The organism is Actinotalea sp. JY-7876, from assembly GCF_014042015.1.
Taxonomy (GTDB): Bacteria; Actinomycetota; Actinomycetes; order Actinomycetales; family Cellulomonadaceae; genus Actinotalea.
The window spans coordinates 922,747-980,417 of the sequence record NZ_CP059493.1 but is presented as its reverse complement, the minus strand read 5'-3'; the positions used below and the strand labels follow the sequence as shown (position 1 = coordinate 980,417).

At 74.0% G+C, this 57,671-nt stretch carries 52 protein-coding genes (2 of these 52 only partly in view); 13 read left to right on the top strand and 39 right to left on the bottom strand.

The features are described from left to right. From H2O74_RS04660 to H2O74_RS04625, 8 genes are all read right to left on the bottom strand, one after another. Positions 1-1,251: the 5' portion of a thymidine phosphorylase gene (locus tag H2O74_RS04660; RefSeq protein WP_182113346.1), read on the bottom strand. 57 nt of this gene lie to the left of the window's left edge; the window shows 1,251 of its 1,308 coding nt (coding positions 1-1,251); it begins with the start codon at positions 1,249-1,251; its stop codon lies beyond the left edge, outside the window. Then, on the bottom strand, positions 1,248-1,658 hold the full coding sequence (locus tag H2O74_RS04655; protein ID WP_255491780.1) for a cytidine deaminase: 411 nt from the start codon (positions 1,656-1,658) through the stop codon (positions 1,248-1,250). The genes H2O74_RS04660 and H2O74_RS04655 overlap by 4 nt, the downstream gene beginning before the upstream one ends. A gap of 7 nt (positions 1,659-1,665) precedes the next feature. Further along, positions 1,666-2,961, bottom strand: a complete 1,296-nt coding sequence (locus H2O74_RS04650; protein ID WP_182113345.1) for an ABC transporter permease — start codon at positions 2,959-2,961, stop codon at positions 1,666-1,668. After that, entirely contained in the window at positions 2,958-4,193 is a 1,236-nt protein-coding gene (locus H2O74_RS04645; protein WP_255491779.1) for an ABC transporter permease, read from the bottom strand. The genes H2O74_RS04650 and H2O74_RS04645 overlap by 4 nt, the downstream gene beginning before the upstream one ends. Then, positions 4,190-5,764 (bottom strand): ABC transporter ATP-binding protein, encoded by a 1,575-nt coding sequence (locus H2O74_RS04640; RefSeq protein ID WP_182113344.1) that lies wholly within the window; start codon positions 5,762-5,764, stop codon positions 4,190-4,192. Before H2O74_RS04640 ends, H2O74_RS04645 begins: the two co-directional genes overlap by 4 nt. 214 nt (positions 5,765-5,978) lie before the next feature. Then, positions 5,979-7,097 (bottom strand): BMP family protein, encoded by a 1,119-nt coding sequence (locus H2O74_RS04635; RefSeq protein ID WP_182113343.1) that lies wholly within the window; start codon positions 7,095-7,097, stop codon positions 5,979-5,981. A 221-nt stretch (positions 7,098-7,318) separates the two neighbouring features. Continuing rightward, positions 7,319-8,551: an amidohydrolase gene (locus H2O74_RS04630; RefSeq protein ID WP_223148118.1), complete on the bottom strand. Its 1,233-nt coding sequence runs from the start codon at positions 8,549-8,551 to the stop codon at positions 7,319-7,321. Positions 8,552-8,587: 36 nt separating this feature from the next. Beyond that, positions 8,588-9,718 carry a mannose-1-phosphate guanylyltransferase gene (locus H2O74_RS04625; RefSeq protein WP_182113341.1) on the bottom strand — a complete coding sequence of 377 codons (1,131 nt, stop codon included), beginning with the start codon at positions 9,716-9,718 and terminating at the stop codon, positions 8,588-8,590. A 214-nt stretch (positions 9,719-9,932) separates the two neighbouring features. Between H2O74_RS04625 and sdhC the strand changes: the two genes are divergently transcribed. The 4 genes from sdhC to H2O74_RS04605 are packed head-to-tail and all read left to right on the top strand — an operon-like array spanning position 9,933 to position 13,353. Then, positions 9,933-10,313 (top strand): succinate dehydrogenase, cytochrome b556 subunit, encoded by a 381-nt coding sequence (sdhC, locus tag H2O74_RS04620; RefSeq protein WP_182113340.1) that lies wholly within the window; start codon positions 9,933-9,935, stop codon positions 10,311-10,313. Next, the gene (locus H2O74_RS04615; protein WP_182113339.1) at positions 10,313-10,777 is read left to right on the top strand and encodes a succinate dehydrogenase hydrophobic membrane anchor subunit; all 465 of its coding nucleotides are present in this window, start codon (positions 10,313-10,315) and stop codon (positions 10,775-10,777) included. Before sdhC ends, H2O74_RS04615 begins: the two co-directional genes overlap by 1 nt. A 27-nt stretch (positions 10,778-10,804) precedes the next feature. Further along, positions 10,805-12,586: a succinate dehydrogenase flavoprotein subunit gene (gene sdhA, locus H2O74_RS04610; protein ID WP_182113338.1), complete on the top strand. Its 1,782-nt coding sequence runs from the start codon at positions 10,805-10,807 to the stop codon at positions 12,584-12,586. Continuing rightward, positions 12,586-13,353, top strand: a complete 768-nt coding sequence (locus H2O74_RS04605; RefSeq protein WP_182113337.1) for a succinate dehydrogenase iron-sulfur subunit — start codon at positions 12,586-12,588, stop codon at positions 13,351-13,353. Before sdhA ends, H2O74_RS04605 begins: the two co-directional genes overlap by 1 nt. 285 nt (positions 13,354-13,638) lie before the next feature. On the opposite strand, the gene H2O74_RS04600 is transcribed toward H2O74_RS04605, so the two are convergent. The 7 genes from H2O74_RS04600 to sigE form a co-directional block, all read right to left on the bottom strand. Then, a complete protein-coding gene (locus H2O74_RS04600) occupies positions 13,639-14,589 on the bottom strand; it encodes an endonuclease domain-containing protein (RefSeq protein WP_182113336.1) in 951 nt (316 codons plus the stop codon). A 370-nt stretch (positions 14,590-14,959) separates the two neighbouring features. Then, a complete protein-coding gene (locus H2O74_RS04595) occupies positions 14,960-15,505 on the bottom strand; it encodes a 2'-5' RNA ligase family protein (RefSeq protein WP_182113335.1) in 546 nt (181 codons plus the stop codon). Further along, complete coding sequence (gene trpS, locus H2O74_RS04590; protein ID WP_182113334.1) at positions 15,502-16,539, bottom strand: tryptophan--tRNA ligase; 1,038 nt, start codon at positions 16,537-16,539, stop codon at positions 15,502-15,504. The genes H2O74_RS04595 and trpS overlap by 4 nt, the downstream gene beginning before the upstream one ends. A 76-nt stretch (positions 16,540-16,615) precedes the next feature. Further along, positions 16,616-17,077, bottom strand: a complete 462-nt coding sequence (locus H2O74_RS04585; RefSeq protein WP_182113333.1) for a twin-arginine translocase TatA/TatE family subunit — start codon at positions 17,075-17,077, stop codon at positions 16,616-16,618. A 45-nt stretch (positions 17,078-17,122) separates the two neighbouring features. Further along, positions 17,123-18,700 (bottom strand): S1C family serine protease, encoded by a 1,578-nt coding sequence (locus H2O74_RS04580; protein ID WP_255491778.1) that lies wholly within the window; start codon positions 18,698-18,700, stop codon positions 17,123-17,125. Then, positions 18,697-19,725: an anti-sigma factor gene (locus H2O74_RS04575; protein WP_182113331.1), complete on the bottom strand. Its 1,029-nt coding sequence runs from the start codon at positions 19,723-19,725 to the stop codon at positions 18,697-18,699. The genes H2O74_RS04580 and H2O74_RS04575 overlap by 4 nt, the downstream gene beginning before the upstream one ends. After that, positions 19,722-20,339 (bottom strand): RNA polymerase sigma factor SigE, encoded by a 618-nt coding sequence (gene sigE / locus H2O74_RS04570; protein ID WP_182114050.1) that lies wholly within the window; start codon positions 20,337-20,339, stop codon positions 19,722-19,724. The genes H2O74_RS04575 and sigE overlap by 4 nt, the downstream gene beginning before the upstream one ends. A 271-nt stretch (positions 20,340-20,610) precedes the next feature. On the opposite strand from sigE, the gene H2O74_RS04565 reads away from it, so the two are divergent. Next, on the top strand, positions 20,611-21,243 hold the full coding sequence (locus H2O74_RS04565; protein ID WP_182114049.1) for an O-methyltransferase: 633 nt from the start codon (positions 20,611-20,613) through the stop codon (positions 21,241-21,243). Positions 21,244-21,249: 6 nt separating this feature from the next. On the opposite strand, the gene H2O74_RS04560 is transcribed toward H2O74_RS04565, so the two are convergent. The 6 genes from H2O74_RS04560 to dapE form a co-directional block, all read right to left on the bottom strand. Continuing rightward, positions 21,250-22,872 (bottom strand): leucyl aminopeptidase family protein, encoded by a 1,623-nt coding sequence (locus H2O74_RS04560; protein ID WP_309232747.1) that lies wholly within the window; start codon positions 22,870-22,872, stop codon positions 21,250-21,252. Between the two features lie 5 nt (positions 22,873-22,877). Further along, entirely contained in the window at positions 22,878-23,045 is a 168-nt protein-coding gene (locus H2O74_RS04555; RefSeq protein ID WP_182113330.1) for a DUF3117 domain-containing protein, read from the bottom strand. Positions 23,046-23,320: 275 nt separating this feature from the next. Then, entirely contained in the window at positions 23,321-24,574 is a 1,254-nt protein-coding gene (locus tag H2O74_RS04550; RefSeq protein WP_182113329.1) for a hypothetical protein, read from the bottom strand. An 80-nt stretch (positions 24,575-24,654) separates the two neighbouring features. Further along, complete coding sequence (gene folP / locus H2O74_RS04545; protein ID WP_255491777.1) at positions 24,655-25,602, bottom strand: dihydropteroate synthase; 948 nt, start codon at positions 25,600-25,602, stop codon at positions 24,655-24,657. Next, positions 25,599-26,441: a TIGR00730 family Rossman fold protein gene (locus H2O74_RS04540; protein WP_182113328.1), complete on the bottom strand. Its 843-nt coding sequence runs from the start codon at positions 26,439-26,441 to the stop codon at positions 25,599-25,601. Before H2O74_RS04540 ends, folP begins: the two co-directional genes overlap by 4 nt. A 10-nt stretch (positions 26,442-26,451) precedes the next feature. Then, positions 26,452-27,552, bottom strand: coding sequence for a succinyl-diaminopimelate desuccinylase (gene dapE / locus H2O74_RS04535; protein WP_182113327.1), 1,101 nt, complete (start codon positions 27,550-27,552; stop codon positions 26,452-26,454). Positions 27,553-27,615: 63 nt separating this feature from the next. Between dapE and dapD the strand changes: the two genes are divergently transcribed. Further along, a complete protein-coding gene (dapD, locus tag H2O74_RS04530; protein WP_182113326.1) occupies positions 27,616-28,563 on the top strand; it encodes a 2,3,4,5-tetrahydropyridine-2,6-dicarboxylate N-succinyltransferase in 948 nt (315 codons plus the stop codon). After that, entirely contained in the window at positions 28,563-29,552 is a 990-nt protein-coding gene (locus H2O74_RS04525) for a hypothetical protein (protein ID WP_182113325.1), read from the top strand. The genes dapD and H2O74_RS04525 overlap by 1 nt, the downstream gene beginning before the upstream one ends. Before the next feature lie 24 nt (positions 29,553-29,576). Here H2O74_RS04525 and H2O74_RS04520 read toward each other — a convergent pair whose 3' ends face one another. The 3 genes from H2O74_RS04520 to fdxA form a co-directional block, all read right to left on the bottom strand. Continuing rightward, positions 29,577-30,884 carry a citrate synthase gene (locus tag H2O74_RS04520; protein ID WP_182113324.1) on the bottom strand — a complete coding sequence of 436 codons (1,308 nt, stop codon included), beginning with the start codon at positions 30,882-30,884 and terminating at the stop codon, positions 29,577-29,579. A gap of 249 nt (positions 30,885-31,133) precedes the next feature. After that, positions 31,134-32,261 (bottom strand): succinyldiaminopimelate transaminase, encoded by a 1,128-nt coding sequence (gene dapC / locus H2O74_RS04515; protein ID WP_182113323.1) that lies wholly within the window; start codon positions 32,259-32,261, stop codon positions 31,134-31,136. 47 nt (positions 32,262-32,308) lie between these two features. After that, entirely contained in the window at positions 32,309-32,635 is a 327-nt protein-coding gene (gene fdxA / locus H2O74_RS04510) for a ferredoxin (protein ID WP_182113322.1), read from the bottom strand. Positions 32,636-32,707: 72 nt separating this feature from the next. On the opposite strand from fdxA, the gene H2O74_RS04505 reads away from it, so the two are divergent. Next, positions 32,708-32,962, top strand: coding sequence for a hypothetical protein (locus tag H2O74_RS04505; RefSeq protein ID WP_182113321.1), 255 nt, complete (start codon positions 32,708-32,710; stop codon positions 32,960-32,962). Between the two features lie 6 nt (positions 32,963-32,968). On the opposite strand, the gene H2O74_RS04500 is transcribed toward H2O74_RS04505, so the two are convergent. The 5 genes from H2O74_RS04500 to H2O74_RS04480 form a co-directional block, all read right to left on the bottom strand. Next, complete coding sequence (locus tag H2O74_RS04500; protein ID WP_182113320.1) at positions 32,969-35,536, bottom strand: VanW family protein; 2,568 nt, start codon at positions 35,534-35,536, stop codon at positions 32,969-32,971. 72 nt (positions 35,537-35,608) lie between these two features. After that, positions 35,609-35,983 (bottom strand): hypothetical protein, encoded by a 375-nt coding sequence (locus H2O74_RS04495; protein WP_182113319.1) that lies wholly within the window; start codon positions 35,981-35,983, stop codon positions 35,609-35,611. 4 nt (positions 35,984-35,987) lie between these two features. After that, positions 35,988-36,923 (bottom strand): PIG-L family deacetylase, encoded by a 936-nt coding sequence (locus H2O74_RS04490; protein WP_182113318.1) that lies wholly within the window; start codon positions 36,921-36,923, stop codon positions 35,988-35,990. A 72-nt stretch (positions 36,924-36,995) separates the two neighbouring features. After that, entirely contained in the window at positions 36,996-38,906 is a 1,911-nt protein-coding gene (gene typA, locus H2O74_RS04485; RefSeq protein WP_182113317.1) for a translational GTPase TypA, read from the bottom strand. A gap of 180 nt (positions 38,907-39,086) precedes the next feature. Further along, positions 39,087-40,922, bottom strand: coding sequence for an ABC transporter ATP-binding protein (locus H2O74_RS04480; RefSeq protein WP_182113316.1), 1,836 nt, complete (start codon positions 40,920-40,922; stop codon positions 39,087-39,089). An 86-nt stretch (positions 40,923-41,008) separates the two neighbouring features. Between H2O74_RS04480 and H2O74_RS04475 the strand changes: the two genes are divergently transcribed. After that, complete coding sequence (locus H2O74_RS04475) at positions 41,009-41,566, top strand: PH domain-containing protein (RefSeq protein WP_182113315.1); 558 nt, start codon at positions 41,009-41,011, stop codon at positions 41,564-41,566. 20 nt (positions 41,567-41,586) lie between these two features. Here H2O74_RS04475 and H2O74_RS04470 read toward each other — a convergent pair whose 3' ends face one another. The 9 genes from H2O74_RS04470 to H2O74_RS04425 form a co-directional block, all read right to left on the bottom strand. After that, positions 41,587-42,693 carry an ABC transporter permease gene (locus H2O74_RS04470; protein WP_182113314.1) on the bottom strand — a complete coding sequence of 369 codons (1,107 nt, stop codon included), beginning with the start codon at positions 42,691-42,693 and terminating at the stop codon, positions 41,587-41,589. Further along, positions 42,690-44,210, bottom strand: a complete 1,521-nt coding sequence (locus tag H2O74_RS04465; RefSeq protein WP_182113313.1) for an ABC transporter permease — start codon at positions 44,208-44,210, stop codon at positions 42,690-42,692. The genes H2O74_RS04470 and H2O74_RS04465 overlap by 4 nt, the downstream gene beginning before the upstream one ends. A 220-nt stretch (positions 44,211-44,430) precedes the next feature. Next, the gene (locus H2O74_RS04460) at positions 44,431-46,287 is read right to left on the bottom strand and encodes an ABC transporter family substrate-binding protein (protein WP_182113312.1); all 1,857 of its coding nucleotides are present in this window, start codon (positions 46,285-46,287) and stop codon (positions 44,431-44,433) included. 229 nt (positions 46,288-46,516) lie between these two features. Next, positions 46,517-47,056, bottom strand: coding sequence for a GNAT family N-acetyltransferase (locus H2O74_RS04455; protein ID WP_182113311.1), 540 nt, complete (start codon positions 47,054-47,056; stop codon positions 46,517-46,519). Beyond that, a complete protein-coding gene (locus H2O74_RS04450; protein ID WP_182113310.1) occupies positions 47,053-47,697 on the bottom strand; it encodes a dihydrofolate reductase family protein in 645 nt (214 codons plus the stop codon). The genes H2O74_RS04455 and H2O74_RS04450 overlap by 4 nt, the downstream gene beginning before the upstream one ends. A gap of 102 nt (positions 47,698-47,799) precedes the next feature. Beyond that, positions 47,800-48,672 (bottom strand): GNAT family N-acetyltransferase, encoded by an 873-nt coding sequence (locus H2O74_RS16610; RefSeq protein ID WP_255491776.1) that lies wholly within the window; start codon positions 48,670-48,672, stop codon positions 47,800-47,802. Next, complete coding sequence (locus tag H2O74_RS04435; RefSeq protein ID WP_182113309.1) at positions 48,669-49,031, bottom strand: DUF1801 domain-containing protein; 363 nt, start codon at positions 49,029-49,031, stop codon at positions 48,669-48,671. Before H2O74_RS04435 ends, H2O74_RS16610 begins: the two co-directional genes overlap by 4 nt. Positions 49,032-49,263: 232 nt before the next feature. Further along, the gene (gene ychF, locus H2O74_RS04430; RefSeq protein WP_182113308.1) at positions 49,264-50,358 is read right to left on the bottom strand and encodes a redox-regulated ATPase YchF; all 1,095 of its coding nucleotides are present in this window, start codon (positions 50,356-50,358) and stop codon (positions 49,264-49,266) included. Positions 50,359-50,369: 11 nt separating this feature from the next. Next, a complete protein-coding gene (locus H2O74_RS04425; RefSeq protein ID WP_182113307.1) occupies positions 50,370-52,229 on the bottom strand; it encodes a threonine/serine exporter family protein in 1,860 nt (619 codons plus the stop codon). Positions 52,230-52,390: 161 nt separating this feature from the next. Here H2O74_RS04425 and H2O74_RS04420 point away from each other — a divergent pair, with 161 nt between their 5' ends. After that, a complete protein-coding gene (locus H2O74_RS04420) occupies positions 52,391-53,716 on the top strand; it encodes a DNA recombination protein RmuC (RefSeq protein WP_182113306.1) in 1,326 nt (441 codons plus the stop codon). Positions 53,717-53,719: 3 nt separating this feature from the next. On the opposite strand, the gene H2O74_RS04415 is transcribed toward H2O74_RS04420, so the two are convergent. Continuing rightward, the gene (locus H2O74_RS04415) at positions 53,720-54,742 is read right to left on the bottom strand and encodes a 4-hydroxy-3-methylbut-2-enyl diphosphate reductase (RefSeq protein WP_182113305.1); all 1,023 of its coding nucleotides are present in this window, start codon (positions 54,740-54,742) and stop codon (positions 53,720-53,722) included. 152 nt (positions 54,743-54,894) lie between these two features. On the opposite strand from H2O74_RS04415, the gene xseA reads away from it, so the two are divergent. The 3 genes in view from xseA to H2O74_RS04400 are tightly spaced (at most 56 nt apart) and all read left to right on the top strand, a layout consistent with a single transcriptional unit that may run on beyond the window. Then, positions 54,895-56,280: an exodeoxyribonuclease VII large subunit gene (gene xseA, locus H2O74_RS04410; protein WP_182114045.1), complete on the top strand. Its 1,386-nt coding sequence runs from the start codon at positions 54,895-54,897 to the stop codon at positions 56,278-56,280. 56 nt (positions 56,281-56,336) lie between these two features. Then, positions 56,337-56,624: an exodeoxyribonuclease VII small subunit gene (locus H2O74_RS04405; protein ID WP_182113304.1), complete on the top strand. Its 288-nt coding sequence runs from the start codon at positions 56,337-56,339 to the stop codon at positions 56,622-56,624. Continuing rightward, positions 56,621-57,671, top strand: the 5' portion of a protein-coding gene (locus H2O74_RS04400) for a carbohydrate kinase (protein ID WP_182113303.1). It continues 47 nt past the right edge of the window; 1,051 of the gene's 1,098 nt are visible here — the first part of the coding sequence; it begins with the start codon at positions 56,621-56,623; its stop codon lies beyond the right edge, outside the window. The genes H2O74_RS04405 and H2O74_RS04400 overlap by 4 nt, the downstream gene beginning before the upstream one ends.

The window sequence follows — 57,671 nt, the reverse complement described above, 5'->3', positions numbered from 1 at the left end:
CGCGATCGTCACGGCGTCCGCGAGGGCCTCCCGGGCACGCTCGAACCGCTCGGGGGTGTCCGTGTGCAGCGTCATCAGCGGCTCGCCGGCGCGCACGAGCGCGCCGGGCTTGGCGTGCAGCTCGACGCCCGCACCCGCCTGGACCACGTCCTCGCGGCGCGCACGGCCGGCGCCCAGGCGCCACGCCGCGACGCCGACCGCGAGCGCGTCGAGCTCGACGAGCACGCCGTCGGCCGGCGCGAAGACCACCTCGGTCTCGCGCGCCACCGGCAGCGCGGCGTCAGGGTCGCCGCCCTGGGCGGCGATCATGCGCCGCCACACGTCCATCGCGCGGCCGTCGGCGAGCGCGTCCGCCGGGTCGACGTCGTCGCGACCGGCCGAGGCGAGCATCTCCCGGGCCAGGGCCACGGTCAGCTCCACGACGTCGGGCGGGCCGCCGCCGGCCAGCACCTCGACCGACTCGCGGACCTCGAGCGCGTTGCCCGCGGTCAGGCCGAGCGGCGTCGACATGTCGGTGAGCAGCGCGACGGTGCGCACACCGGCGTCGGTGCCGAGCTCGACCATCGTCCGGGCGAGCTCCGACGCGCGGTCGAGGTCCTTCATGAACGCGCCGCTGCCGACCTTGACGTCGAGGACGAGCGAGCCCGTGCCCTCGGCGATCTTCTTGCTCATGATCGAGCTGGCGATGAGCGGGATGGCCTCGACCGTCCCCGTCACGTCGCGCAGGGCGTAGAGCTTGCGGTCGGCGGGCGCCAGGCCCGAGCCCGCCTGGCAGATGACCGCGCCCACGTCCTCGAGCTGGCGCATCATCTCGTCGTTGGTCAGCGCCGCGCGCCAGCCGGGGATCGCCTCGAGCTTGTCGAGCGTGCCGCCGGTGTGGCCGAGGCCGCGCCCGGACAGCTGCGGGACGGCGACGCCGTAGGCCGCGACCAGCGGCGCGAGGGGCAGCGTGATCTTGTCGCCCACGCCGCCGGTGGAGTGCTTGTCCGCCGTCGGACGCGAGAGGCCGGAGAAGTCCAGCCGCTCGCCCGAGGCGATCATCGCGGCGGTCCAGCGGGCGATCTCGGCCCGCTCCATGCCGTTGAGCAGGATCGCCATCGCGAGCGCGGCCATCTGCTCCTCCGCCACGACCCCGCGGGTGTAGGCGTCGACGACCCAGTCGATCTGGGCGTCGTCGAGCCGGCCGCCGTCGCGCTTGGTGCGGATGACGTCCACGGCGTCGTGCGCCTCGTGGCGCGGTGCGGCGCTCATGCCCGCTCCACCAGGTCGGCCGGCCCGAAGGCGTCCGGCAGCACCTCGGTCATCGGGCGGATCCCGCTCACCGTGTCGACGAGCAGCGTGGGGCCACCCGCCTCCCACAGCAGCTGGCGGCACCGGCCGCAGGGCATCAGCGCGTTGCCGTGCCGGTCCACGCACGCGAACGCCACGAGGCGCCCGCCGCCGGAGGTGTGCAGCGCACCGACGAGAGCGCACTCCGCGCACAGGCCCACGCCGTACGAGGCGTTCTCCACGTTGCAGCCGACGACGACACGGCCGTCGTCGACGAGCGCGGCGCAGCCGACCGGGAACTCGGAGTAGGGCACGTACGCCCGGGTCATCACGTCGCGGGCGGCAGCGCGCAGCGCCTCCCAGTCGACGTCGGGGGTCTGGCGGGTCACGAGAGCCTCAATTCTTGTAGGGGATGCCCTCGGCGGCGGGCGCGCGGACGCGTCCCACGAGGCCGGCGACGGCGAAGATCGTCGCGAGGTACGGGAGCATCGAGAGGAACTGGCTGGGGACGGGCGAGCCGAGGTTGTTGAGCACCTGGCGCAGCGAGTCCGCGAAGCCGAACAGCAGGGCGGCCGCGAGGGCGCCCTTGGGGCTCCACCGGCCCAGGATCATGGCGGCGAGCGCGATGTAGCCCTTGCCGCTCGTCAGCTCCTTGTTGAAGGCGAGCCCGGCCGAGACGAGCGCGGCGCCGCCGAGCCCGGCGACCGCGCCGCCCAGCACGGTGTTCAGCACACGCGTCCGGTTGACCTTGATGCCCACCGTGTCCGCCGCCTTCGGGTGCTCGCCGACGGCGCGCATCCGCAGGCCCCAGCGGCTGCGGAACACCATCACCTGGAGCACCGCCACGACGACGTACATGAGGTAGACGATGATCGAGTGCTTGAAGAGCACCGGTCCCAGCACGGGGATCTCGGACAGCACCGGGATGGCCAGGGTGGGCAGCCGGGGCGGCGAGTTCAACGCGTCGGTGTTCTCCGACAGGACCGTCGAGAACAGGTAGTTGGTCACGCCCACGACGAGCACGTTGAGCACGACGCCGACGATGATCTGGTCGATCCAGTAGCGCACCGCGAACATCACGAGCACCGCGCCGACGAGCGCGCCGGCGACGGGCGCCGCGATCAGCCCCGCGTAGGGGTTCTCGGTCAGGCTCGCGACGACGACGGCGAGGAACGCGCCGGCCAGGAACTGGCCCTCGATCGCGATGTTGATGATGCCCGACCGCTCGCACAGCAGGCCGGCGAGCGAGCCGAAGACCAGCGGGACGGCGAGCGTCAGCGCACCCGTGAGGAGCACGGTCAACGGCATCGCGTTGCTGTTCCCGGCCATCACCCACACCAGGAAGGCCAGGAGGACGACGCCGCCGAACGTCAGCTGGACCCACGTGGGGACCGTCCTGCGGTTCGCGGTGAGCCAGGTGGCCCAGCCACCGAGGCCGAGGGCGAGCAGGGACAGCACGAGCGCCGTCGCCCGCGACGGGACCCCGAACGTGGCGATGTGGACCATGTCGGTGCTCGTCGCGACGAGGAAGCGGGTGGTGTCCCCGCTCGGCGTCAGGAGCCCGAAGACGACGAGCGCGAGGAGCCCGACGCCGAGGTAGAGGACCGGGCCGCGCCAGGAGATGCGTGCCTGGGCGCCCGCACCGGCGGGTTCGACGACCGTGCTGGGCACGGGATCGATCTGGATGCTCATGCGCTGGCCTCCTTCATGCGGTAGCCGAAGAGCTGCGCGATCCGGTGCAGCGGGGAGAGCTCGCGGACCAGGACGGGCGCCGCGATGAGCAGCACGATCGAGGCCTGGATGACGAGGATGATGTCGATCGGGGTGTCGGCCGAGGTCTGCATGAGCGGCGATCCGGCGCGCAGGGCACCGAACAGCAGCGCAGCCAGGACCGTGCCGACCGGCTTCGAGCGCCCCAGCAGTGCGACGGTGATGGCGTCGAAGCCGATGTTGCCGGCGCTCGACTCCTGCAGCGTCCGGTCCGTGCCGAGGATCTGCATCGCGCCGCCGAGGCCCGCCAGGCCACCGGCGACGAGCATGACCGTGACGAACACGACGTTGACGCGGATGCCGGCCGTGCGGGCGGCGCGCTGGTTGGCCCCGACCGCCCGGAACTGGAACCCGAGCACCGAGCGCTCCATGAGCCACCACACGGCGACCGCCGCGAGCAGCGCGACGACGAAGCCCCAGTGCAGCCGGAACTGCTCGCCCAGCATGCGGGGCATGAGCGAGTTCGGCCCGACCGGGGGCGAGATCGGGCGGGTCCCGCCCTGGCGCAGCACGGTCGTGGTCAGCAGGAACGCCACGAGGTAGGTCGCGATCGAGTTGAGCATGATCGTGACGATGACCTCGTTCGCCCCCGTCCGGGCCTTGAGGAAGCCGGCGATGCCCGCCCAGAGGGCCCCGACGACGATCGCCGCGACGCACGCGGCCACGACGTGGAGCACGACCGGCAGGGTGAAGGTGATGCCGAAGAAGGTCGCCGCCGCGGCGCCCATGAGCACCTGGCCCTGCGCACCGATGTTGAACAGCCCCGAACGGAACGCGACCGCGAGGCCGAGGCCGGCGAGGATGAGCGGCACGGACGCCGTCATCGTCTCGGTGATCGGCCGGACCCGCCGCAGGCCCTCGGCCTGGTAGTCGAAGACGGCGCCGCGGAAGAGCGCGGAGTACGCCGAGTAGACGGCGTCCCATGCCGCGGTGAGGAGGTCCGTGGGCCGCGAGAAGAAGTAGACGGCCGCGTCCTGCACCTCGGCGTTCGCGGCGGCGATCAGCACGGAGGACGCGATGAGGGCCATGACGATCGCGAGCGTGATCGTCAGCCACGAGGCGTCCAGGACGCGCTGCAGGAGACCGGGCCCGCCGCGGCCCGTCGGTGTGCTCGGCTGCGCGGACGGCGCGACGAGCGTGTCGGTGGTGCTCACAGGGGGATCCCGTCGATCGTTCCGGCCTCGCTGAGGGCGGTGTGGTGGGAAGCGGCCCCGCGCTGGGCCTCCTCGAGCGGCGCGCCGGCCATCATCAGGCCGAGGACGTCACGGCTCGTGCTGCCCGGCACGACGCCGACGACCTTGCCCCGGTACATCACCGCGATGCGGTCGGCGAGGGCGAGGACCTCGTCGAGCTCGGTGGAGATGATCACCACGGGCGTGCCGTGGTCGCGCTCGGCGACGATCCGCTTGTGCACGAACTCGATGGAGCCCACGTCGAGGCCGCGCGTGGGCTGGCTCGCGACGAGCAGGCGCAGCGGCCGGGACATCTCCCGCGCGAGGACGACCTTCTGCTGGTTGCCCCCCGACAGCGTGCTGATGGGGTCGTGCACCGAGGTGAGGCGGACGTCGAACTCCTGGACCGCGCGTGCCGCGTTCGCGGCCACCCGCGACGGGGACAGCGACCCGTAGCTGGCGAACGGCTTCTCGCCGTGCAGGTCGAGGATGAGGTTCTCCGCGATGGAGAAGGACGAGATCAGGCCGTCGGTGCTGCGGTCCTCGGGGACGAAGCCGACACCCGCGCGCAGGACCTCGTCGACGCTGCGGCCGAGGAGCTCGTTCCCGTCGAGCGTGATCGAGCCGCCGGACGCGCTGCGCAGGCCCAGGATCGCCTCGGCGAGCTCGGACTGCCCGTTGCCCTGGACACCGGCGATCGCGAGGATCTCGCTGCGGTGGACGTCGAGGCTCACCCCGTCGACCACGCGCGCCCCGCTGGGGTCGATGACCGTCAGGTCGCGCACCTGGAAGGTCGCGTCGCCCGGGTCGGTCGGCTGCTTGTCCACGCCCAGGTCGACCGTGCGGCCGACCATGAGCGAGGCGAGCTTCGCCTCGCTGTCGCTGGGGTCCGCGGTGCCGACGACGGTCCCGCGCCGGATGACCGAGATCCGGTCGGCCACGGCGCGGACCTCGCGCAGCTTGTGCGTGATGAAGACGATCGAGGTCCCGGCGTCCTTGAGCTGGCGCATGATCGCGATGAGCTCGTCGGTCTCCTGCGGCGTGAGGACCGCCGTGGGCTCGTCGAGGATGAGGATCTTCGCGTCGCGGCTCAGCGCCTTGATGATCTCGACGCGCTGCTGGACCCCGACCGGCAGGTCCTCGACCAGCGCGTCCGGGTCGACCGCGAAGCCGAACCGGTCCGAGATCTCGCGCACCAGGGCGCGGGCCCGCGCCAGGTCGATGAGGCCGCCGCCCGACGTCGGCTCGTGGCCGAGCACGACGTTCTCCGCGACCGTGAAGACCGGGACGAGCATGAAGTGCTGGTGCACCATGCCGATCCCGGCGGCCATGGCCTGGCCGGGACCCGTGAAGGACACGGGCTCGCCGTCGATGACGATCTGGCCCTCGTCCGGCCGGTAGAGGCCGTACAGGACGTTCATCAGCGTGGACTTGCCCGCGCCGTTCTCCCCGAGCAGGGCGTGGATCTCCCCCGGCTCGAAGGTCAGGCTGATGGCGTTGTTGGCCACGAGCGGACCGAACCGCTTCGTGATCCCCTCGAGCTGGAGCCTCATGGCGTGTCCTCGCCCGGCTGTACCTGCGTCACGGCGTCGTCGCCCTTCCCGAACGGTGGTGGTGCTCCTGCTGTCCCGAGCCTAGTGACGCGCCCATGCGCCCGGCAGGACCTCGTCCCGACGGGGACGCGGAGGCTTCGTGCTACACAGGCCGGTGGCCCGGGGCGTGCGCCCCGGGCCACCACCTGCGTCATGCTCTCGAGTGAGATCTAGCTCACTCGACGGGCGTCGCCGAGGGCGACTCGACGACGATCTCGCCGTTGATGATCTGCTCGCGCAGGGCGTCGACCTGCTCGACGAGCGCCGGGTCGACCGTGCTCTCGAAGTCGTGCAGCGGCGCGAGGTCCACGCCACCGTTCTCCAGCGTGCCCACGTACGGCTCGTTCGAGAACTCGCCGTCGACCGCCGAGGCGATCGTGTCGAACACGGCGGTGCCGATCTGCTTGATGACCGAGGTCAGGATGAGGTTCTTGGTGTCCGCGTTGGACTCCTGCTCGTAGCCGTCCGAGTCGACCCAGATGACCGAGACGCCGTCGGCCTGCGAGGCGGCGTTGAGCGAGCCCGCGCCGACGGGGCCGGCGACCGGGAGGATGACGTCCGCGCCCGAGGCGATGAACTGCTCGGTGGTGGTGCGGCCGCCCTCGGTGTTGCTGAAGTCGCCGATCATGGAGCCGTTCTGGGCCTCCTTGTCCCACCCGAGGACGGCGACGGACGCGCCGTTGTCCTCGTTGAACTTCTCGACGCCGTCCACGAAGCCGTCCATGAAGATCGTGACGGACGGGAAGGGCAGGCCGCCGTACGTCGCGACGGTGCCGGTCTCGCTCGTGCCCGCCGCGAGGTAGCCGGCGAGGTACGCGGCCTCCTGCGTGTTGAACAGGAGGGGCTTGGCGTTGTCGAGCGTGACGGGGCTGAAGTCGTCGGCGCTGAACGCGCTGTCGACGAGCGCGAACTGGATGTCCGGGTTCGCCTCGGCCGCGGCCTGGATCGGGTCCTCGAGCGCGAAGCCGACGCCGATGATGAGGTCGCAGCCCTCCTGGACCATCGAGTCGACGTTGGCCGTGTACTGGCCGGGGTCGGACGACTCGGCCGTGCGGGTCTCGATGCCGAGCTCCTCCTTGGCACGCTCGAGGCCCAGGAAGCCGGACTCGTTGAAGGACGCGTCGTCGAAGCCGCCCTCGTCCGAGACCATGCACGCGGTGAAGTCGACGGTCGCCTCGGCCGTCTCCTCGGTACCGGCGGTCGACTCGGTCTCCTCCTCGGGGGCCGCGCCACAGGCACTCAGGGTCAGTGCTGCGGCGGCCGTCAGCACCGCTGCTCGCGTCAGTCTCTTCACGTCGTCACTCCTGTTTGTGTCAGCCGACCGGGCGCGCTCGACGGGTGCTGCGGGGGATGTGCGGCGTTCCTCGGGCGTGCTCCGCACCAGTGGCACCTGACCGACTGGTGTACGGCGAAACCATAACTCCCGCCGAGGGCGCGATTGTTACCGGCTGGTACGAACGAGGGGTCGTTACGCAACCGGAATGTTGGCGGGGCCTCCGCCGCGCGCGGCCGGACTCAGGCGGGCGACGCCGGCGCGGCCGCCGCGTCGTTGCCGGCCAGCACCGCGACCCGCGCCAGCAGCCGGGCGCCGACGCCGATCGCGCGCTCGTCGACGTCGAGGTCGCCCTGGTGCAGGTCGAAGGTGCGCCCGCCCGGCACCCGCGTGCCCAGGCGCGCCATGGCACCCGGTGCGCGCGTGAGGAGCCACGCGAAGTCCTCGCCGCCGAGCGACTGCTCGGTGAGCTCGACCGAGTGCCTGCCGAGCACCTCGCGGGCGGCCGCGTCGAGCAGGCGCGTCGAGGCGGCGTCGTTGTCGACGGGCGGCACGCCGCGCAGGTGCTGCACGTCGACGTCGACGCCGTAGGGCGCGACGACCTGCTCGACGGCCTCCCGCAGCACCGCGGACGCCTCCTCCCACGCACGCCCCTCGAGGCAGCGCAGGGTGCCCCGGACCGTGCCGCTCGCGGGGATCGCGTTGCTCGCGCTGCCCGCGTGGACCTGCCCCCAGGTGAGGTTCACGCCCGAGCGCGGGTCCAGGCGCCGGCCCAGCACCGCGGGGACCTGCGTGATGACCTGGCCGAGCGCGAAGACGACGTCGGCCGTCAGGTGGGGGCGCGACGTGTGGCCGCCGGCGCCCGTCAACGTCACCGTGACGGGGTCCGACGCCGAGGTGATCGGGCCGATGCGCGTGCCCACACGGCCGACGTCGAGCTTCGGGTCGCAGTGCACCGCGAAGACCTGGGACACGCCGTCCATCGCCCCGGCCTCGATGATGTCCAGGGCGCCGCCGGGCTGGACCTCCTCCGCGGGCTGGAAGACGAGCCGCACGCCCGTCGCGAGGCGGCCCTCCTCGGCGAGCCGGGCGAGCACGAGCCCGGCCCCCAGGACGGCGGCGACGTGCACGTCGTGCCCGCACGCGTGCGAGAGGCCGGGGACGGTCGAGCGCCACGGGTGGCGGCAGACGTCCGGCACGGGCAGCGCGTCGAGGTCGGCGCGCAGCGCGATGCGTCGGCGGCCGGTCGCCACGGGGCTCGGCCCGAGGTCGCACACCACGCCCGTGCCCGGCAGCATGCGCGGGCTCAGCCCGGCGCGGCGCAGGCGGTCCGCGACGAGGTCCGAGGTGCGCCGCTCGGTGCGGGCGACCTCCGGGTGAGCGTGCAGGTCGCGGCGGATCTCGACGAGCTCGTCGACGAGGGCGTCGACCAGCCCGTTCAGGTGGTCGACCGGGACGGTGGGGGCGGAGTCCAGCACGCGCCGAGCCTAGTTCGTCGCGCCCGCACCGCCTCAGAGCAGGTCCGTGCGGCCCCGCTCGCGGACCGTGTCCACCACCGCCTTGAGCCCCTGCGCCCGCGCGCGGGTCGTGACCAGGAGCGCGTCGGGCGTGTCGACCACCACGACGTCGTCGAGCCCGAGGACGGCCACCAGGCGTCCGGTCCCAGGCACCACGAGGGCGCCGGTCGCGTCGAGCGCCAGCGCGTCGTCGGCCGGCCCGAGGACGCGGGTGCCGTGCTCGTCCGCCGGCAGCAGGTCGCCGAGCGACGCGAAGTCGCCGACGTCGTCCCAGCTGAAGGCGCCGTCGACGACCGCGACGCCGCCCTCGGCCGCGACCGGCTCGGCGATGGCGTGGTCGATCGCGATCCGCAGCAGGCCCGGCCACACGCGCGCCAGGACGTCGTCGCGGTCGGGCGTGTCCCACGCCGCCGCGATCTCGAGCAGCCCGGCGTGGAGCTGGGGGTGCTGCCGCTCGAGGTGGCCGAGGAGCACCTCCGCCCGCACCACGAACATGCCGGCGTTCCAGCGGTACTCCCCCGTCGCCAGGTACGCCGCGGCGGTCTCGGCGTCCGGCTTCTCGGTGAAGTCGACCACGTGGCGTGCGCCCGGCGCGTCGGCGAGCCCGAGGGGCTCGCCCTGGTGCACGTAGCCGAAGGCGGTCGACGGGCTGCTCGCCGGGATGCCGACCGTGACCACGTACCCCGCGCGGGCCGCCGCGACGGCCTCCCGGACCGCCGTGGTGAAGCCGGGGCCCGCGTCGATGACGTGGTCCGCCGCGAACGAGCCCACGACGACGTCGCCCTCGCGGCGGGCGAGGACCGCGGCGGCGAGGCCGATGGCGGCCATGGAGTCGCGCGGCGACGGCTCCGCGAGCACCGCCCCGGCGCCCAGCTCGGGCACCTGCGCGCGGACGGCGTCCTCGTGCGCCCGCCCGGTGACCACCACCACGCCGTCGGGCCCGGTGAGCGGGAGCAGCCGGTCGACCGTCCCCTGCAGGAGGGTCCGCCCCGTCCCGGTCAGGTCGTGCAGGAACTTCGGCGCCCCCGCGCGCGAGAGGGGCCAGAGCCGCGTGCCGGCGCCACCCGCGGGCACGATCGCCCGGAATCCCGGGATGAGGGCCGCGGTCGTGGACTCGTCCGTCATGGGAGGCGATCCTGCCAGGTCGCCGGGAGCCCGGCCGATCTGTGTCGTTGGTCACAAACCGTCCCGAGCGGGACCCGTGTCCCTCGACAGCGGGCGCTCGTGTGCTCGGGCCGAAGCTAGAGTCGGCCCTACAGTGACTCCGGGTCCTGGGGCGCGCCGTGCGCGGCCCGGGCCGGACGACGACGTCTCTCTACCCGCCCGGGAGGAATCTCCAGTGCCCGAAGCACCGGCTGGCACGCTCTACCGCGGCCGCGAGGGGATGTGGTCCTGGGTCGCGCACCGCGTGACCGGCTTCCTCATCTTCTTCTTCCTCCTCGTGCACGTGCTCGACACCTCGCTGGTCCGGGTCTCCCCCGAGGCGTACAACGCGGTCATCGGCACGTACAAGAACCCCGTGATGGGCCTCGGCGAGGCCGGCCTCGTCGCCGCCATCGTCTTCCACGCCTTCAACGGCATCCGCGTCATGCTGATCGACTTCTGGTCGCAGGGACCGCGCTACCAGCGGGTCATGCTCTGGATCGTCATCGGCCTCTTCGTCGTGACCATGGCGGGCTTCCTGCCGCGGCACCTCATGAACGTCTTCGGGGGGCACTGATGCCCGATCTCGCCACGCACGCGCCGGCCGTCGCCGCGCCGCGCAGCCCGCGCTCCGGGCGCCGCACGAGCCGCACGAACTACGAGCTCTACGGCTGGATGTTCATGCGGGGATCGGGCGCGCTCCTGCTCGTCCTGATCTTCGGTCACCTGTTCATGAACCTCATCGACGGTGACGGCATCAACGCCATCGACTTCGGCTTCGTGGCCGGCAAGTGGGCCTCCCCGCTGTGGCAGGTCTGGGACCTGCTGATGCTCTGGCTCGCGATGATCCACGGCACCAACGGCGTGCGGACGATCATCAACGACTACGCGGAGCGGACCGGCACGCGCATCGTGCTCAAGAGCGCGCTGTACCTGTCGTTCGTCGTCGTCGTCGTGCTCGGCACCCTCGTGATCTACACGTTCGAGCCGTGCCCCGCCGGCGCCCCGGCGGACCTCCTGCCCTCCTTCTGCACCGCCTGAAGCACGAGACAAGGACCGAACACCCTGATGCAGACCCACCAGTACGACGTCGTCATCGTCGGTGCCGGCGGCGCGGGGATGCGGGCGGCGCTCGAGTCCTCGACCCGCGCCCGCACCGCGGTGCTCACCAAGCTGTACCCGACGCGCTCGCACACGGGCGCGGCGCAGGGCGGCATGTGCGCCGCCCTCGCGAACGTCGAGGACGACAACTGGGAGTGGCACACCTTCGACACCGTCAAGGGCGGTGACTACCTCGTCGACCAGGACGCGGCCGAGGTGATGGCCAAGGAGGCCATCGACGCGGTCCTCGACCTGGAGCGCATGGGCCTGCCGTTCAACCGGACGCCCGAGGGCAAGATCGACCAGCGCCGGTTCGGTGGCCACACCCGCAACCACGGCGAGGCCGCCGTGCGCCGGTCCTGCTACGCCGCGGACCGCACGGGGCACATGATCCTGCAGACGCTCTACCAGCAGTGCGTCAAGCAGGACGTCGAGTTCTTCAACGAGTTCTACGTGCTCGACGTGCTCCTCACGCACGACCTCGCGACGGGCGACGTGCCCGACGGCGAGCCGGTCGCCGTGAGCGGCGTGGTCGCCTACGAGCTCGCGACGGGCGAGATCCACGTCTTCCGCGCCAAGTCCGTCGTCTTCGCGACCGGCGGCGCGGGCAAGATCTTCAAGACGACGTCGAACGCCCACACCCTCACGGGTGACGGCATGGCGCTCGCGCTGCGGCGCGGCATCCCGCTCGAGGACATGGAGTTCTTCCAGTTCCACCCGACAGGCCTCGCGGGCCTGGGCATCCTGCTCTCGGAGGCCGCGCGCGGCGAGGGCGGCATCCTGCGCAACAGCGAGGGCGAGCGCTTCATGGAGCGGTACGCCCCGACCATCAAGGACCTCGCGCCGCGCGACATCGTCGCGCGCTCGATGGCGAACGAGGTCCGTGAGGGCCGCGGCTGCGGCCCGAACAAGGACTACGTGCTGCTCGACCTCACGCACCTCGAGCCCGCGCACATCGACGCCAAGCTGCCGGACATCACCGAGTTCGCGCGCACCTACCTGGGCATCGAGCCCTACACCGAGCCCGTCCCGGTGTACCCGACCGCGCACTACGCCATGGGCGGCGTGCCGACGACCATCGACGCCGAGGTGCTGCGCAACAACACCGACCGCATCCACGGGCTCTTCGCCGCCGGCGAGGTCGCGTGCGTCTCGGTCCACGGCTCCAACCGCCTCGGCACGAACTCGCTGCTGGACATCAACGTCTTCGGCAAGCGCGCCGGCATCGCGGCCGCCGCCTACGCGGCGACCGCGCCGTGGGTCGAGCTGCCGGAGGACCCGACGGCCGCCGTCGTCACGGAGCTCGAGCGCATGCGCGGCGCCGCGGCCGACGAGCGCGTGTCCGACCTGCGCCGCGCGCTGCAGGAGACCATGGACGCGAACGCCCAGGTCTTCCGCACCGAGGAGTCCCTCACCCAGGCGCTCGCCGACGTGCGGGCCCTGAAGAAGCGCTACCTGAACGTCGGCGTCCAGGACAAGGGCCGGCGGTTCAACACGGACCTCCTCGAGGCGGTCGAGCTGGGCTTCCTGCTCGACCTGGCCGAGGTCGTCGTCGTCGGTGCGCTCGCGCGACAGGAGTCCCGCGGGGGACACTTCCGGGAGGACTTCCCGACGCGCGACGACGAGAACTACATGAAGCACACCATGGCCTACGCGAAGGCGACCGGGGTACCGGGCGAGACGCACATCCGGCTGGACACCAAGCCCGTGACCATGACCCGCTACCAGCCGATGGAGCGCAAGTACTGATGACCGCCCTGGACACCCGCGAGGCCGCGCCCGCCCCTGAGGCCGGCGCCGTCCCCACCTTCGAGGTCACCCTCCGCATCCGCCGCTTCAACCCGGACGCGCCCGAGGTCGGCGCGTACTGGGAGAACTTCACGGTCACGGCCCACGGCACGGACCGCGTGCTCGACGCGATGCACAAGATCAAGTGGGAGGTCGACGGGTCGCTGACCTTCCGCCGCTCGTGCGCGCACGGCATCTGCGGCTCCGACGCGATGCGGATCAACGGACGCAACCGGCTGGCGTGCAAGGCCCTGCTCAAGGACCTCGACATCCGCAAGCCGATCGTCGTCGAGCCCATCAAGGGCCTGCCGGTCCAGAAGGACCTCGTCGTCGACATGGAGCCGTTCTTCGCCTCCTACCGCGAGATCATGCCGTTCCTCATCACGAGCGGGAACCAGCCCTCGGCCGAGCGCCTCCAGTCCCCCGAGCAGCGCGAGCGCTTCGACGACACGACCAAGTGCATCCTGTGCGCCGCGTGCACGTCGTCGTGCCCGGTGTTCTGGAACGACGGCCAGTACTTCGGCCCCGCGGCCATCGTCAACGCGCACCGCTTCATCTTCGACAGCCGCGACGAGGGCGGCGCCCAGCGCCTCGAGATCCTCAACGACAAGGAAGGCGTGTGGCGCTGCCGCACGATCTTCAACTGCACCGAGGCGTGCCCCCGCGGCATCGAGGTCACCAAGGCCATCCAGGAGGTCAAGCGCGCGATGATCACCCGCGCGTTCTGACCGAGGCCCCACCTCACCCGTCCCACCCGGCTCACCCCGCACACCCGCGCACCCGCCGCTCCGGGCCGTCGTCCCGAGCGCGGAGCGCTGTCCCGTGTACGGAGCGTCGCGCCCCGTGCGGAGCGTCGTGCCCCGTGCGGAGCGTCGTGCCCCGTGCGGAGCGTCGTGCCCCGTGCGGAGCGTCGTGCCCCGACCGTGGAGCGGCGTGCGCCGACACGCCGGCGCGTCGCGGCACGAGGCTCCACGCTGGCCGGCGCGGGGCGGTCCCCGGCGCCTGCGGCGACCTCAGGGGCCGATGACCCAGCGGCGCTCGTCACCCGGTCGGCGTGCCGCACGGCCGTAGGCCGCCCGCAGTCGCATCTGCCAGGCGCGCGCACCCCCGTCCTCCAGGTCGACCGACGTGGCACGCACGACGACGAGTCCCAGCCGCTCGAGCGTCTCCTGCCGGGCGGCGTCCCGGCTGCGGCGATCGCTGCCCGAGTGGTAGCCGCCGTCGTACTCCGCCACGACGCCGGCATCCGGGTCGAGGAGGTCGACGCGGGCCACGAAGCGGCCGTCCCGGTCCAGGACCTCGACGTTGGCACGCGGACGTGGCAGCCCGGCGCCCACCCAGAGCAGTCTGAGCACCGACTCCTGCGGTGACTCGGCGCCGGCGTCGCACAGCGTGAGCACGCGGCGCGCGGCCGGCCTTCCCTGCCACCTGCCCGGGGCGGCGACGAGCAGGGCGAGGTCGTCGATCGTCATCAGCCGCAGCGCCAGCATCCGGTCGACGGCGATGACCCCCGACGTCACGGGAAGCAGTCGCGCCATGTCGAACGCCGACCGTACCGCGGACGCCACGGTCATCCCGAGGACGCGCTCGCGCTGGCCGTCGGGGACAGGGCTCCGGAACACGCGCACGTCCGGCCGGTGGGTGAGCCTGCTGTCACGCGCGGCGCAGACGAGCACGCGCGCGCACCGCCCGCGGCCGATCGGCCTCTCCTCCCACCGCGGCCCGCCGTCGAAGACCGGGTCCCGCCCGCCCGCCGTCACCTCGTGCAGCCGTGCTGCCGCCCACCCGCCGACGACGGCGTGGGCCGGCAGCTGCGCCGCGACCGCCGCGATCCGTAGGTCCGCGTCCGTCGGGTCCGTGCCGGCCGGCGCCCAGACGCCCCGTCGGAGCGGGACGAGCACGGGGCCGCGAGCGCGTCGGGCACGGCTCGACCGTTCGACGGCGAGGGACACGGCAGGGGTCATGCCGACAGGGTCGGGCACCGGGCCTACGCGCCGCGGGAGGGCCTCGAGCGCCTGTGGACGACGCCGTCCTCCACAGCCCGTGCGATCCACCCGGTAGCCCCACACCGTGCCGCCCTCTCCGAGCGCGGAGCGTGGTGCCGGGACACGCCGGCATGTCGCGGCACGACGCTCCACGGTGGCGGCACGACGCTCCGCACACGGGCACGGCGCACCGCAGCGGGCACGACACTCCGCACAACGGCACGACGCTCCGGCACCGGGCGCCGCAGCGGGCACGGCGCTCCGCAGCGGGCACGACGCTCCGCGCAACGGCACGACGCTCCGCTCCGCGGGACGAGGCTCCGCGCGCGGCCTGGTGGCGCGCCGCGGGTCAGGGGGTCGCGGTGAGGGGGAAGTCGCGGACCGCGCGCCAGACGCCGTCGTCGCCGTGCTCGAAGACCTGGAGGCTGTCCACCTCGAACTCCGCCTCGAATCCCGCGAGCTCGTCGAACGCCCGGTCGAGCGCCTCGTCGGGGACGTCGTGCGCCACCGTCACGTGGGGGTGGTAGTTGAACCGCAGCTCCTGCTCGAGCGGACCGGACCGGACCGCGCGCTCGAGCTGCTCGCACTCGGCGATGCCCTTGACGACCTGGATGAACACGACGTCGGAGACCGGCCGGAACGTCCCGGTGCCGCGCAGCAGGACGGTGAACGGCCCGTGCTCCTTGCCCACGGCCGTCAGGTGGTCCCCGACGACCTCCAGGCGGGACGGCTCCACGACGGTCGGCCCGAGCAGGGTCACGTGCGGCGGGATGTCCTGCGCGAGCGGGTCCCCGAACGAGGCACGCGCCCGCTGCAGCTCGCGCCCGTACGGCTCGGGGACCTGGAGGGCGACACCGATCCGCACCTGGTCCCCGGACCGCTCCGGCAGCCTCACGCCCGCGGTCCCCGCGCCGGCAGCAGCCCGATGGCGTCGCGCACCCGCGCCATCGTGCCGCGCGCGATCGCACCGGCCCGCTCCGCCCCCTCGGCGAGCACGTCGTCGAGCGCGGCCGGGTCGTCGAGGTACGCGCGCACGCGCTCCTGGAAGGGCGTGACGAAGGCCACGACGACGTCGGCGAGGTCGACCTTGAGGTCGCCGTAGCCCTTGCCCTCGTAGTCGGCCACGATCGCCTCGACCGGACGACCGGTCAGCGCCGAGTAGATCGTCAGCAGGTTGGCGATCCCCGGCTTCGCCTCGGCGTCGAACCGGATCTCGCGCTCGGTGTCGGTGACGGCCGAGCGGATCCGCTTCGCGATGACCTTCGGGTCGTCCAGGAGGTCGATGAGGCCGTTCGGCGACGCCGCCGACTTGCTCATCTTCGCCGTCGGCTCCTGCAGGTCGTAGATCTTCGCCGTCTCACGCACGATGTGCGCCGTCGGCACCACGAACATGGGGCCGTACCGGGCGTTCATGCGCTGGGCGAGGTCGCGCGTGATCTCGAGGTGCTGGCGCTGGTCCTCTCCGACGGGGACGAGCGCCGCGTCGTAGAGCAGGATGTCGGCGGCCATGAGCACCGGGTAGGTGAACAGCCCGACCGTCGTGCCCTCGGCGCCCTGCTTCGCGGCCTTGTCCTTGAACTGCGTCATCCGCGACGCCTCGCCGAACCCCGTGTGGCACGACAGGATCCACGCGAGCTCGGTGTGCTCCGGGACGTGGCTCTGCACGAAGAGCACCGAGCGGGCCGGGTCCACGCCCGCGGCCAGGTACTGCGCGGCCGTGCGTCGCGACCGCTCGCGCAGCTGCGCCGGGTCGGGCGAGACGGTCAGCGCGTGCAGGTCCACGACGGTGTAGAGCGCGTCGTGCTCGTCCTGCAGGGCCACCCAGCTCGTCAGCGCCCCGAGGTAGTTGCCCAGGTGCAGGGAGTCCGACGTCGGCTGCATCCCCGAGAGGATGCGCGGCCTCGACGCCGCAGTGGTTGTGCTCGGCATGCCGTGCATTCTGGCAGGTCCGGCAGCGTGCCGACGACGGGTCCCGGTCCCGCGGACCGGGCGCGACGACGACGCCTCAGGTCGCCTCGTCGTCGAACGGTGCCTGGCCCGCCTCGGCCGGCGCAGCCGCGCCGGCCGGTCCGGCGCCGGTCACCGGCCCCCCGCCCCCGGGCGCACCGGCACGCGCGGCAACGACGCCGCCACCCGCGGCGACTCCCGCTCCCCCGCCACCGACTCCCCCACGACCGGCCGCCGACGCCGTCCTGGCCGCGGGCGGCGGCGCGACGTCCTCGAGCAGCGCGTCGCGCACGATGCGGCGGGGGTCGTAGCGACGGGGGTCCAGGGACGCCCAGTCGACGTCGGCCGCCTCCTCGCCGAGCTCCTCCGCGACGCGCTCGCGCGCCGTGGTCGCGAACCGGCGCAGGGTCCGGACCCAGGAGGCCAGCTGCTCCGCGTACGCGGGCAGGCGTTCGGGGCCCACCACCAGGAGGGCCACCACGATGAGGACGAGGAACTCGCCCCCGTTGACGCCGAGCACGCGGTCAGACTAGCCGCGGGTCCCGGCGCGACGCCGAGGCCGCACCTACTGCGCGCCCGTGGTCTGGTCGAGCACCACACGCACGTCGCGCTCGTCGTCCCCGCTGCGGACGGTCAGGGTGATCGCGTCCCCCGGAGCCTTGGCCCGGATGGCGACGATGAGCTCGTCGTCCTCCGTGACCGGGCGACCGTCGATCGCGACGATGACGTCGCCGGGCTCGATGCCCGCGCGGTCCGCCGGGCCGTCCGGCGTCACGGCGGGCGTGCCGTTCTGCGCCTCGGCCGAGACCTGGACGCCCTCGCCCTCGTAGCGCGAGTCGAGCAGGACACCGATGACCGGGTACGTCGCCGAACCGGTCTCGATGAGCTCCGCCGCCGTGTGCCGGGCCTGGTTGGAGGTGATCGCGAAGCCGAGGCCGATGCTGCCCGAGGCGCCGCCGGCCCCGGGTCGCTGCGCGATGGCGGAGTTGATGCCGATGACCTCGCCGGCCGCGTCCACCAGGGGTCCGCCGGAGTTGCCGGGGTTGATCGCAGCGTCGGTCTGGATGGCGTTGATGAAGGCCGTCTCCTCGGCCCCACCACCCGCCGAGACGGGCCGGTTGAGGGCGCTGACGATGCCCGTGGTGACCGTCCCCTGGAGCCCGAGCGGGGCGCCGATCGCCACGACGGGGTCGCCGACGACGACCGCGTCCGAGTCACCGAGCACGAGGGGCGTGAGGTCCGTCCGGTCGATCTTGAGCACGGCCAGGTCGTACGCGGCGGTCCGCCCGACGATCTCGGCCGGCTCCTGAGCGCCGTCGGCCAGCACGACGACGACCTCTCCGCCGTCCGCGGCCGCCGCCACGACGTGGTTGTTCGTCAGGATGTAGCCGTCGTCGCGGAGCACGAAGCCCGACCCGGTGCCCTGGCCGCCCTGGCCACGGACCTCGATGGACACCACGCTCGGCAGCACGGCCGCGGCGACCGCGGCGACGCCCTCGAGCTCGCCGGAGACGCCGCTGCCGACGGGCTCGGGCAGCGCGGCGTCGCTCGGGCGCCGGCTCTCCGACCAGCGGTCCGCGACGACGCCGCCGGCGGCGCCCGCGAGGAGCGAGAGCACGAGCAGCGGCACCACCCACACGACCGCGAGACCGCGGCGCTCGCGCCGCGCAGCGACGGGTCGACCCCAGCTGTCCGTCGCCGCCGGGGCGTCCTCGCCCTCGGGCGCGGGCCCCTGGTCCCCGAAGAGCTGTGCGAGCCCCGTGGCAGCCGGCTGCTCGGGAGCCGGCGCGCGGTCGGGCGACGCCGCGGGGGTCGGCGCTGGCCCGGGCGTCGGCGAGGCCGCGGGCGTCGGCGCTGGCCCTGACGTCGGCGCGGGACCGGCCGGCGCCGACGACGTCTCGCCCGGCAGCGGCGGGGCGAAGGGCGAACGCTGCGCCGCGGACGCGGCGGGCGGCACCGCTCCGGCAGCGCCGCCGGGGACCGCGCTCGGCGCGGCGTGCTCCTGCGGCGTCCGGTGGGTCGACGGCGGCGCGAACGGGTTCACCGGGGCCGCGTCGCCCGGCGGCGTCGACCCCGCGGCGCCGGTCGGCTCGTCGGCGCTGCCGGGCACGGGCTGCCCGCGGTCGGGCTCGGGTGTGCTCACGGTGCCCATGTTCCCGCGACCACGTCCCAGCCGCGCGCGAGTCTCGCCGCCACCCGGTCGTCGTAGGCGCGGTCGGGGTACGCGGTCACGAGCTGGTCGACCGCCGGGGAGTGGTCCTGCGCCACCACGCTGACCACCGTGCCGCCCGACTGCCACACGACGTGCCACGGCGCGTCCGACAGGAGGTGCACCTCCCGGTCACCCACGGCGACGAGCGGCGTGCCGGCCACGGCCGCACGGTCGAGGCGGCCGTGCTGCTCGGTGAGGACGATCGTGCCCTCCGGGCCGGCGAGGTCCACCTCGAGGGCGTCGGTGCCGTCCACCCCGACGCGCACGGCGCACACGTCGTACCCGTCCGGGAACTGGCTCGGGACCGTCCATCCCTCGTCCTGCATCCACGCCAGGACGGCGTCGGCACCCGTCGGCACCGTCGCGTCGTCCGTGGCGCCGGACCAGGACACGACGGCCGCCGCCCCGGCCGCGGACCCGCCGTCCGACCCGCCGACGGCCGGCGACTCCCCGCCCCCGGACGCGAGGTCCGGCGCAGGGGCCGACGCCGACGCGCGGCCGAGCAGGGTCAGCGCGTGCGCCGGGTGGGCGGGCGGTGCCACGAGCGGCTGGACGCCGAGGGCGACGAGCGCGACCGCCGCGATGCCGACCCCGACCGCGCCGACGAGCACGCGCGTGGAGCTCTTCGCGCGCACGACCTCGCCCCGGAGGCAGTCCGCGGGGATGCGCGCGGGACGGCTCCCGGGCATCGGCACGGAGGACCCGACGTCGACCCGCACGCGGTCGGGGGCGCGCTGGCCGCAGCCGGCGGCACCGAGCGCCAGCAGCCGGGCGGTCAGGGCGGGGTCGACGGGGACGTGCGCTGCCGTCGCGAGCCGGTGCCGGGCGGCGCGGGCCGCGGCGAGCTCGTCGTGGCACTCCGGGCACGCGGCGACGTGCGTGAGCACCTCCTCCACGTCGTCGGGCGACAGCTGCCCGTCGACGTACGCGCTCAACCGCGACCCGAGGTGGCTCATCCCCGGTCCTCCGCGGCGAAGGGTGCGTCCGGCGCACGGTGAGCCAGCGACGTGCGCAGCTGCGCACGGGCGCGGTGGATCCGCGAGCGCACGGTGCCCAGCTTGATGCCCAGGGTCGCGGCGATCTCCTCGTACGACAGGCCCTCGATGTCGCAGAGCACGACGGCGGCGCGGAAGTCGGGCGCCAGCGCGTCGAGCGCGCGCTGGACGTCGTGGTCGAGGTTCGCGTGCTCGTAGCCGCGCTCCGGCGTCCCCGGCCCCGCTGGGCTCGCGAGCCTGCCGGCGAGGTGGCTCGTCTCCTCGCCCAGCGGCTCCATCCGGATCCGCTTCTTGCGGCGGACCTGGTCGAGGAACAGGTTCGTGGTGATGCGGTGCAGCCAGCCCTCGAAGGTGCCGGGCGAGTACGAGTGCAGCGAGCGGAAGACCCGGACGAACGTCTCCTGCGTGAGGTCCTCGGCGTCGTGCTGGTTGCCGGTGAGGCGGTACGCGAGCCGGTAGACGCGTCCGGAGTGCTCGGCGACGATCTGCTCCCAGCTGGGCGGCTGGTAGGGCGCCTCGGCCCCGGCGGCCGGTGCCGGTGCGGTGTCGACGGTGTCGACAGCGCTCGCGCCGATGGCGCCGCTGCCGCGGCGTCCGCGGAGTACCGGTCGCACCGGGTCGTGCCTTCCTGTCGTGGTGGGCGCCGGCGCGTCGCGCCCCGCCTCGGGTCGAGTCTCGCACTCGTCCCGCTCTTCCGTGGAACGAGCGGCCGGTCCCCGGTGTTCCCGGCTCCGGACGCCGCGCGTCGCGGCGGTTCGTCACGTGCCGGTGGCCGCCGCGCACTAGCATCGACGGGTCCGATGTTCGCCGACCGGCGCCGGACCGCACGCACCGCAGGAGGACACCATCGCCACGGACAAGTCGGCCAGCTGGGCCCACGGCGAGGACTTCCGGTCGCTCGACGAGACCCTGCTGCGCGCGACGGACCGGGCGGCGCAGCTCGGCTGCGGCGCCGTGTCCCCCGGGACGGGGGCTGCGCTGCAGCTCGTGGCCGCCGCGACGCGCGCCACCGCCGTGGTCGAGATCGGTACGGGCGCCGGGGTCTCCGGCCTGTGGCTCCTGCGCGGCATGGCGCCCGACGGCGTCCTGACGACCATCGACAGCGAGGCCGAGCACCAGCGGGCCGCGAAGGCGGCGTTCGCCGAGGCGGGCGTCCGCTCCACCCGGGCCCGCACCATCACGGGACGCGCCGCCGAGGTGCTGCCCCGCCTGACCGACGGCGCCTACGACGTCGTGCTCGCCGACGCCGACCCGCTCGACCTGGCCGACCACGTCACCCAGGCCCTGCGGCTCCTGCGCCCCGGCGGCGTGCTGGCGATCGCGCACGCGCTCGGCAACGACCGCGTCCCCGATCCCGCCCGGCGTGACGAGGTCACCACCGCCCTGCGGGAGGTGTCCCGCGCGATCCGCGAGGACGAGCGACTGGTCCCGGCGATGCTCCCGACGGGCGACGGCCTGCTCCTCGCCGCCAAGCGCTGAGCCCCGTCAGCGCAGGTCGTCGAGCCAGCGCAGCAGGAGCCGGGCGCCGAAGCCCGTGGCGCCTTCGGGCACCTCGTGGGCGGCCGCCGTCGAGCGGGCGGGCCCGGCGATGTCCAGGTGCGCCCAGCGCCGTCCGCCGGCGAACCGCTGCAGGAAGAGCGCGGCCGTGATGGAGCCGCCCCCCACCCTCGGGTCGGACGGGACGTGCCGGATGTCGGCCACCGACGAGTCCAGGGCCGTGCGGTAGTCCTCCACGAGCGGCATCCGCCACAGCAGCTCCCCGGACTCCCGGCCGGCCGTCTCCAGCGCGCGCGCGAGGTCGTCGTCCGCCGTGTACAGCGCGCCGTGCTGGCGGCCCAGGCCGAGGGTGGCGGCGCCCGTGAGCGTCGCCACGTCCACCACGACGTCCGGGTCGAGCGCGGCGTCGGCGTGGCTGAGGGCGTCGGCGAGCACCATGCGCCCCTCGGCGTCGGTGTTGGTCACCTCGACCGTCGTGCCGCCGTGCACCGTGACGACGTCCCCGGGCCGGTAGGACGAGGCGCCGACCGCGTTCTCCGCGAGCGGCAGGAGGGCCGTGACACGGTGACGCACCCCGGCCCGCGCGGCGCCGAGCACCGTCGCGAGCGCGACGGCGGCACCCGCCATGTCCGTCTTCATCGCGACCATCGCCTCGCGCGGCTTGATCGAGATGCCGCCCGTGTCGTACGTGATGCCCTTGCCGACGACGACGACGTGGGTGCCCGACCCGGGACCCGTGCCGGCACCGTCCGGGTCGTACCGCACGGTGACCAGGCGCGGCGGGCTCGCCGACCCGCTGCCGACGGCGACGATCCCGCCGAAGCCCCGGGCCGCGAGCTGCGCCTCGTCGAGCACCTCGACCGACAGACCGGGCGCCGTGGCGAGCCGCTGGACCTGCGTCGCGAGCCACGCCGGGTTCTTGGTGTCCGACGGCGTCACGGTGAGCGTGCGCGCGATCCAGGTCGCCTCGGCGGACACGCGCGCCGCCGCCACAGCGGGCTCCGGCTGGCGGCCCAGCAGCACGAGCGCCTCGGCCGCGGGACGCGCGGGCTCGCTCGTCGCGCGGCTCGGGTGGCGGTAGGCACCGAGCAGGTAGCCCTCGACGACGGCGCGCACGTCCTCGGCGCTGCCGTCGGCGCCGAGCGTCGCCACGACCCGGCGCAGCCCGCGGGTGCTGCGGGCGACGGCCGCGCCCGCCCGCCGCAGGTCGCGGGTGGAGCCGGATCCGGTGCCGACGAGCACGATGCGGTGGGGCAGGTCGGACCACGGGAACGTCCCGGCGCCGGACGCGCGGGGCAGGTGCACCGTGTGGGCCTCGCCCGCTGCGCCCGTCAGCTCGGCGCGCTCGGCGAGGTCGGCCAGGTCGACCCCGTACCGGACGGTCGCGTCGGCCACGCCGACGCGCGGCTGGACGCCATCCTCGGACTCGCCCGCCGGGCCCACCGGCAGCACGAGCGCGTCGACGTCGTCCTCGAGGAGCAGCGTCGTCGTCGCCACGGTGCCGCGCGCGACCACGACGTCGGGCAGCGGTGCGACGACGGGCGGGTCGGTCCGGCGCCGCGCCGTCGCGTCGTCGCGGCGCCCGCCAGGACGCCGTGCTGGTGCGGGCACGGGCCTCAGCTCACGACGGAGCTGAGCGCCTCGCCGAGCTCGCGGGCCTCGGTCGCGTTGAGCTCGACGACCAGGCGGCCGCCGCCCTCGAGCGGCACGCGCATGACGATGCCGCGCCCCTCCTTCGTGACCTCGAGCGGTCCATCGCCCGTCCTCGGCTTCATCGCAGCCATCGGTGGCCCCTTCTCGTCGGTCGCGTCCCGCCACCCGTGTCGGTGGGAGCCCGGGGCTCTCACCGATGCGCCCGCGCGCGCCCGCGCCGTGCGCACCCGGCGCGGACGCAGCGGCGGGGCCGCAGGTCCGAGCTGTGCGTGCAGGCGATGGCCCGTGCGTCGCTGGGGGACGGATGTCCGAGATCAGTCTAGTTCACGCGGCGCACCGGGCGTCACCTCAACGGGACCTGTACCGGTCATCGGGCCGCGCCCGCGCCCGGACGCGGCCCAGGCCGTCACGGCGGCCACCCGGACGGCGGTACCAGCCGCCAGAGCTCGTCGAGCCACAGGAGCTGGGCGAGCAGCCCGAGCAGGACGACGACCGCCACGGCGGAGCGCGGCCACCGGGCACGCAGGCACAGCTGCGCGACGACCCCGGCGACGGGAAAGGCGAGGAGGCCGAACCGGACGAGGCTCGTCCCGGGCTCGAGCACGAGGACGAGGTAGGCGAGGTAGCCCGCCGTCCAGCCGTGCAGGGCCGCCCCCAGCCGGGCGAGCGGCGGGCTGAGGAGCAGGGCGACCAGCCCGAGCGCCACCACGACGAGGGCCGGCACGGCCCAGGGGCCCAGGAGCCACTGCCCCACCTGCACCCACGGGACGAGGGGCACGACGTCGCCGGTCCCGCGCCACGCCGCCTGCGTCGCCGGGTACGCGTCCGCCCGCCCGGTCGCGAGCGCGACGACGGCGGGCCACAGGACCCCCGACAGCCCTGCCGCCGCCGCCAGCACGCCGAGCCGCAGCGGCTCCCCCGGCGCCCAGGCCCCGCCGGGGCCGGCGCCGCCGGGGCCGGCGCCGCGCTGCTCGCGCCACCGCGCCCACCCGTGCGCCAGCACCGCGACCGTCAGGGGCAGCGCGACGGCACGCGTCAGCCCGAGGGCGAGCACGACGGGGACGGCGAGCAGGTAGCGCCGCCGCATGACGCACCACAGCGCGCACGCGAGCAGCAGCAGCGCGAGCGACTCGGTGTAGGCCACCTGGAGCACCGGCGCGGCCGCCCCGGTGGTGAGCACCGCCACGGTCACCAGCGGCACGTGGCGCCGGACCCCCTCGGGCAGGCGGGCGCCGCCGCCGGACCCCGCCGCTCCGCCCGGCACCACCCGGCCCGGCACCGGGAGCGCCGGCGAGGCCAGCCCGAGCGAGACCGCCCGGTGCACGGCGAGCATCGCCGCGGCGCCGAGCACCAGCGACAGCGTCGGGGCCGCGACCTGCCACGGCTGCCCGGTGAGGACGGTGACGAGCCGGACGAGCGCCGGGTAGAGCGGGAAGAAGGCCCACGCGTTCTGCTGCACGCGGCCGTCCTCCCCGAGCGGCAGCTCGGCGGGGTAGCCCTGCTCGGCGATGGTCCGGTACCAGCTCGCGTCCCACATCAGGCCCGTGTACTGCGGGTACGACGGCGACGCGGGCGTCCAGAGGTTCTCTGCCTGGCGCTCCGCGACGACCAGGAGCAGCACGGCGGTGACGGCGCGCGCGGCGGCGTGGACAGCGAGCACCTGCGCCCACCAGGGCCAGCTCGCCGGCGACCACCTCGCACGCTCCGGGACGTCCTGCGCCCCCGCCGCGCGAGCCCCGGTCACGCGAGCCCGCGCACCGCTCGGGCCGGCGGCAGGTCGCCGCGCACGACCGCGACCATCTCGGCGACGCGCCGGGTCGCGCGCACGTCGTGCGCCCGGAAGACGGTCGCACCGAGCCACGCGGCCACCGCCGTGGCGGCCAGCGTGCCCTCGAGACGCTCCTCGACGGGCAGGTCGAGGGACTCCCCCACGAAGTCCTTGCGGCTCAGGGCCATGAGCACGGGGAACCCGAGGCCCACGAGGGCACCCGTCCAGCGCGTCAGGTGCAGCGAGTGCCACGTCGTCTTGCCGAAGTCGTGCGTCGGGTCGACGAGCACCGACGCGGGGTCGACGCCGGCGGCGACCGCACGCGCCGCCGCCGCGCCGAGCGTCGCCAGGACGTCCTGGACGACGCCGTCGCGGGGGTCGGTCCCGACGCCGGCACCGGCGCCGGTCGCGTCCGAGGGCGGCGCGAGCGGGTACTCGGGCCGCAGCGGGTCGGTGCGCGGCGGCAGGCCGCCCGTGTGCGAGCACACCAGGCCCATGCCGTGACGCGCCGCGACATCGACCAACGTCGGGTCGTACCCCGCCCAGGTGTCGTTGACGAGGTCCGCCCCGGCCTGCGCCGCGGCCGTCGCGACCTCCCCGCGCCAGGTGTCGACGCTGATCGGCAGGTCGGGGAACGCGCGCCGCACCGCCGCGACCAGGGGCACCACGCGCCGGATCTCCTCGGCGACGTCGACCTCGGCGCCCCGGCCCGCACGCACCCCGCCGATGTCCACGAGGTCGGCGCCGTCCGCGACGGCGCGTGCGACGGCCGCGAGCGCGGCGTCGTCGTCGGCCGCGCGTGCCGCCGCGTAGAAGGAGTCCGGCGTCCGGTTCACGACGGCCATGACGGCCGGGCGACCCGGCGCCAGGACCCGCCCTCGCAGGCGCAGCGGCACGCCCGGCGGCGGGACGTGGCTCACGCGGGCGAGGCGCCCGAGCCGGCGCGCATCGCCTCCTGCTCGGCGGCGGCGTTCGCGCGCACGGCCTCCTCCTCGGCGCGCAGGCGCGCGCTGTGCTCGCACACGAGCCGCACGGCCTCGCCCGGGTCGTCGACGAGCTGGATGAGGTCGAGGTCCTTCGCGCTGATCGTGCCGCGCTCGAGGACCGGACCTCGCAGCCAGTCGATGAGGCCCTGCCAGTAGGAGGTGCCCACGAGCACGATCGGGAACTCCGTGACCTTGTGGGTCTGCACGAGCGTCAGGGACTCGAAGAGCTCGTCGAAGGTCCCGAAGCCGCCCGGGAGGACGACGAAGCCCTGCGCGTACTTGACGAACATCGTCTTGCGCGCGAAGAAGTAGCGGAAGTTGACGCCCAGGTCGACCCAGCGGTTCATGCCCTGCTCGAAGGGCAGCTCGATCCCGAGGCCGACGGAGAGCCCGCCCGCCTCGGACGCGCCCTTGTTGGCCGCCTCCATGATCCCCGGGCCGCCACCGGTGATGACGGCGTACCCGGCCTCGACGAGGCCGCGACCGATCTGCACGCCGAGCTCGTAGTCGGGTGCGCCGGGCTTCGTCCGGGCCGAGCCGAACACGCTCACGGCCGGACCGACCTCGGCCAGGGCCCCGAAGCCCTCCACGAACTCGCTCTGGATGCGCATCACGCGCCACGGGTCGGAGTGCACCCAGTCCGCGTCGGTGCCGTGCGCGAGCAGGTTCTGGTCACTCGTGGTCTGGGGCACCATCCCGCGGCGCAGGAGCACCGGGCCCTTGCGGTAACCGCCCGTCAGGTTGTCGTCTGCCTCACCGTTCGCGTGCGTCATGCCCCCGACTCTAGGAGGTCAGCCAGGCCCGGAGCCCGTCGGCGCACGCCTGGATCTGGTCCGTCGGGCACCGCTCGTCGTCGGCGTGGGCGAGCGTCGGGTCACCGGGGCCGAAGTTCACGGCGGGGACACCGAGCTCGGAGAAGCGTGCGACGTCCGTCCAGCCCTCCTTGGCCGCCGGCGGCCGGCCCGACAGGCCCGCGACGGCCGCCGCGAACGCGGCAGCGGCGGGGTGGTCGAGCCCCGGGCGCGCCCCGGGCGCGCCGTCGGTGAACGTCACCTCGAACCCGTCGAAGACCGAGCGCACGTGCGCCTGCGCCGCCTCGAGGCTCCGCTCCGGCGCGAAGCGGTAGTTGACCGTCACCACGCACTCGTCCGGGATGACGTTGCCCGCGATGCCCCCCGAGATCGCCACCGCGTTCAGGCCCTCGCGGTAGACGAGGCCGTCGACGTCGACGGCGCGGGGCTCGTACTCGGCCAGGCGCGCGAGGACGGGCGCCGCGCCGTGGATCGCGTTGACGCCCAGCCACGCGCGACCCGAGTGGGCGGCCCGTCCCGTCACCCGGACCTGCGCCCGCAACGTCCCGTTGCAGCCGCCCTCGATCGCGGCCGCCGTGGGCTCGCACAGGACGGCGAAGTCCCCCCGCACCCACTGCGGGTGCTCGCGCACGAGCCGGCCGAGCCCGTTGCGGTCCGCGTCGACCTCCTCGTTGTCGTAGAACACCCAGGTGACGTCCCGCGTCGGGCGGGAGACGGCAGCGGCGACCGCGAGCTGGACCGCCACGCCACCCTTCATGTCGACCGACCCACGCCCCCACAGCTCCGTGCCGCCGTCCGGGGTCGGCCGCAGCTCGCTCGGCAGGTTCCCGGCGACCGGGACGGTGTCGAGGTGCCCGGCGATCACCACCCGCTCGGCGTGCCCGGCGTTCGTGCGTGCCACCACCGCGTCGCCGTCGCGCAGCACCTCCAGGTGCGGCACCGTCCGCAGGGCGGCCTCGACGGCGTCGGCGAGCGACGCCTCGGAGCCGCTGACCGAGGGGATGTCGCACAGCGCCCGGGCGAGGTGCACGACGTCGCCGCGGAGGTCCAGGACGGGGGTACCGGTGCTCATGGCCCGACCCTACGACCGTCTCGCGGAGCAGGACGGCGCACGTCCGCGATCTACGCTGGCTGCATGACCCGCACCGCCTGGGCCCACGGGCTGGCCACCGTCACACCCGAGGGCACCGTCCTGGACGTCTGGTACCCCCGCCCCGTGCTGGGCACGCCGCCCTCCGACGGGTCCGACGACGCCGAGCGCTCCGCCCTGCGCGCGCTCGAGGGCACCGACGCCGCGCGGCGCGTGCGCACGCAGCTCGTGACGGCCCACGTCGACCTCGACGAGCCCCCGACGGACACGGTGGACGGCTACCTGCGCCTGCACCTGCTCTCCCACCGCCTCGTGCGGCCCAACGCGCAGAACCTCGACGGGCTCTTCGGGGTCCTCCCGAACGTCGTGTGGACCGACCGCGGTCCCTGCGCGGTCGACGGGTTCGAGGACACGCGCCTGCGCCTGCGTGCCGCCCACGGCGTCGCGCCGACCGTCCACGGCGTCGACAAGTTCCCGCGCATGGTCGACTACGTGCTGCCGAGCGGGGTGCGGATCGCCGACGCCGACCGCGTGCGTCTGGGGGCCCACCTCGCCGAGGGGACGACAGTCATGCACGAGGGCTTCGTCAACTTCAACGCCGGGACCCTGGGCGTGTGCATGGTCGAGGGCCGCATCTCGCAGGGCGTCGTGGTGGGAGACGGCAGCGACGTCGGCGGGGGCGCGTCCATCATGGGGACGCTCTCGGGCGGCGGGCGCGAGACGATCTCGATCGGCCGCCGCTCGCTCCTCGGCGCCAACTCCGGGCTCGGGATCCCCCTGGGCGACGACTGCGTCGTCGAGGCAGGGCTGTACCTGACCGCGGGCACCAAGGTCACCCTGGTCGGCGACGGCTCGGCCACCGTCGTCGCCGCGCGCGAGCTGGCCGGCCGCGACGGCGTGCTGTTCCGCCGCAACTCGGTCACCGGCGCGGTCGAGGCTCTCGCCCGGACGGGTACGGGCATCGCCCTCAACCCGGACCTGCACGCCAACTGATGCCGTCGCGCCCCCCGCAGCGCCCCGTCGCCGCCGCGCCGCGGACCGCGTCGCCCCCGCGCGTCACGACGCCCGCGCCGGCCGCGGCTGCGCGCGGACGAGCGCCCCGCCGCCGCGGCCGGGTCGTGCGCGCGGTCGCCGGGACGGCGGCCTTCGCCGCCGTGGCCACCGGGGCCGGCCTCGGGGTCGCCGCCTACCTGGGACACCTGGACACCGAGCCGCTCGTGGTGCGCTGCGCCGCGACGCTCGAGGGCACCGACTGGTACCTCGAGACCGACCAGGCGGACACCGCGGCGCTGCTCGCGGCCACGAGCGTGCGGCGTGGCCTGCCGGCGCGCGCCACGACGATCGCCATCGCGACCGGCATGCAGGAGTCCCGGCTCCGCAACATCGACTACGGGGACCGCGACTCGCTCGGCATCTTCCAGCAGCGGCCCTCGCAGGGCTGGGGCACCCCCGAGCAGGTGATGGACCCCGTCTACGCCACGAACGCGTTCTACGACGGCCTCGTGAAGGTCGCCGGCTACGAGGAGATGGCCGTCACGGAGGCCGCGCAGGCCGTCCAGCGGTCGGGCTTCCCCGACGCGTACGCGCAGCACGAGGCGTCCGCGCGCGCGTGGGCCTCGGCGATGTACGGCTACGCGCCGGGCGCCCTCACGTGCACCCTGCCGCCGCCCGAGGCTGCGGGTGACCCCGCGGCGATGGCCGCCAGGGTCGAGCGCGACCTCGGGGGCCTGCCGCTGACGCACGGCGCCGCGGACGAGGGCGGGGCAACGCTGGACGTCGACGCCGGCGTGCTCGGGTCCGACGAGGACGCCGAGCGCATGGCCTGGATCGTGGCCCACTGGGCCGTCTCGGTGGCCGCCCCGCACGACGTCGTGCTGGTCCAGCACGGCGCCACGGCGTGGGACCGCGACGGCGGCGCCTGGGACGCCGCGGAGGGTGACCCGGTGCCGACAGGCGTCGTCCGGATCACCCTCGCGGGCTGAGCCCTCAGCGGGCTCGGCGGGGCGTCAGCGGGACTCGACCGGCGCGTAGTCGCGCGTGGTCGGGCCCGTGTAGATCTGCCGCGGGCGGCCGATCTTCGTCTGCGGGTCCGTCATCATCTCGCGCCACTGCGCGATCCAGCCCGGCATCCGGCCGACCGCGAAGAGCGGCGTGAACATCTGCGTCGGGAAGCCCATCGCCTTGTAGAGCAGGCCCGTGTAGAAGTCGACGTTCGGGTAGAGCTTGCGCTCGATGAAGTACTCGTCGTTGAGCGCGATCTCCTCCAGGCCCATGGCGATGTCGAGGAGGTCGTCGCGGGCGCCGAGCGCCTGCAGGACGTCGTCCGCGGCCTTCTTCACGATGGCGGCGCGGGGGTCGTAGTTCTTGTAGACCCGGTGGCCGAAGCCCATCAGGCGGACGCCGTCCTCCTTGTTCTTCACGCGGCGCATGAAGTCGCTGGCGTCGCCGCCGCCCTGCTGGATCTCGGTGAGCATCCGCAGGACCGCCTCGTTGGCGCCGCCGTGCAGCGGGCCCGAGAGGGCGTTGATGCCGGCCGAGACGGAGGCGTAGAGGTTGGCGTGGCTCGAGCCGACGATGCGCACCGTCGACGTCGAGCAGTTCTGCTCGTGGTCGGCGTGGAGCAGGAGCAGCACGTCGAGCGCCTTGACCATGGCCGGGTCGACGTCGTACGGCGTGCCGTTGGGCTGGAACGCCATCCGCAGGAAGTCCGCGACGTAGCCGCGACCGCGGTCCGGGCCGATCATCTCCTGGCCGAGCGCGCGCCGGTGGGCGTAGGCGGCGATCGTCGGGGTCTTCGCGAGGAGCAGCACCGTCGCGAGCTCGACGGTGGCCGGGTCGAACGGGTCGACGCTCTCCGGGTAGTAGCCCGGCAGGGCGGACACGGCGCTCGACAGGACGGCCATGGGGTGCGCGTTCGTCGGGAAGGCACCGATGAGCGCCTTGAAGTTGTCGTGCAGGTGCGTGTGGCGCTCGATGCGCTCCACGAAGCCGGAGAGCTGGTCCGCGGACGGGAGCTCGCCGTGCGTCAGGAGGTAGGCCACCTCGAGGAAGGACGACTGCTCGGCGAGCTGCTCGATCGGGTACCCGCGGTAGAGCAGGACGCCCTCGTCGCCGTCGATGTAGGTGATCTCCGACTCGCACGACGCGGTGTTCATGAAGCCGGGGTCGACGGTCACCAGACCGGTCTGCTTGAGCAGCGACGACACGACGATCCCGTCGTTGCCGATCGCGGCGTCGACCACGGGGAGCTCGACGTTCTTCTCGCCGATCTTGAGCTCGACGGGGCTGGTCCGGCTCGTCGCAGTCTCGGTCATGGGGTTCCTCCTCGAGGGGACCGCACGCTGGGGTGTACCTCGGCGTAGCAGTCCTGACGTGCGTGATGGCCCTCGTCGGCCAGGATGACGGTACCTGCGACGTGCGCCGGCCACCTCATCGAGAAGGGGCCGAACGTCCCGAGAGCGGCGTGATGCCTGTCACACCGGGCCGGTGCGACGGGCCTCGCGCGGGCTCCCCACCCCGCCGAATCCTCTTGGTGGGGTCAAATCTGGGTCAAGCGTAGCGCCTCAGGCCCCGGTGAGGCGAGCAGCCGCGCGCGCGACGTCGTCGTCGGAGGCGGTCAGGGCGATGCGCACGTGCCGCGCCCCCGCCGGGCCGTAGAAGGCTCCCGGCGCGACCAGGATCCCGAGGTCGGCGAGGTCCGCCACGGTCCCCCAGCAGTCCTGGCCCGCGCCGGCGGCCCGGGCCCACAGGTACAGGCCGGCGTCGGAGCCGTCGACCTCCAGACCGGCGGCCTGCACGGCGTCGCGCAGCACCGTGCGACGACGGCGGTACCGCTGACGCTGGGCGTCGACGTGCGCGTCGTCGGACAGGGCGGCGATCATGGCCGCCTGGACCGGCGCGGGCACCATCATCCCGGCGTGGCGGCGCAGCTCCACGAGCGGTGCGACCACAGCGGGGTCGCCCGCCACCCACGCCGCGCGGTACCCGGCGAGGTTGGACTGCTTCGACAGCGAGTGCACCGCGAGCACGCCCGCGTGGCTGCCACCCGTGACGCGGGGGTCGAGGACGCTCGGGACGCCGTCCGCGGTCCAGGGGCGCTCCCAGGGCAGCAGCGCGTAGCACTCGTCGCCGGCCACGACGGCGCCGATGCGCCGCGCGGCCTCGACGACCTCGCGCAGCTGCTCGACGCCCAGCACGCGACCCGTGGGGTTGCCCGGCGAGTTCACCCACACCAGGCGGACGTCGCCGCGGTCGGCCCAGGCGGCGACGTCGTCGGCCGGCAGCGGCTGCGCGCCCGCGAGGCGCGCGCCCACGTCGTAGGTCGGGTAGGCGGTCTCGGGGTGGACGACCACGTCGCCCGCGCCGAGGCCGAGCATCGACGGGAGCCACGCGACGAGCTCCTTGGAGCCCACCGTGGGCAGGACGGCGGCCGGGTCGAGGTCCGGGACGCCGCGGCGGCGGGCGTACCAGGCGGCGACGGCCTCGCGCAGGGCGGCAGGCCCGTGGACGGTCGGGTACCCCGGCGCGTCGGCGGCCGCGGCGAGCGCGTCCTGGACGACGGCGGGGGTGGGGTCGACGGGGGTGCCGACCGAGAGGTCGACGATGCCGTCGGGGTGGGCACGCGCCGTCGCCGCGTACGGCGCGAGCGTGTCCCAGGGGAACTCGGGCAGGTCGGTGGTGCGCAGGCCCACTCAGACCGCCCGGCGCCCGGTCGCGCGCCGGCGGGCCAGCGTCGTGCTCACGCGGTGCCGTTCTGCGGCGGCAGCACGGCGATGATCGGGTGGTCGCGGTCGATCTCGCCGAGCTTGGCGGCGCCACCGGGCGAGCCCAGGACGTCGAAGAACTCGACGTTGGCCTTGTAGTACTCGCTCCACTGCCCGGGGACGTCGTCCTCGTAGTAGATGGCCTCGACGGGGCAGACCGGCTCGCACGCGCCGCAGTCGACGCACTCGTCGGGGTGGATGTACAGCGACCGCTTGCCCTCGTAGATGCAGTCGACCGGACACTCCTCGATGCAGGCCTTGTCCTTGACGTCCACACACGGCTGGGCGATCACGTAGGTCACTGGTGGTCCCTCCAGAGGCGGCTGCCTGGTCGGCGAGGTGGGCGCTGGCGCGCCGCGCCTAGTATCCCCCACGTGCCCCCCTCTCCGCCGCCCGGCCCACCACCCGGTCCGTGGACCGCGTGGCCCGTCGGCGCGCGGGTCGTCGTCCGGCGCCGCCTGCCCGAGGGTGGCTTCACCGACGTGCTGGGCGAGCTCCTCGCGGCCGACGCGGCGCACGTGGTGGTGCGCACGCGCCGCGGCGACGTGGACGTGCCCGCGCCCGACATCGCGCTGGGCAAGGTCGTCCCGCCCGCGCCGGCGCGCCGGGAGCGGCCGCGCGGCGACTGACGCGGCTCAGCCGGCGGGCGGCGGCCCGCAGACGACCTGGTTCTGCGGGCGGTAGGTGACCGGCCACGACCGCTCCTCGTGGACCACGCCGTCGCGCGAGACCTTCCGGTACACCGTGACCCGGAAGCCCCCGTTGCCGGCCGACTGCGGCTCGCAGCGCGGGTCCTGGGAGTACGTCGTCGTCGGCGAGACCTGGTTGGAACGAGCGCTCGTGCTGTGCTCGACCGTCCAGTACTTGGTGCTCCAGATCCGCACGTGCGTCTTGCCGTCCCCGACCCACGCCTGCACCAGCGCGCCGTAGGGCGTGTTGTTCTTCCACTTCATGTCGAGCGTGGGGATGAAGATCGTCGCCTCCCGACCCTCGGGGTAGCGGCTGAACCACTCGCTGTGGGGCTTGTGCTCGACGTCCTCGTAGCCCGCCAGGAACGCGGCGTTGTACGTCGTCGTCGAGAGCTGCGAGAGGCCGCCGCCCCACGCGTCCTGGTGGAGGCCGTTGACGATGGCCCCCGCCTGGTGGAAGCCGTGGGCGCCGTCGACCGGGCCGAGCGCCTCGATCAGGCTGAACGTCTCCCCCGGCCGGACCAGCGTGCCGTTGATCTTCGCGGCGCCGTTGATGAGGTTCTGGGTGCGGACGTAGTCGTTGGTCAGGTTCGTGGAGAACTCCCCCACGACCTCGACGACGCCCAGGGCCTGGAGCTCGGCCTCGCCCTGCGTGGGAGCGACCTGGACGAGCTCGACGGGCGCGGTGCGGTCGGCGCCGGTGCCCGCCTCGGCGACGGCCGACGCCAGAGCGGCCGGGTCGATCGTGGTGCCGGGCGTCCCGGGCACGATGACCGGCACGCCGTCCTGGAACGCGAAGGAGCCGTCGGAGGGGTTGGTGAGCAGGCCGGTCGTCCGGGCCGTGACCTCCTCGACGAGGGCCTCGCCGTTCATCACGAGCTCGAGCCGCGAGCCCTCCGGCACGAACGACGCGGTCGACGCGAGCACGTCGGGCGGCAGCTCGGCGAGCTGGTCGGCGATCGCGACCACGACGGGCGCCGCGACGAGCGGGCGGGCCACCTCCGCGAGCGCGCGGTCGACCTCGTCCTGCCCGATCTCCGGCTCGGCGACCTCCGTGGGCAGCTCGAGCGGGCGTGCCGCGGTGAGCCAGCCCTCGAGGACCGTCTCGGTGGCCTCGTCGGGGTCGATCGCGATCCCCTCGACGGGGGCGGTCGTCGCCGGCTGGCCGTCGACGAACAGGACCGTGCCGTCGACGGGCTCCACGCGGAGCGCGGCCGCGGCGTCCTCGACCGCGCTGCCGAGCGCGTCCTCGTCGACGTCGGTCACCGGCGCGGCGGGTCCGGCGCCGAAGACCTGCTGCCACAGGCGCTGCGGCCGCAGGTCGAAGCCCGTGACGGACGCGACGGTCGCCGGGGCGTCGAGGGAGAGCCCCGCGACGGCGGGGTCGATGGTGGTCCGGTTCTCGCCGGCGGCGACGGGGATCGGCTCCGTGGTCGCAGCGGCGAGCGCGTCGGTGAGCGTCTCCTGGGCCGTTGCGGCGTCCAGGCCGCCGATCTCCACGCCGGCCACCGTCGTGCCCGGCGGCACGCGATCGGCCCAGAACCAGAGCGCACCGACGTACGCCCCGGCGAGGACGACGACGACGGCCGCCGCGATGCCGAGCGCACGCGGCCACCGCCGACGCCGCGTCTCCTCCTCGAACCCGTCGATCGGCGATCCGCTGCGGGTACCGGCGTCGGGCCCCGACGGGGGCACCACCTGCGTCTGGTCGCCGGCGGGCTCGCTCGGCGGCTCCGTGGTCGGTTCGCCGCCCGTCCCGGACGGCGCCCCCGGCTGGTCGGGGGCGGCCGGCCCGGACGCCGCGGGCGCGGCAGCGTCGGCGCCCTCGTCCGCCCGCTGCTCGCCCGGCGCGGCCGTCACCGGCTCGTACGCGGGCTCCTGGTCCTCGAGGGCGGCGGCCGGGATCACGACGGTGGGCGCCTCCCACGGCTGCGGCTGCCACGCGGACCGCCGCTCGGTGGCAGCCGGGGCGGCCTCGGCCGACGGCTCGCCCACCGCGGACTCCTCGGCACGCGGCTCGTCGGCCGCGGGCTCGCCGGCGGAGGGCTCGGTGCCGCCAGGCTCAGTGGACGCCTCGGCCTCGGCGGGCTCGCCGGCGGACGTATCCGCCTCGGCCGGCTCGTGGGCAGCAGGCTCGTCGGCAGCCACCTCCGCCTCGGCCGCCACGTCGGCAGCAGGCTCGTCGGGCGACGCCGCTTCAGCAGCCGGCTCGTCAGCACCGGCCTCGTCAGCAGCCGGCTCGTCAGCAGCCGGCTCGTTGGCACCGGCCCCGTCAGCAGCCGGCTCGTCGGCACCGGCCTCGTCGGCGATCGGCTCGTCGGCGATCGGCTCGTCGGCGCCCGGCTCGACCTCGGCCGGCGCCCCGGCGGGGGCGGACTCGGCCGGTCCGGCGTGCGCGGTCTCGGTGCGCTCCTGCGCGTCCGCGGCGTCCGCGGGCGGCATGGCGGGGCTCGGCTCGCGGGGCGCGTCGTCGTCGGTCGGCGGCGCGGTGTCGAGCGTGCGTCCGTCGGTCATCGGTGTGCGTCTCCCCCTGCAGCGGCGGCGGGGCCTACGCCCGCCGCGCGCGATTCTACGGGGCGTCTCCGCTCACCCCGTGGGACCGCCCAGGGGCCGGTCGCTGAACCACCGCGCGGGCGCGAGCGCCGCGAGGCCGACCACGAGCGCCCCGCCGTACCAGACGTAGCCGACGGGCTCGGCGGCGACGAGCACGTCGCCCCCGGGGCCTCGCATCGCGAGCACGGCGACCGTCGTGACGATGCCCAGGGCGAGCACGAGCATGCCGGCCCAGCCCGCCCATGCCCGCACGAGGACGCCTGCGCTCAGCACCGTGGCGAGCGCGAGCACGAGCCCCCAGGGCTCGTGCCACCGGTGCACCGCGGTGCCGACGACCCCGACGACGACGCCGATGAGGAGGGTGCCCGCGAGGCGGAGCAGGACGCGCACGTCCGTCAGGTCGATCACCCGGTCACGCTACCGTCGCGACGCCGTCGGGCCATGGCACGTGTCGCCCGGCCGCGGCGGCACGGCGGTCGGGCGGGTACCGGTAGCACTCTCGCGCGAGCACGGGCTGCAGGACCGCGTTGCTCAGGGCCAGCCCGGCCACCATGGCGCCGCCCTCGACGCGGCGCACCGCCTGGACCTGCGTGGCGTGGGCGTCGAGCGCGGCCAGCACGCGGTCGAGGACCGGCGCGACCTCGACCCGGACGTCGATGTCCGCGACCGGTACCGCGGCCGACGGCAGGGGCCCGTCGGGGTCGGGCGCGGCCATCCCGTCCCAGGGCGCCCGGGCGAGGACCGAGTACGCGCGCCTCAGCTCGGGCTCGGGCAGCGCGGCCCACAGGACCGTCGGGGCGTGGCCGGCGCCGGAGGCCAGGTCCACGGCACGCGCCAGGACCCGGTGCGCCTGCACGTGGTCGGGGTGCCCGTAGCCGCCGTCGGGCTCGTACCCGACGACGACGTCGGGCCGCCGGTCCAGCAGCAGGGCGGCGAGCGGACGCGCGGCGACGTCGAGCGGGACGTCGGCGAACGCCGTCGGCGGACGGTCGGGCGCCGGCCCCGCCCTGCCGACCGCGAGCCAGGCCATGCCCGAGTCCTCGATCCGCCCGGGCGCGCCCGCCAGCGCGTCGAGGTAGGTGTGGTCGGCCACGCCGAGCGCGGTCAGGGCCGCGGCGAGCTCGTGCTCGCGGTGCGCCGCCAGGGCCGGTCCGTCACCCTCCAGGTGCGCCAGCTCGTCACCGATGACCTCGCCCCGCTCCCCCCGGGTGCACGTGACGACCGTGACCGGGCGGCCCGCCGCGGCCCACGTGGCCAGCAGCGCGCCGGTGCTGAGGGTCTCGTCGTCGGGGTGGGCGTGGACGGCGAGGAGGCCGCCCGCGCTCACGCGCCGCGTCGTCGTCGCCATCGGGTCAGGCTCTCAGTGGGGGCAGCGGCGCGCACGGCCGGACGCCCGTGGGCGCCCGGCCGTGCAGCGGCGTCAGGAACGCTTGGCCCGGGAGGTGATGCGCGCGCGCTCGGTCTGGTCGAGCACGACCTTGCGGATCCGCACGACCTCGGGCGTGACCTCGACGCACTCGTCCTCGCGCGCGAACTCCAGCGACTCCTCGAGCGTCAGCTTGCGCGGCGGCACGAGGTTCTCGAAGTTGTCGGCCGTCGAGGACCGCATGTTCGTGAGCTTCTTCTCCTTGGTGATGTTCACGTCCATGTCCTCGTTGCGCGAGTTCTCACCGACGATCTGGCCCTCGTACACCTCGGCCGTGGGCTCGACGAAGAAGCTGCCCCGCTCCTGCAGGTTGATCATCGCGAAGGGCGTGACCTTGCCGGCGCGGTCGGCCACGAGCGAGCCCGTGTTGCGGGTCTCGATCGGGCCGGCCCACGGCTCGTAGCCGTGCGCGATGGAGGAGGCGATGCCGGTGCCGCGCGTCTCCGTGAGGAACTGCGTGCGGAAGCCGATGAGACCGCGCGCGGGGACGACGAACTCCATCCGGACCCACCCGGTGCCGTGGTTCGACATGGTCTCCATGCGGCCCTTGCGCTGCGCGAGGAGCTGTGTGACCGCGCCGAGGTACTCCTCGGGCACGTCGATCGTCATGTGCTCCATGGGCTCGTGCACCTTGCCGTCGACCTGCCGCGTGACCACCTGCGGCTTGCCGACGGTCAGCTCGAAGCCCTCGCGCCGCATCTGCTCGACCAGGATGGCCAGCGCGAGCTCGCCGCGGCCCTGGACCTCCCAGGCGTCGGGACGCTCGGTCGGGAGCACGCGCAGGGACACGTTGCCGATGAGCTCGGAGTCCAGGCGGTCCTTCACCTGCCGCGCCGTGACCTTGTGCCCCTTGCCGCCCTTGCCGGCCAGCGGCGAGGTGTTGATGCCGATGGTCATCGAGATGGCGGGGTCGTCGACCGTGATCAGCGGCAGCGGCCGCGGGTCGGCCGGGTCCGTGAGCGTCTCGCCGATCGTGATGTCGGCGATGCCCGCGACGGCGACGATGTCGCCCGGACCGGCCTCGTCCGTGGGGACGCGGTCGAGCGCCTTGGTCTCGAGCAGCTCGGTGATCTTGACGTTCTGCATCGTGCCGTCGGCGCGGGCCCAGGCGACGGTCTGACCCTTGCGGATGGTCCCGTTGAAGACGCGGAGCAGCGCGAGACGGCCGAGGAACGGGGACGCGTCGAGGTTGGTGACGTGCGCCTGCAGGGGCGCGCCCTCCTCGTACGTGGGCGCCGGGATCTTCTCGAGGATGGTCGCGAAGAGCGGCTCGAGATCGGGGTTCTCCGGCAGCGTGCCGTCGGCGGGCTGCTCGAGCGACGCACGCCCGGCCTTCGCCGCGGCGTAGACGACCGGGACGTCGAGGATCGCGTCGAGGTCCAGGTCCGGGACCTCGTCGTGCAGGTCGCTCGCGAGCCCGAGGAGCAGGTCGGTCGACTCGTGGACGACCTCCTCGATCCGGGAGTCGGGGCGGTCGACCTTGTTGACGAGGAGGATCACGGGGAGCTTCGCGGCCAGCGCCTTGCGCAGCACGAAGCGGGTCTGCGGCAGCGGTCCCTCGCTGGCGTCCACCAGCAGGACGACGCCGTCGACCATCGACAGGCCGCGCTCGACCTCGCCACCGAAGTCGGCGTGACCCGGGGTGTCGATGACGTTGATCGTGATGCCGTCGGGCGCCCCCGCCGCGGCGGCCGCCGGGCCGCGGTACCGGATCGCCGTGTTCTTGGCGAGGATCGTGATGCCCTTCTCACGCTCCAGGTCGCCGGAGTCCATCGCGCGCTCGTCGACGTGGGCGTGCGAGCCGAACGAGCCGGACTGCCACAGCATGGCGTCGACGAGGGTGGTCTTGCCGTGGTCGACATGGGCGACGATCGCCACGTTGCGCAGGTCGGAGCGCACAGGCATGCGGGTACTCATCTCAGCAGAAGAAGGGGGTTTCCGGCGCCGCGTCGTCGGGCGCGCCGAGCAATCTTACCTGAGCGACCGAACCGCGCCCGACGGAAGGGCCGCCGCACCCCGGGAATGCGACCGGCTCGCCGGTTCGGCGGGTGCCGAACCGGCGAGCCGGTCGTGGGACGGGGTGGGTCAGATGCCGGACGCCGAGGGGTGGTCCCCGCCGTCGACGTGCGCGCCGTGCGTGCCCTGACGCGCGGCGAGCCGCGCGGCCTCCTCCTCCTCGCGCAGGATCTCGAGCCGCTGCGCCTCGAGCATCGCGTCGCGCGTCTCCCGCCGGACGCGCTGCGCCTCCGGGTCGGGCACGGGCACGGCGGCCAGCAGGCGCTGGGTGTACGGGTCCCGCGGGCTGTTGATCACCTGGTCCGTGGGGCCGACCTCGACCAGCCGGCCGTGGTGCATGACCGCGATCCGGTCGGAGAGCATCTCGACCACGGCGAGGTCGTGGCTGATGAACAGGCACGCGAAGCCGTGCTCGCGCTGGAGCTCGCGGAACAGGTCGAGGACCGTCGCCTGCACCGAGACGTCGAGGGCCGACGTCGGCTCGTCGGCGACCAGCAGCTTCGGCTCGAGCGAGAGCGCCCGGGCGATGCCCACGCGCTGGCGCTGGCCGCCGGAGAGCTCGTGCGGGTAGCGGTTGCGCATGGCACGCGAGAGCTGCACCTGGTCGAGGAGTCGCTCGATCTCCCGGTTGAGCGCCTCGCCCTTGATGCCGCGGTGCAGCATGAGCGGCTCACCGATCGACTCCCCGATGGGCAGCCGCGGGTTGAGCGACGAGCCCGGATCCTGGAAGACGATGCCGACCTTGCTGCGCAGGGGCATGAGGTCCTTGCGCGTCGCACCGACCATGTTCTGCCCGACGATCGTGAGCTCGCCGCCGGTGACGGGCAGGAGTCCCACGACGGCACGACCGATCGTGGTCTTCCCCGACCCCGACTCACCCACGAGCCCGACGACCTCGCCCTGCCGGATCGTCAGGTCGACGCCGTCGACGGCCCGGAAGGCCGCGGTACGGCGGCGGCCCGGGTACTCGATGACCATGTTCTTGGCCTCGAGGACGATGTCGCGCGAGGTCGACGCCGGCTCCGCCATCGTGTCCTGCGGCGACGCCGCCGTGCCCTGCGGCGCCTGCGGACCGGAGTGCCGCCCCAGGTGGGGGACGGCGTCGAGGAGCTTGATCGTGTAGGGGTGCTGGGGTGCCCCGAAGATCTGGGCGGTCGTGCCCTGCTCGACGATCCGGCCGTCCTTCATGACGATGATCCGGTCCGCCATGTCGGCGACGACACCCATGTCGTGGGTGATGAGCACGATGCCCGAGTTGATGCGGGTCCGCAGGTCGCGCATCAGCTTGAGGATCTCGGCCTGCACGGTGACGTCGAGCGCCGTCGTGGGCTCGTCCGCGATGAGGAGGGTGGGGTCGCACGCCAGCGCCTGGGCGATCATCGCGCGCTGCCGCTGGCCGCCCGAGAGCTGGTGCGGGTAGGAGTGGAACCGCTTCTCCGGATCCGGGAGCTCGACCAGGCGCAGCAGCTCGACCGCGCGCTCGCGGGCATCGGCCGGGCCGATCTCGAAGTGCGCCCGCAGGGTCTCCACGATCTGGAAGCCCACGGTGTACACGGGGTTCAGGGCCGTCATCGGCTCCTGGAAGATGACCGCGATCTCCTTGCCGCGGATCCGGCGCAGTCGGCCGCTCGACATCCCGATGAGCTCGCGGTCGCCCAGCTTGGCGCTGCCGCTGGCCCGGCCGTTGGACGGCAGGAGGCCCAGCAGCGACATCGACGACTGCGTCTTGCCGGAGCCCGACTCACCGACGATCGCCAGGACCTCGCCGGGACGCACGTCGTAGCTGATGTCCACCGCCGCGGGGAACCACTCGCCGTCGACCCAGAAGTCGACCCGGAGGTCACGCACGGACAGCACGGGCGCCTCGGTCTTGAGGCCCCCGTCGGGGGAGGTGTCGATCGCCACGTTGATCAGGATCCTTCCTGGTTGCGGCCGCTCGCGAGCGGGTCGTGCCCGCTCGCGGCGGTCCGCGCGTCTGCCAGCATGGGTCGGTGCGACCCGAGTCCGTGTTCTCCTCCGGCTACGGCCGCGTCCTGACCGCGCTCACCGCTGTGGCGGCCGTCGTCGCCGTCGCGGGCCTCGCGGGCTCCGTCGCGGTCCGCGACCTGGTGCTCGGCGCGGCGCTCGCCGGCCTCGCCGTGCTGGCCGTCTGGGCGCTCTTCGCCCGGCCGGCCGTCGAGGTGTCCGACGGCGAGATCGTCATCCGCAACGTGCTGCGGACCGTCCGCATCCCGTGGCCGACCGTCGAGGGCGCCGACGTGCGGTGGAACCTCGTCGTGCGCACGACCTCCGGCGAGTGGACCGCCTGGGCGGCGCCCCGCTCCAGCGACACCGCCCGGCCGCTGCGCCGAGGGCGGCAGGGGCCGGCCGAGGCCGCCGCCGACGCCATCGACGAGCGGCTCACCGAGCTGCGCGCCGCCGGCCATCTCGACGGCGCCCGGGAGACCGCCAGGGAGCACGGCATCCGGCCGACCGTGACGTGGCACGCGGGGACGCTGCTCGCCGCCGCCGGCCTCGTCGTCGTGGCAGCGGTGTCGCGGGTGCTGTGACCGCGCGCGGCATGCCGCCCTCACAGAGGGCCCCCGCGGCGGCGCGCGATGTCGGCGCCGCCCTCCGGCCGGCCGTCGGACGGACGCACCGGCTCGGTGTCGGTGCTGATGGTCTTGCGCGGCGCCCCGGCGCCCGCGCGCGCCATGGCCCGCACGCTCGGGATGCGCTTCTGGCGCGGGTCGAACGCGTCCCGCAGGCCGTCACCGATGAAGTTGATGCTCAGCGCGATGACGATGATGAACAGGCCCGGCCACCAGAAGAGCCACGGGCGCGTCGAGAACGCCGACTGGTACTCGTTGATGAGCCGGCCCAGGGAGATCTCGGGGCGCTGGATGCCGAACCCGAGGTAGGACAGGGCCGTCTCGAGCAGGATCGCCGAGCTCATGAGCAGCGTCGTCGCGACGATGATCACGCCCACCGCGTTCGGCAGGATGTGCTTGAAGATGATCCGTCGGCTGCTGGCCCCGGCGACCCGCGCCGCGTCGACGAACTCCCGCTCGCGGAGCGTGAGGAACTCGCCGCGCACCAGGCGTGCGAGGCCGGTCCACAGGATCAGGCCCATGGCGGCGGCGAAGAGCGTCGAGCTGACCTGGCCGGCGAGCTTGCCGATCACGGCACCGATGACGATGGTCGGGATCGTGATGAACAGGTCGGTGGTCCGCATGAGGATGGTCTCGACACGGCCCCGGAAGAACCCGGCGAGCGACCCCACGGTCACGCCGATGAGGCACGCGACCAGGCCGATCACGAGCGTGACCTTGAGCGACGTCTGCACGCCCAGCATCACCTGGGAGAACATGTCGCGACCGATCTCGTCCTGCCCGAAGGGGTGCTGGCCGATCTCGAAGCCCGAGCCGCCCAGCCACGTGGGCATGCTGAGCGTCGGTGCGCCGCCGGCGTTGACGATGGGCCCCCGGCCCCCGTGCTGCCACCAGCCGTCGATCGGCCCGACGCCCACCGACGAGAAGGCCAGGACGGCCACGAGGATGAGCATCGTCAGACCGGCCAGCGCGCCCTTGTGCCGGAAGAAGCGCCGGCGGACGATCTGCCCCTGGGACAGGCCAGCGACCTCCTTGAGCTCGATCGCGTTCTCGACGTGCTCGTCGGGGTTCGTGGAGGTGCTCATGCTTCCAACCTGATCCGGGGGTCAACGGCCGCGTAGATGATGTCGGCCACGATGTTCGCGATGATCGCCAAGGAGGCGGTGATCAAGAGGTAGGCCATCACCGGCTCGAGCTCGGCGTCGCGCAGCGACGTGATGAACAGCTGCCCCATACCTGGCCGTGCGAAGACCGCCTCGGTGATGACGGCGCCGCCGATGAGCGTGATGATGTCGATCGGCACGATCGTCGCGAGCGGGATCAGGCTGTTGCGGAAGCCGTGCCGCACGACGACGAGCCGCTCGGGCAGCCCCTTGGCACGAGCCGTGCGGATGTAGTCCTGGTTCATCACCTCGAGCATGCTCGAGCGCGAGTAGCGGGTGTAGGCCGCGAACGCGATGAGGATGAGGGTCAGGGTCGGCAGCAGCAGGTGGGTGAAGGAGTCCAGCACCTGCACCCAGTAGTTGCCGCCGAGGTTCGGCGTCCGGTCACCGAACGTCGGGATGGGCCGGCCGCCCAGGGCGTCGAAGTACGCCGGCCAGACCTTCATCACCTGGTCGAGGAAGATGAGCCCGCCGACGACGAACGCCGTGATCGCCGCCGTGCGCGCCGAGACGCCCCGGTCCGGTCCGCCGAACGCGTAGCCGATCCCGACGCCCACGGCGACGGTGAGCAGACCGAGGCCCGCGATGAGCAGGTGGGACTCGCCGATGGCCCGGAAGACCTGCTGCATCGGGTAGTACAGCGCCACGCCGACGGCGACGGACGTGAGCGCGGCGTAGAGCGCGCGCCGGTTCTGCAGGCCCGCAGAGACCGCGGTGACCGCGAGGGCGACCGCGCCACCGAGGACCAGGAGCAGCACGGGGCCGATGCGGGGGTGCAGCCACCAGTCGGTCAGCTGCAGGAACAGCAGCATCCCGGCGGTCGCCGCCGCCGCGAGGGCGAACGTCTGGGCCCGGCGACGCGCGGTGCCGCCGACGGCCAGCATCCAGAAGACACCCGCCACGACCGCGAGCACCGCGATGGCGAGGCCGCTGAAGCGCGGGTCACGCAGGAAGTCGTTGAAGCCGATGGCCCCCCACTGCTTGAGGAGCACGGCGACCCAGAACGAGGGCAGCGAGTACAGCAGGAAGGACAGGAAGATGATCAGGTAGTCGAACGCGCTGTACTGCCGAAGCGCGGAGATGATGCCGATGATGACGCCGAGCACGAGGGAGAGCAGCGTCGCGGCGACCACGAGCTCGAGCGTGGAGCCGATCGCCGTCTGCACCAGCTTGCTGACCGGCTCGCCCGAGCGCCACGCGACGCCGAAGTCGCCGGTGAGCACGTTCGCGAACCACTGGAAGAACCGCACGACGGGGTTCACGTCCAGCTGCAGCAGCTCCGTGCGCTGCGCGATCATCTGCTGCTTGTTGGCCGCCGCGCTCTCGCGCAGGTCGGCCAGGGGGTCCACGGCGCGGTTGACGAGCTGGTACATCAGGAAGATCGCCACGAAGAGCGTGACGAGGCCGGCCAGTGCGCGGCGGGTGAGGAAGGTCAGCACGGGGGAGGTCCTCGCAGTCGACAAGGTGACGTCGCCGCCACAGCCGGTGATCCTAACGGCAGCGGTACGGCGATCCGCACGGTCCGGGCGTCGGACGTGCGCGGCGTCACACGACCGAGGGCGCCGGGGTGGTCGCCCCGGCGCCCTCGGTCAGGGATGTGACGTCCTGGTGCCGGGGGCGGACAACCGCCCGCCCCCGGCCAGGGTGTGTGTCAGCAGGTCACTCGGCGGCGCTGCCGCCGGCCGCCCACTCCCAGAAGCCGGCGAAGATCGTCGGCGAGATGGAGATCTTGTTCACGTTGGAGATCTTCTCCGGGTTCCAGGCGGTGACGCCCGGGAACTGGAAGATCGTCACACCGAACGCGTCGTCCACCAGGTGGGTCTCGATCTGGGCGAGGAGCTCCTCCTGGGCCTCGACCTCGGTCTCGACCTCGAGCTGCGAGTACAGCTCGTCCACCTCGGGGTTGGAGTACCCGTAGTAGTTGTTGCCCCCGCCGGTGATGTAGTTCGCCTGCGACTCCGAGACCGCGGTGGACTGCGACTGCCAGCCGAACAGGGCCGCGTCGTAGAACGCCGGGGAGTTCGACAGGTCGGTGCCCCAGTCGACCTGGACCTGGTACGGGGTGACCGTGAAGCCGGCCTCGGCCGCAGAGGCCGCGATCAGCTCGTACTCGTTCTGGCGGCGCGTGTTGTCCGGGTCGAACAGCAGTCGCACCGGGACCGGCGTGGTGACGCCGGCCTCGGCCAGCAGCGCCTGCGCACCGGCGATGTCCGGCTCGGCGTACAGCGTCTCCATGCCGTTCGCCTCGGTGATGCCGTCGTACATCGGCGAGCCGGGGACGACGGTGTACGAGTTGCGCAGCTCCGCGTTCGGGTTGAGCGGCTTGATGAGCGTGTCGACGATCTCCTGACGCGGGATCGTCATGAGGAACGCCTGGCGCACGGCCTTGGCCTTCTCGGCGTCGCCACCGTAGGCGGCGGGGTCGAACGGACCGCCGTTGCCCATCTGGAGGTCGACGTGCTCGTACGTGCCCTCGTCGGACGTGACGATCTCGACGCCCTCGATCTCCTCGAGAGCGGTCAGGACGTCAGCGGTCGCCTGCGGGCTGATGAGGTCGACCTCACCGTTCTGCAGCGCCTGGACCTGGCCCATCGGGTCGCCGTTCCAGCGGATGGTGACCGTCTCGATCTGCGCCTCGAGGTCACCCTCGTAGTTCTCGTTGGCGACGAGCGTCATGTACTGGTCGGTGACGAACTCCGACATGACGTACGCGGCCGAGGAGAGGTACAGGCCCTCGTCGTCCGGGAGCTCGGTGTAGTTGAAGTCCTGGCTCCAGACCTTGGCGATCTTCGACAGCGCGTCGACGTCACCCTCGGTGATCGCGTCCGCGACCGCCTGCTTGGCCTCCTCGGCGTCCTCGATGCCGAGGGCGCGCTGACCGACGACGTGCGCCGGCAGCGTCGGGCCGGTGGAGCAGACCTCCCAGTCGGCGAACGGCTTGGACCACACGAACGTGATCTTCTTGTCGTCGACCTCGGGGGTCTCCTCGACCAGGGGCATGCAGGCGGAGACGGCGTCGAAGTACACGCCGGCGTCCAGCGCCTCCTGGTTGAGGACGTTGCCGTCCTCGTCCGTCTCGGCCTCGACGTTGTTGAACGTCTGGCTCTGAGCGGCCCACTCCAGGAGGAAGTCGCGGCCGTCCAGCTCCACGCCGTCCGACCACACCGCGGTGTCGGCGAACGTGTACTCGACCGTCAGGGGGTCGTCCGACGTCTTCTCGTACGTGCCGTACGACTCGTCCTGGACGAGGTTCAGGTCGGCGTCGTAGTAGTTGAACGACGACGCGACCAGGTACTTCACGACCGTGTTGGCGGTCGCGTTGCCCGTCGCGCTGTTGTTGTTGTACGAGAAGAAGGGCTGGTTCCAGGCGATGTTGACGGCGGTCTCGGTGTTGATACCGGCGTTGTCGTCGTCACCGCCGTTCTCGCCGTTGTCTCCGGCGTCGGAGCAGCCGGCGAGCACGAGCGCGCTCGCGGCGACGACGGCGGTTGCCGCCAGCCTGCGTGAGATCCTCAATGTTCCTCCTGGGAAGGATGTGGGGTCGGCCGGTGCGGGCACTGAGGGATGCTCGGGCGCGCAGGTCGTCCACCGTGGATTTCGCAACCGTACAACCTGAAATCCCGACATCCGGGACGCGCGGGTAAGCGCTCGCTGATCGTTACCCATTTGATACTGGGCAGTAGGTCTCGACATGTGAGATTTGGGACCGTCGTGCGGTACACGAGCCATGATCGCGTGCGGGACGTCACATCCCGGACATCTTCCGGTGACCTCCCGGTGACGTCCGAGGGGCCGTGGGACCGGGGCCGTCGCGGAGCTCCTTGCCCATCCGCACGACCTCCACGGGCCCGCCGGGGAACGGTTCGGGCCCGCGCGAGCGTTCCGTGAAGCCGAACCGGTCGAACGCGGGCGCGGACCGCAGGGACGCGGTCGTGCGCAGCCGGACCGTGCCGCTGTCGACCGCAGCGCGCTCCAGCGCCTCGTACATGGCGCGGGCGACGCCCCGGCCGCCGTGCTCGGGGTGCACGTAGAGCTGCTGGACCTCCTCGCCCTCGAGGCACGCCCAGCCCACGACCTCCCCGTCCACCGTCGCGACGACGCCGAGCGCCTGCGCGACGAGGTGCCGCAGGCGCTCGGACGAGCCGCCGGACGCCCACGCGTCGACGGTCGCGGCGTCGTAGACCTCGGCGGCCGAGACGCGGATGGCGCGCTCGCGGACGAGCAGGATCGCGGGGACGTCGTCGGTCGTGGCGCGACGCACGTCCGCCGGGACCGGCCGCGTCACCGGCGCCAGAAGAGGTGGTGGACGACGCCGCTGGTGCTCGGCACCGCCTCGTGGTGGAACCGGTCGTCGAGCTCGTCGGGGTGCTCCCACAGCCGGCTGCCGGCGCCCAGGCTCACCGGCGCGACGGCCACGTGCATCGTGTCCACCAGGTCCGCGTCGAGGAACTCCCGGATCGTCCGGGCGCCGCCACCGAGGCGCACGTCCCGTCCGTCAGCGGCGGCGCGGGCCTGCGCGAGCACCGCGGCGGGATCGCCCCCGACGAAGTGGAAGGTCGTCTCGCCCCGCGCGAACGACGGGCGCGGGTGGTGGGTCAGCACGAAGACCGGCGTGTGGAAGGGAGGCTCGTCACCCCACCAGCCCTGCCACGCGTGGTCCGCCCACGGCCCCCGCTGCGGGCCGAACTTGTTGCGTCCCATGACCTCGGCGCCGATGTTGTTGCCGAAGTCGCGGGTGAGGTAGTCGTCGAGCCCGCGCGTGCCGCCCGGTGAGGTGCGGTTCGGCCAGCTCGCGGTCGCCATGGCCCAGGCGAGGAGCGTGCCGGGGTCCGCCTGGCCGAAGGGCCGTTCGAGGGTCTGGTCGACGCCGGCGCCGTAGCCGTCGGCCGAGACGCTGAAGTTCTGCACTCGTAGCAGCTGTGGCACGTTCGCTCCTCCGTGGTGGGACCGGCGGGAGGTACGACTCGGCCCGCGCGGAGAACTGATCGGTGCCCGGGCGGGCGATCCGGGGCGGCGCGCGTCGCCGCCTCAGGACGTCAGTGGCTTGACCATGATCAGGCAGGGGGTGTCCTCGCCCCACAGGTCCGTCTCCTCGAGCGCGAGGAAGCCCCGGGCCTCGTAGAAGCGGCGCGTGCGGGCGTAGCCGGCGTCGGGGTGCGAGGCGCCGAGCGTCTTGACCATGAGGAGCCGCACGCCGCGGGCCGCGCCGTCCCGCTCGAGGGCGTCGACCATCGCGGTCCCGACGCCCGACCCGTGGCGCGTGCGATCGGTCACGATGAGGTGGATCTCGGCGACATGGGGGAAGTGCCTGTCGACGAGGGTCGCCCCGAGCACCTGGCCGGTGTGGTCCCGTACCGTCCACGTCTCCTTGGTCCTGGCCGCCTCGACGTACTCGGCGTTGGACTCCTCGCGCCCGAACCACTCGGGCACCGTGGCGAGGAGCCGCGCGACGTCGTCCGGGACCGGGCGGTCGGGTCCCGCGACCCAGGCGGGGGTGCCACTCGCGCGCGCCCACCCAGAGGAAGCCCTGGGAGAGGCAGGCGTCGCGGACTCTGCCGACGGGCCTTCGGGCACGACTCGAGCTCGTGGCCGATCCGAGGCCGCGAGTGCGACGACAGGGAAGAGCTCCGTCCTGCCCACCACCCGGTCGCGCTCACCGGCGAGGGCACGCCGCCGGGGATCGGCGAGGTAGGAGTCCAGGGACGCCTGGGAGGGGAAGCGGTAGAGCTGCACCTCGGTGGGCTGGCCCCCGTCGGCGATGCTCTGGAGCCGCTGGAGCACCTGTCCCCCGTGCTCCGGGACCAGGGCCAGCACACGGTCCTCGTACTCCCTGAGCCCGGCCGCCTCGCCCTCGCGGGCCCAGAGCAGGCAACAGAGCTGCACCGCGTCGCCGTCGCTCATGGCCGGAGCGTAGTCACCTGCCTGACGATGTCGGCGATGCGCTGCTCCGTCGCTTCGTCGACGCTCTCGAAGTACCAGGCCGCCGGCATGAGGGCTCCATCCACGCCGCCAGCGGGCCTGAAGTCGGCCTTCTCAGTGATCGCGAGGTTGAGGCGATCGTCGCTGCGCAGTGTCACCAGGGCTGGGGTGCTCGCCGAGAATGCGTATGCCGGCATCCCGTACCAGATCCGCGGCTTCAGGTCGGGAGCGGCGGTCATGATGACGTCGTGCACGCGCTGCACGATCGAACGCCGCGGCTCGTCCATCTTCGCGATCTTGTCGATGACCTGAGCGAGGTTCTTCTCGTCCTTCGACGGCATGTGCTGTCCTCTCGTCGGCCGATGCCGAGCATCGTCCACATGAAGTCGGCGCATCGGTGCGCCGCACCCCAACCGGACGTGTCCCGAACGTGTCAGGCCTCTCCGAGAAGATTCAGGTGATCGTCACCTGGAAGTGCTGTCGGTGGCGCGAACCACCGTCGCTCAGCATAGCCGCCGACGTCGACGAGACAACCCGTCTCCGGTGCTCCAGCCGTCGCCGTACCGGACCCGACTACACGTTGAAGCGGAACTCCACCACGTCGCCGTCGGCCATGACGTAGTCCTTGCCCTCGATGCGCGCCTTGCCGGCCGCCCGGGCGGCCGCGATGGAGCCGGCCTCGACGAGGTCGTCGAACGAGATGACCTCGGCCTTGATGAAGCCGCGCTCGAAGTCGGTGTGGATGACGCCGGCGGCCTGGGGAGCGGTCCAGCCCGTGCGGATGGTCCAGGCGCGGGCCTCCTTCGGCCCCGCCGTGAGGTAGGTCTGCAGGCCGAGGGTGTGGAAGCCGACCCGGGCGAGCTGGTCGAGCCCCGCCTCCGCCTGACCGGACTCGGCGAGCATCTCCGCCGCGTCCTCGGGCTCGAGCTCGACGAGCTCGGACTCGAGCTTCGCGTCGAGGAACACGCAGTCGGCCGGGGCCACGAGCTCGGTGAGCTTGGCCTTCATCGCCTCGTCCGCGAGGCCGGCGTCGTCGGTGTTGAAGACGTAGATGAACGGCTTGGTCGTGAGGAGCTGGAGCTCGCGGAGCGCGGCCGGGTCGACGCCCGCCTTGGTCAGGCGGTCCTGCGCGGCGAACAGCGTGCTGCCCTCGGCGAGCACCTCCTGCGCGCGCTGGGCCGCCGTGAGGACGGCGGGGTCCGTCTTCTTGCCGCGGACCTCCTTCTCGAGGCGCGGGATGGCGCGCTCGACCGTCTGCAGGTCGGCCAGGACGAGCTCGGTGTTGATCGTCTCGATGTCGTCGGCCGGGTCGATCCGCCCCTCGACGTGCACGACGTCGGCGTCGGCGAAGGCCCTGACCACCTGGCAGATCGCGTCCGCCTCGCGGATGTTCGCCAGGAACTTGTTGCCCAGGCCCTCGCCCTCGCTGGCGCCGCGCACGATGCCGGCGATGTCCACGAAGGAGACGACCGCGGGGACGATCCGCTCGCTGCCGAAGATCTCCGCGAGCGTCTGCAGGCGGGGGTCCGGCAGCGGGACGACGCCGATGTTCGGCTCGATGGTCGCGAACGGGTAGTTCGCCGCCAGGACCTGGTTGCGGGTCAGCGCGTTGAAGAGGGTGGACTTGCCGACGTTGGGCAGGCCGACGATGCCGATGGTGAGAGCCACGGGAGACGAGTCTACGGGCGCCCGACGTCGCTCTCGTCGGCGCGCGTGCGGTCGCCGGCCGGCGCCCGTCGCGTCAGCGCACGCCGCTCGGCGCTGCGCCACATCACCGAGGCGAGCGCGACGCCGGACAGCACGCCCACCGAGACGGCGACCATGGTGGCGACCGCGGTGATGACGATGCCGAGCGACCTGCCCTGGTCGCTGGCGAACGCGGTGAGCCCGACCAGGCTCAGCGCACCGGGGACGAGCACCCAGAACGCTGGCAGGACGGCGACGAGCAGCGGCGGGCCGTTCGGCCGCGCCGCGGCGATCGCGGCGACCGGCGTCATCACGAGCGCACCGACGAACGCCGACACCACGCCACCGAACAGGAGGCCACCGATCACCTGCCCCGCGTAGGCGACGACGAGCACGAGGAGCACCCACGGCACCGCCTCGCGCCGCACGCAGTGGTGGCTCGTCACCCCCAGGCCGTAGACGAGCAGGCCGACCCACGGCCAGACGAGGCTCGGCGAGCCTCCGGGCGCGTCGGCGATGACGGTGGAGGGCACACCGACCAACCCTGCCGCGGCGGTGATGCCGCCGGCGAGCAGCAGCAGCTGCATGGCGCCGGCGGCGAGACGCCCCGCGCCGGCCACCATCTGGCGGGTCGCCAGGTCGATGGACGCCGTCGTGAGCAGGGCGCCGGGAAGGAACGACACGAGCGGGGCGACGAGCGGCACGCGCGCATCGGTGACGAGGCCCGCCCGCGCCAGGAGGAACGCCGCCAGCGCCACGCCGAACGCGCACCCGAGCACCACGAGCGCCTGGTACGCGGAGCCCCAGCGCCCGGCACGGACCTGCACGGCGGCGACGCCCGCGCCGAGCAGCGCGGCGACCAGCACGTCCTTGGGCGAACCGCCGAGGATCATCGCGATGCCGACGGACAGCCCCACGTACCCGACGAGGCGCGCGAGCGGCGGGTAGAGGGGCGCGGACGCGAGCGTCGTGGCGATCCGCACGATCCCCTCGCGCGCGCTCACCCGCCGGTGCTCCGCGTCCTGCGCGACCTCGAGCACGCCGTGCACCTGGTCGAGGCGCAGGGCCCGTGAGCCGGCACCCGCGGCGGCCGTGTGCGTGTCCCCGCCGCCCGGGAGCGACACGACCAGCGCCGTCGGCAGGACGACGGTCTGCACGCCGCCGGCACCGTTCACCTGCGCGACGCGTCGCAGGGTGTCCTCGACCTGCACGACCGGCGCCCCCGCGTCCAGGAGCGCGCCGCCGAGGTCGAGCAGGAACCGCACGACCTCGGCGTCGTCCGTCGGGCCGGTGCCATCGGCCTCGCGTGCGGTCGAGGTCGACCCGGGCCCGGGGACCGGGCGGCCGACGAGCGTGTCGCCCAGCGACGCGCCCCCGACCGGTGCGTCGGCGCCGAGAGTGTGCCGGGCCGTGCCGGCGCCGGTCGCGTCGTCCCCGGACGCCGACGCGCGTCCCGCCTCGGCCACGAAGCGACGGCGCAGGAGGACGAGGCCGAGGACGACGAGCGCCAGGACGATCGCCGCGACCACGACGGTGGCCGTCGGGATCTGCGACGTCGTGACCGACGGCGGTACCGGTGCCGGGACCTCGGTGACCGTGCCCGTCGCCGGGACCGTGGCGCTCGGGCTCGGGTCCGGGGTCGTCGGCACGTCCGGGCTGGGCTGCGCGCTCTGCTGGGGCGCGGGCTCCTCGGACGGCGCCGGCGTCGGGTCCGGGCTGGGGGCCGGGGCGTCCGTCGGGACGGCGGTGGGCTGCGCGGTGCCCGGCACGCCGTCCGGCTGGGGCAGCGGCGTGGCCGACGGTTCGCCGAGGGGCGCCGGCGGCGACGGAACGGTCTCGGCCGGTGCCGTCATCGCCGCGGGGTGCGTACCGGCCGAGCGGTCATCGGTGCTGCCTCCTGCCCCCGTGCTGCGCTGCGCCGGGCGTGGCTCCGACGCTACCGCCGCCCCCGGCGCCGCGCGTGCCGACGGCCCCGGGTGCGGCCGATGTCGGAGGCGGCTGCGACGGTGGTGCCATGGACATCATGGTCACCCTGGCCGCGCTCGTCGTCGGGCTCCTCGTGGGCTGGCTCGTCGCGACCCAGCGAGCCGCCGCGCAGGCGCAGCGGTCGTCGGCAGCCCTCGGCCAGGCGCGCGCGGACCTGGCCGCCGAGCGGCGGCTCGCGCTGGAGCGGGAGGCGCTGGTCGAGCGCGAGCGCGCACGGCTCGACGACCACTTCCGGACCCTGGCCGCCGACGCGCTCGCCTCGAACAACGAGCAGTTCCTGGCGCTCGCCGACCAGCGGCTCGCGGCCAGCCACCAGGTGCAGGCGGGCGAGCTCGCGCAGCGCGAGCGCGCGGTGCGGGCGCTCGTCGAGCCGATCGCGTCGGTCCTCGACCAGATCCGTGCCGACGTCGCGAGCGCGGAGCAGCACCGCGCGGCGGGGAGCGCCGCGCTCGCCGAGCAGGTCCGGGCCATGCGGGAGACGTCGGAGCTGCTGCGCGGCGAGACGAGCCAGCTCGTCACGGCCCTGCGGTCCTCACAGGTCCGCGGGCGGTGGGGCGAGCTCCAGCTGCGTCGGGTCGTGGAGGCCGCCGGGATGCTCGAGCACGTCGACTTCGTCGAGCAGGGGGGCGTCCGGACCGGCGAGGGACTGCGCCGCCCCGACCTCGTCGTGCGGCTCGGCGGGGGCAAGCAGGTCGTCGTCGACGCCAAGGTCGCCTTCCTCGGCTACCTCGACGCCGTCCAGGCGACCGACGACGCCGTCCGGCGCGAGCGCATGGCGGCCCACGCCCGACACCTGCGCAAGCACGTCGACGACCTCGCGGGCAAGCAGTACTGGGAGCACCTCGCCCCCACCCCGGAGTTCGTGGTCATGTTCGTGCCCGCGGAGCCGTTCCTGCACGCGGCGCTGGAGGTGGACCCGGCGCTCTACGAGTACGCGATGGAGCGCAACGTCGTGCTCGCGACGCCCATGACCCTCGTCGCACTCCTGCGCAGCGTCGCCTACGCGTGGCGGCAGGAGGCGCTCGCGGCCAATGCGCAGGAGGTGCTGACGCTCGGCCGCGAGCTGCACGGGCGGCTCGCGACGCTCGGCGGTCATGTCGGCCGGCTCGGACGCCAGCTCGACGGTGCCGTGCGCGCCTACAACGACTCGGTCAGCTCGCTCGAGTCGCGCGTCCTCGTGAGCGCGCGGCGACTGGCCGAGCTCAAGGTCACCGACGAGGACCTGGAGACACCCGCGCAGGTCGAGCGGGTGGCCCGGCAGGTCCAGGCGCCGGAGCTCGTCGCGTCGGCGGGCCAGCGCGTCGTCGCGCTCGACGACGCCCTGTGGTCGGCGTCGGGGACGACGGACGAGTAGCCGTCAGACGGGCTCGACCGCGATCGTCCGGCGCGCGCCCCGCGTGGGGCGGGGCGGGGCCTGGCCCGCGGCCTTGAGGTCGGCACGCAGCTCGCGCGGCAGCGAGAACATGAGGTCCTCGGTGGCCGTCCGCACCTCCTGCACGTCGGCGAAGCCGTCCTGCGCGAGGCGGTCGAGCACGTCGCGCACGAGGATCTCCGGCACCGAGGCGCCGGAGGTCACGCCCACCGTCCTCACGCCCTCCAGCCACGCGGGGTCGATCTCGGCCGCCCGGTCGATGCGGTACGACGCGCGGGCACCGGCGTCGAGCGCGACCTCGACGAGCCGCACCGAGTTCGACGAGTTCGCCGAGCCGACGACGATGACCAGGTCGCACGACGGGGCGAGCTTCTTCACGGCCACCTGGCGGTTCTGGGTGGCGTAGCAGATGTCGTCGCTCGGCGGGTCCTGGAGCGAGGGGAAGCGCTCGCGCAGGCGGCGCACGGTCTCCATCGTCTCGTCCACGGACAGGGTCGTCTGCGAGAGCCACACCACCTTGTCCGGGTCGCGCACCACGACGTCGTCGACGTCGTCCGGCGAGTTGACGACCTGGATGTGCTCCGGGGCCTCCCCCGCGGTCCCCTCGACCTCCTCGTGGCCGTCGTGGCCGATGAGCAGGATGTCGAAGTCGTCGCTCGCGAAGCGCACGGCCTCCTTGTGCACCTTGGTGACGAGCGGGCACGTGGCGTCGATGGTCTGCAGGGAGCGCACCGCCGCGGCGGCGTGGACGGCCGGGGAGACGCCGTGCGCCGAGAACACGACGCGCGCGCCCTCCGGCACCTCGTCGGTCTCGTCGACGAAGACGGCGCCGCGCTCCGAGAGCGTCTCCACCACGTACTTGTTGTGGACGATCTCCTTGCGGACGTACACCGGGGCGCCGTAGTGCTCGAGGGCCTTCTCGACGGCGATCACCGCACGGTCCACGCCCGCGCAGTAGCCGCGGGGAGCTGCGAGGAGCACGCGCTTGGCGTCGGGGGTCGGGGTCACCGGCCCAGTCTACGAAAACCCCACCGCCCGACCGGTGCGGGTGGGCCGGATGCGCTGACAGCGCAACGGGCGGTGCCCGGCGGTCGGAGGGCAGACGGCGCGGGGCCGTCGGAGGGGGGTGGCAGGCTGGGGCCGTGACCGAGCGCGCCGTGATGCACGACGACCAGGCCGCGCCGCAGCCCGCGGCCCGGCGCCCGCTGCCGCGCAAGGCCCTGGAGACGACGCCGACGCAGCCCTGGCCGGTGCGCCACCTGTCGGCCCGGATCGGGGAGTACATCCACCGGATGCCCGGCGTCTGGGTCGAGGGCCAGGTGGTCCAGCTCAACCGCCGGCCCGGGTCCTCGCTCGCCTTCGTCACCCTGCGGGACAACGACGCCGACGTGTCGCTGCCCGTCAACCTGCACGTGCGTGTGCTCGACGCGGCGTCCACCACCATCGGCGAGGGCGACCACGTCGTCGTCCACGTCACGCCGCGGTTCTGGGCCAAGCGGGGCAGCCTGCAGATGGAGGCCGACGAGATCCGCGCCGTCGGGCTCGGGGACCTGCTCGCGCGGATCGAGCACCTCAAGCGGGTGCTCACCGCCGAGGGCCTCTTCGACGCGTCGCGCAAGCGACCGCTGCCGTTCCTGCCCGGCGTCGTCGGGCTCGTCTGCGGACGGGAGTCCAAGGCGGAGCACGACGTCGTCGTCAACGCCCGGGCCCGGTGGCCCCAGGTGCGCTTCGAGATCCGCGAGGTCGCGGTCCAGGGGCTGCGCGCGGTCCCCGAGGTGGGCGCCGCCATCGCCGAGCTCGACGCCCGCCCCGACGTCGACGTCATCGTCGTCGCGCGCGGCGGCGGCTCGGTCGAGGACCTGCTCCCCTTCAGCAACGAGGCGCTCGTGCGCGCGGTGGCGGCGTGCCGCACCCCCGTGGTCAGCGCGATCGGCCACGAGACCGACGCGCCCCTGCTCGACCTCGTCGCGGACCACCGCGCGTCGACCCCGACGGACGCGGCCAAGGCGATCGTGCCCGACGTCGGCGAGGAGCGGGCCCGGGTGCAGCAGGCGCGCCACCGGCTGCGGGGCGCCCTCACGTCGATGCTGCACCGCGAGAGCGACCGCCTGGCCGCGACGCGCTCGCGCCCGTGCCTGGCCCGTCCGCAGGCCATGCTCGAGGGCCGGCGCGCCGACGTGCAGCGCTGGCGGGACGGCGCCGGGCGCGCGCTCGACGACGCCCTGCGGACGGCCGACACCGACGTGGAACGGCTCGCGGTCCAGGTCCGGGCCCTGTCGCCGGCGGCGACGCTCGCGCGCGGGTACGCGGTCGTGCAGCGGGGCGCCGACGGCGCGGTCGTGCGCTCGCCCGACGACGTCGGCGCGGGCGACGCCCTGCGGGTGCGCGTCGCGCAGGGCGAGCTCGCGGCACAGGTGACCGGCGCGCAGGTGGCTGGCGCGCAGGTGGCCGGCGCGCAGGTGACCGGCGCGCAGGTGGCCGGCGCCGCGCCGAAGCCGGCGCGTGCGCCCGCCCGCGGCGCGAAGAAGCCCACGCCGCGGCCGTGAGGCGGCCCGGCGGCCCCACGTCCGCGGACGTCGGCGCCGCACGGTTTACTGGTCCCGTGCCGCAGACCCCCTCCCGCCCGGTGGGCGACCTCACGTACGAGCAGGCCCGCGACGAGCTCGTGCAGGTGGTCGCGCGGCTCGAGGCGGGAGGCGAGACGCTCGAGGGGTCGCTCGAGCTGTGGGAACGCGGCGAGGCCCTCGCCGCACGCTGTCAGGAGTGGCTCGACGGAGCGCGCGCCCGGCTCGACGCCGCCCGGGAACCCGGCACCACCTCAACTGGCACCACGGCGCCAGGCACGGCAGGTCCCGCCACCACCGCCCCCGAGGACGAGGACGCGTCATGACCCAGCCCACGACCACGCCGGACACCGTCGTCGACCCCGCGGTCGAGGACCCGGGCGCCGCGCCCGACGCCGGGCTCGCGACGCCCCCGGCCGGCCTGATCGACGACGAGGTGACGGAGGGCGCGTTCACGCCGGACCCCGCGGACATCGTCGCGCTCGCCTCCGAGCCCGCCGAGCGGCGCGCCCTGGTCATCGGCGAGGCGCTGATCGACGTCGTGCGCACGCCGGACGGGAGCGTCAGCGCGCACCCCGGCGGCAGCCCCGCGAACGTCGCCCTCGGGCTCGCCCGGCTCGGCCGCGGCGTCGACCTGCTCACCTGGATCGGCGCCGACGCCCACGGGGCCCTGGTGCGCTCGCACCTCGAGGCGTCGGGCGTCGCGATCGCGCCCGGCAGCGAGAGCGCCCCCCGCACGTCGGTCGCGACGGCCACACTCGACGACCACGGCGCGGCGACCTACGAGTTCGACCTCTCCTGGCACGTGCCGGACGTGTGGGCGTCACCGCCCGCCGTCCCGCTGGTCGTCCACACCGGCTCGATCGCGGCCGTGCTGACGCCGGGCGGCCCCGACGTCCTGCGGGTCCTCGAGGCGCACCGCGAGTCCGCGACCCTGACCTACGACCCCAACCTGCGCCCCTCGCTCATGCCCGCGGCGGACGAGACGCGCCCGGTCGTCGAGGAGGTCGTCGCGCTCGCGGACGTGGTCAAGGTGAGCGACGAGGACCTGGCCTGGCTGGAGCCCGGCACCCACCCGCTCGAGGTCGCGCGCCGCTGGGCGGCCTCGGGGCCGGCGGTCGTCGTCGTCACGCGCGGGGCCGACGGCGCCACCGCGATCACGCGGAACTACGAGATCGACGTCGCCGCGCCGCCCGTCACGGTCGCGGACACCGTCGGTGCGGGCGACTCGTTCATGGGCGGGCTCGTCGACGGACTCTGGTCCGCCTCGCTGCTCGGCGCGGCACAGCGGTCCGCGCTGCGGTCCGTCGACGAGGTGACGCTGCGCTCGGTCCTCAGCCGGTGCGCCGAGATCGCGGCGATCACCGTGAGCC

Excerpts from the sequence above, each read along its gene's own strand:
- H2O74_RS04650 (WP_182113345.1), bottom strand. The coding sequence starts at position 2,961 with ATGAGCATCCAGATCGATCCCGTGCCCAGCACGGTCGTCGAACCCGCC.
- H2O74_RS04640 (WP_182113344.1), bottom strand. The coding sequence starts at position 5,764 with ATGAGGCTCCAGCTCGAGGGGATCACGAAGCGGTTCGGTCCGCTCGTG.
- H2O74_RS04625 (WP_182113341.1), bottom strand. The coding sequence starts at position 9,718 with ATGACGGACGAGTCCACGACCGCGGCCCTCATCCCGGGATTCCGGGCG.
- H2O74_RS04615 (WP_182113339.1), top strand. The coding sequence starts at position 10,313 with ATGCCCGATCTCGCCACGCACGCGCCGGCCGTCGCCGCGCCGCGCAGC.
- sdhA (WP_182113338.1), top strand. The coding sequence starts at position 10,805 with ATGCAGACCCACCAGTACGACGTCGTCATCGTCGGTGCCGGCGGCGCG.
- H2O74_RS04605 (WP_182113337.1), top strand. The coding sequence starts at position 12,586 with ATGACCGCCCTGGACACCCGCGAGGCCGCGCCCGCCCCTGAGGCCGGC.
- H2O74_RS04600 (WP_182113336.1), bottom strand. The coding sequence starts at position 14,589 with ATGACCCCTGCCGTGTCCCTCGCCGTCGAACGGTCGAGCCGTGCCCGA.
- trpS (WP_182113334.1), bottom strand. The coding sequence starts at position 16,539 with ATGCCGAGCACAACCACTGCGGCGTCGAGGCCGCGCATCCTCTCGGGG.
- H2O74_RS04575 (WP_182113331.1), bottom strand. The coding sequence starts at position 19,725 with ATGAGCCACCTCGGGTCGCGGTTGAGCGCGTACGTCGACGGGCAGCTG.
- H2O74_RS04555 (WP_182113330.1), bottom strand. The coding sequence starts at position 23,045 with ATGGCTGCGATGAAGCCGAGGACGGGCGATGGACCGCTCGAGGTCACG.
- H2O74_RS04540 (WP_182113328.1), bottom strand. The coding sequence starts at position 26,441 with ATGACGCACGCGAACGGTGAGGCAGACGACAACCTGACGGGCGGTTAC.
- dapE (WP_182113327.1), bottom strand. The coding sequence starts at position 27,552 with ATGAGCACCGGTACCCCCGTCCTGGACCTCCGCGGCGACGTCGTGCAC.
- dapD (WP_182113326.1), top strand. The coding sequence starts at position 27,616 with ATGACCCGCACCGCCTGGGCCCACGGGCTGGCCACCGTCACACCCGAG.
- H2O74_RS04525 (WP_182113325.1), top strand. The coding sequence starts at position 28,563 with ATGCCGTCGCGCCCCCCGCAGCGCCCCGTCGCCGCCGCGCCGCGGACC.
- H2O74_RS04520 (WP_182113324.1), bottom strand. The coding sequence starts at position 30,884 with ATGACCGAGACTGCGACGAGCCGGACCAGCCCCGTCGAGCTCAAGATC.
- H2O74_RS04500 (WP_182113320.1), bottom strand. The coding sequence starts at position 35,536 with ATGACCGACGGACGCACGCTCGACACCGCGCCGCCGACCGACGACGAC.
- H2O74_RS04490 (WP_182113318.1), bottom strand. The coding sequence starts at position 36,923 with ATGGCGACGACGACGCGGCGCGTGAGCGCGGGCGGCCTCCTCGCCGTC.
- typA (WP_182113317.1), bottom strand. The coding sequence starts at position 38,906 with ATGCCTGTGCGCTCCGACCTGCGCAACGTGGCGATCGTCGCCCATGTC.
- H2O74_RS04470 (WP_182113314.1), bottom strand. The coding sequence starts at position 42,693 with ATGAGCACCTCCACGAACCCCGACGAGCACGTCGAGAACGCGATCGAG.
- H2O74_RS16610 (WP_255491776.1), bottom strand. The coding sequence starts at position 48,672 with ATGAGCGACGGCGACGCGGTGCAGCTCTGTTGCCTGCTCTGGGCCCGC.
- H2O74_RS04435 (WP_182113309.1), bottom strand. The coding sequence starts at position 49,031 with ATGCCGTCGAAGGACGAGAAGAACCTCGCTCAGGTCATCGACAAGATC.
- H2O74_RS04425 (WP_182113307.1), bottom strand. The coding sequence starts at position 52,229 with ATGACGGCACCGGCCGAGACCGTTCCGTCGCCGCCGGCGCCCCTCGGC.
- H2O74_RS04420 (WP_182113306.1), top strand. The coding sequence starts at position 52,391 with ATGGACATCATGGTCACCCTGGCCGCGCTCGTCGTCGGGCTCCTCGTG.
- xseA (WP_182114045.1), top strand. The coding sequence starts at position 54,895 with ATGCACGACGACCAGGCCGCGCCGCAGCCCGCGGCCCGGCGCCCGCTG.